At 69.0% G+C, this 57,671-nt stretch carries 38 protein-coding genes and 3 pseudogenes (1 of these 41 cut by a window edge); 15 read left to right on the top strand and 26 right to left on the bottom strand.

The window, feature by feature from the left end:
* Together ACIQJT_RS32835 and ACIQJT_RS32830 are read left to right on the top strand one after the other, a co-directional pair.
* On the top strand, positions 1–319 hold the 3' end of the coding sequence (locus ACIQJT_RS32835; protein ID WP_402649453.1) for an ABC transporter permease. Its footprint begins 1,061 nt before the window's first position; 319 of the gene's 1,380 nt are visible here — the last part of the coding sequence; its start codon lies off the left edge, out of view; the stop codon is at positions 317–319.
* Positions 320–326: 7 nt separating this feature from the next.
* Complete coding sequence (locus ACIQJT_RS32830) at positions 327–1,034, top strand: ABC transporter ATP-binding protein (protein ID WP_402649452.1); 708 nt, start codon at positions 327–329, stop codon at positions 1,032–1,034.
* 230 nt (positions 1,035–1,264) lie between these two features.
* Here the strand turns inward: ACIQJT_RS32830 and ACIQJT_RS32825 are convergent.
* A pseudogene (locus ACIQJT_RS32825) lies at positions 1,265–1,506 on the bottom strand (IS5/IS1182 family transposase); the annotation flags it as partial.
* A 143-nt stretch (positions 1,507–1,649) separates the two neighbouring features.
* Here ACIQJT_RS32825 and ACIQJT_RS32820 point away from each other — a divergent pair.
* Positions 1,650–2,279: a hypothetical protein gene (locus tag ACIQJT_RS32820; RefSeq protein WP_402649451.1), complete on the top strand. Its 630-nt coding sequence runs from the start codon at positions 1,650–1,652 to the stop codon at positions 2,277–2,279.
* A 614-nt stretch (positions 2,280–2,893) separates the two neighbouring features.
* On the top strand, positions 2,894–4,492 hold the full coding sequence (locus tag ACIQJT_RS32815) for an acetolactate synthase large subunit (RefSeq protein ID WP_402649450.1): 1,599 nt from the start codon (positions 2,894–2,896) through the stop codon (positions 4,490–4,492).
* Positions 4,493–4,772: 280 nt separating this feature from the next.
* Here the strand turns inward: ACIQJT_RS32815 and ACIQJT_RS32810 are convergent, their stop codons facing one another.
* A complete protein-coding gene (locus ACIQJT_RS32810; RefSeq protein WP_365461411.1) occupies positions 4,773–5,219 on the bottom strand; it encodes an ester cyclase in 447 nt (148 codons plus the stop codon).
* A gap of 87 nt (positions 5,220–5,306) precedes the next feature.
* Here ACIQJT_RS32810 and ACIQJT_RS32805 point away from each other — a divergent pair, with 87 nt between their 5' ends.
* The 3 genes and pseudogenes from ACIQJT_RS32805 to ACIQJT_RS32795 all read left to right on the top strand — a co-directional run.
* On the top strand, positions 5,307–6,206 hold the full coding sequence (locus ACIQJT_RS32805) for a LysR family transcriptional regulator (protein ID WP_402649449.1): 900 nt from the start codon (positions 5,307–5,309) through the stop codon (positions 6,204–6,206).
* A 719-nt stretch (positions 6,207–6,925) separates the two neighbouring features.
* Entirely contained in the window at positions 6,926–7,804 is an 879-nt protein-coding gene (locus ACIQJT_RS32800) for a cyclase family protein (protein WP_402649448.1), read from the top strand.
* A gap of 271 nt (positions 7,805–8,075) precedes the next feature.
* A pseudogene (locus tag ACIQJT_RS32795) lies at positions 8,076–8,251 on the top strand (transposase family protein); the annotation flags it as partial.
* A 106-nt stretch (positions 8,252–8,357) separates the two neighbouring features.
* Here ACIQJT_RS32795 and ACIQJT_RS32790 read toward each other — a convergent pair.
* Together ACIQJT_RS32790 and ACIQJT_RS32785 are read right to left on the bottom strand one after the other, a co-directional pair.
* Positions 8,358–9,110: an SDR family NAD(P)-dependent oxidoreductase gene (locus ACIQJT_RS32790; protein ID WP_402649447.1), complete on the bottom strand. Its 753-nt coding sequence runs from the start codon at positions 9,108–9,110 to the stop codon at positions 8,358–8,360.
* A gap of 480 nt (positions 9,111–9,590) precedes the next feature.
* Positions 9,591–10,691 carry an AraC family transcriptional regulator gene (locus ACIQJT_RS32785; protein WP_402649446.1) on the bottom strand — a complete coding sequence of 367 codons (1,101 nt, stop codon included), beginning with the start codon at positions 10,689–10,691 and terminating at the stop codon, positions 9,591–9,593.
* A gap of 77 nt (positions 10,692–10,768) precedes the next feature.
* Here ACIQJT_RS32785 and ACIQJT_RS32780 point away from each other — a divergent pair, with 77 nt between their 5' ends.
* Both ACIQJT_RS32780 and ACIQJT_RS32775 read left to right on the top strand, forming a co-directional pair.
* Positions 10,769–11,161, top strand: a complete 393-nt coding sequence (locus ACIQJT_RS32780) for an ester cyclase (protein ID WP_365461401.1) — start codon at positions 10,769–10,771, stop codon at positions 11,159–11,161.
* Positions 11,162–11,683: 522 nt separating this feature from the next.
* Positions 11,684–12,541: a helix-turn-helix transcriptional regulator gene (locus ACIQJT_RS32775; protein ID WP_402649445.1), complete on the top strand. Its 858-nt coding sequence runs from the start codon at positions 11,684–11,686 to the stop codon at positions 12,539–12,541.
* A 164-nt stretch (positions 12,542–12,705) separates the two neighbouring features.
* On the opposite strand, the gene ACIQJT_RS32770 is transcribed toward ACIQJT_RS32775, so the two are convergent.
* The 7 genes from ACIQJT_RS32770 to ACIQJT_RS32740 all read right to left on the bottom strand — a co-directional run bounded on the left by ACIQJT_RS32770 (position 12,706) and on the right by ACIQJT_RS32740 (position 20,762).
* Positions 12,706–13,317: a TetR/AcrR family transcriptional regulator gene (locus ACIQJT_RS32770; protein WP_402649444.1), complete on the bottom strand. Its 612-nt coding sequence runs from the start codon at positions 13,315–13,317 to the stop codon at positions 12,706–12,708.
* Between the two features lie 67 nt (positions 13,318–13,384).
* Positions 13,385–15,646, bottom strand: a complete 2,262-nt coding sequence (locus ACIQJT_RS32765) for a xanthine dehydrogenase family protein molybdopterin-binding subunit (RefSeq protein WP_402649443.1) — start codon at positions 15,644–15,646, stop codon at positions 13,385–13,387.
* 10 nt (positions 15,647–15,656) lie between these two features.
* The gene (locus ACIQJT_RS32760) at positions 15,657–16,802 is read right to left on the bottom strand and encodes an XdhC family protein (RefSeq protein ID WP_402649487.1); all 1,146 of its coding nucleotides are present in this window, start codon (positions 16,800–16,802) and stop codon (positions 15,657–15,659) included.
* Between the two features lie 66 nt (positions 16,803–16,868).
* Positions 16,869–17,846 carry an FAD binding domain-containing protein gene (locus tag ACIQJT_RS32755; RefSeq protein ID WP_402649442.1) on the bottom strand — a complete coding sequence of 326 codons (978 nt, stop codon included), beginning with the start codon at positions 17,844–17,846 and terminating at the stop codon, positions 16,869–16,871.
* A complete protein-coding gene (locus tag ACIQJT_RS32750) occupies positions 17,846–18,469 on the bottom strand; it encodes a 2Fe-2S iron-sulfur cluster-binding protein (protein ID WP_365461391.1) in 624 nt (207 codons plus the stop codon). The genes ACIQJT_RS32755 and ACIQJT_RS32750 overlap by 1 nt, the downstream gene beginning before the upstream one ends.
* 510 nt (positions 18,470–18,979) lie before the next feature.
* Positions 18,980–19,858, bottom strand: coding sequence for a helix-turn-helix transcriptional regulator (locus ACIQJT_RS32745; RefSeq protein WP_402649486.1), 879 nt, complete (start codon positions 19,856–19,858; stop codon positions 18,980–18,982).
* A gap of 295 nt (positions 19,859–20,153) precedes the next feature.
* Entirely contained in the window at positions 20,154–20,762 is a 609-nt protein-coding gene (locus tag ACIQJT_RS32740) for a TetR/AcrR family transcriptional regulator (RefSeq protein WP_402649441.1), read from the bottom strand.
* Between the two features lie 134 nt (positions 20,763–20,896).
* Between ACIQJT_RS32740 and ACIQJT_RS32735 the strand changes: the two genes are divergently transcribed.
* Positions 20,897–21,529, top strand: a complete 633-nt coding sequence (locus ACIQJT_RS32735) for an FMN-dependent NADH-azoreductase (RefSeq protein WP_402649440.1) — start codon at positions 20,897–20,899, stop codon at positions 21,527–21,529.
* A 497-nt stretch (positions 21,530–22,026) separates the two neighbouring features.
* Here the strand turns inward: ACIQJT_RS32735 and ACIQJT_RS32730 are convergent, their stop codons facing one another.
* Positions 22,027–22,194 (bottom strand): hypothetical protein, encoded by a 168-nt coding sequence (locus ACIQJT_RS32730; protein WP_402649439.1) that lies wholly within the window; start codon positions 22,192–22,194, stop codon positions 22,027–22,029.
* A gap of 213 nt (positions 22,195–22,407) precedes the next feature.
* Here ACIQJT_RS32730 and ACIQJT_RS32725 point away from each other — a divergent pair.
* Both ACIQJT_RS32725 and ACIQJT_RS32720 read left to right on the top strand, forming a co-directional pair.
* Positions 22,408–22,716 (top strand): annotated as a pseudogene (locus ACIQJT_RS32725) (transposase); the annotation flags it as partial.
* A complete protein-coding gene (locus tag ACIQJT_RS32720) occupies positions 22,605–23,009 on the top strand; it encodes a transposase (protein ID WP_402649438.1) in 405 nt (134 codons plus the stop codon). The pseudogene ACIQJT_RS32725 and the gene ACIQJT_RS32720, both read left to right, overlap by 112 nt.
* Positions 23,010–23,059: 50 nt before the next feature.
* On the opposite strand, the gene ACIQJT_RS32715 is transcribed toward ACIQJT_RS32720, so the two are convergent.
* The gene (locus ACIQJT_RS32715) at positions 23,060–23,707 is read right to left on the bottom strand and encodes a DUF6518 family protein (RefSeq protein ID WP_402649437.1); all 648 of its coding nucleotides are present in this window, start codon (positions 23,705–23,707) and stop codon (positions 23,060–23,062) included.
* A 580-nt stretch (positions 23,708–24,287) separates the two neighbouring features.
* Positions 24,288–35,375 (bottom strand): hypothetical protein, encoded by an 11,088-nt coding sequence (locus ACIQJT_RS32710; RefSeq protein ID WP_402649436.1) that lies wholly within the window; start codon positions 35,373–35,375, stop codon positions 24,288–24,290.
* A gap of 2,925 nt (positions 35,376–38,300) precedes the next feature.
* Here ACIQJT_RS32710 and ACIQJT_RS32705 point away from each other — a divergent pair.
* Positions 38,301–38,996 (top strand): hypothetical protein, encoded by a 696-nt coding sequence (locus ACIQJT_RS32705; RefSeq protein WP_402649435.1) that lies wholly within the window; start codon positions 38,301–38,303, stop codon positions 38,994–38,996.
* On the opposite strand, the gene eccCa is transcribed toward ACIQJT_RS32705, so the two are convergent.
* Both eccCa and ACIQJT_RS32695 read right to left on the bottom strand, forming a co-directional pair.
* Positions 38,997–43,103: a type VII secretion protein EccCa gene (gene eccCa / locus ACIQJT_RS32700; RefSeq protein ID WP_402649434.1), complete on the bottom strand. Its 4,107-nt coding sequence runs from the start codon at positions 43,101–43,103 to the stop codon at positions 38,997–38,999.
* Positions 43,104–43,222: 119 nt separating this feature from the next.
* Positions 43,223–43,657 carry a WXG100 family type VII secretion target gene (locus ACIQJT_RS32695; protein WP_402649433.1) on the bottom strand — a complete coding sequence of 145 codons (435 nt, stop codon included), beginning with the start codon at positions 43,655–43,657 and terminating at the stop codon, positions 43,223–43,225.
* A 212-nt stretch (positions 43,658–43,869) separates the two neighbouring features.
* On the opposite strand from ACIQJT_RS32695, the gene ACIQJT_RS32690 reads away from it, so the two are divergent.
* On the top strand, positions 43,870–44,508 hold the full coding sequence (locus tag ACIQJT_RS32690; protein WP_365461373.1) for a hypothetical protein: 639 nt from the start codon (positions 43,870–43,872) through the stop codon (positions 44,506–44,508).
* A 118-nt stretch (positions 44,509–44,626) separates the two neighbouring features.
* Here the strand turns inward: ACIQJT_RS32690 and ACIQJT_RS32685 are convergent, their stop codons facing one another.
* The 5 genes from ACIQJT_RS32685 to ACIQJT_RS32665 form a co-directional block, all read right to left on the bottom strand.
* On the bottom strand, positions 44,627–44,947 hold the full coding sequence (locus ACIQJT_RS32685; RefSeq protein ID WP_402649432.1) for a WXG100 family type VII secretion target: 321 nt from the start codon (positions 44,945–44,947) through the stop codon (positions 44,627–44,629).
* Between the two features lie 62 nt (positions 44,948–45,009).
* A complete protein-coding gene (locus ACIQJT_RS32680; protein ID WP_402649431.1) occupies positions 45,010–47,793 on the bottom strand; it encodes a right-handed parallel beta-helix repeat-containing protein in 2,784 nt (927 codons plus the stop codon).
* Between the two features lie 22 nt (positions 47,794–47,815).
* Positions 47,816–49,162 carry an EsaB/YukD family protein gene (locus ACIQJT_RS32675; protein WP_402649430.1) on the bottom strand — a complete coding sequence of 449 codons (1,347 nt, stop codon included), beginning with the start codon at positions 49,160–49,162 and terminating at the stop codon, positions 47,816–47,818.
* A gap of 63 nt (positions 49,163–49,225) precedes the next feature.
* On the bottom strand, positions 49,226–49,540 hold the full coding sequence (locus ACIQJT_RS32670) for a WXG100 family type VII secretion target (protein WP_365461365.1): 315 nt from the start codon (positions 49,538–49,540) through the stop codon (positions 49,226–49,228).
* Between the two features lie 70 nt (positions 49,541–49,610).
* On the bottom strand, positions 49,611–49,976 hold the full coding sequence (locus tag ACIQJT_RS32665; RefSeq protein WP_402649429.1) for a WXG100 family type VII secretion target: 366 nt from the start codon (positions 49,974–49,976) through the stop codon (positions 49,611–49,613).
* Positions 49,977–50,341: 365 nt separating this feature from the next.
* Here ACIQJT_RS32665 and ACIQJT_RS32660 point away from each other — a divergent pair, with 365 nt between their 5' ends.
* Positions 50,342–50,668, top strand: coding sequence for an aldehyde dehydrogenase family protein (locus tag ACIQJT_RS32660; RefSeq protein WP_402649485.1), 327 nt, complete (start codon positions 50,342–50,344; stop codon positions 50,666–50,668).
* 384 nt (positions 50,669–51,052) lie between these two features.
* Here ACIQJT_RS32660 and ACIQJT_RS32655 read toward each other — a convergent pair whose 3' ends face one another.
* The 5 genes from ACIQJT_RS32655 to ACIQJT_RS32635 all read right to left on the bottom strand — a co-directional run bounded on the left by ACIQJT_RS32655 (position 51,053) and on the right by ACIQJT_RS32635 (position 57,335).
* The gene (locus ACIQJT_RS32655; RefSeq protein WP_402649428.1) at positions 51,053–52,006 is read right to left on the bottom strand and encodes an NAD(P)-dependent alcohol dehydrogenase; all 954 of its coding nucleotides are present in this window, start codon (positions 52,004–52,006) and stop codon (positions 51,053–51,055) included.
* Positions 52,007–52,076: 70 nt separating this feature from the next.
* Positions 52,077–52,853, bottom strand: a complete 777-nt coding sequence (locus ACIQJT_RS32650) for a hypothetical protein (RefSeq protein ID WP_402649427.1) — start codon at positions 52,851–52,853, stop codon at positions 52,077–52,079.
* A 25-nt stretch (positions 52,854–52,878) separates the two neighbouring features.
* Positions 52,879–53,100, bottom strand: coding sequence for a carboxylesterase family protein (locus tag ACIQJT_RS32645; RefSeq protein WP_402649426.1), 222 nt, complete (start codon positions 53,098–53,100; stop codon positions 52,879–52,881).
* Between the two features lie 119 nt (positions 53,101–53,219).
* Positions 53,220–54,494: an amidohydrolase family protein gene (locus tag ACIQJT_RS32640; RefSeq protein WP_402649425.1), complete on the bottom strand. Its 1,275-nt coding sequence runs from the start codon at positions 54,492–54,494 to the stop codon at positions 53,220–53,222.
* Between the two features lie 588 nt (positions 54,495–55,082).
* Positions 55,083–57,335 carry a xanthine dehydrogenase family protein molybdopterin-binding subunit gene (locus ACIQJT_RS32635; RefSeq protein ID WP_402649424.1) on the bottom strand — a complete coding sequence of 751 codons (2,253 nt, stop codon included), beginning with the start codon at positions 57,333–57,335 and terminating at the stop codon, positions 55,083–55,085.
* Positions 57,336–57,671 lie beyond the last annotated feature (336 nt).

Below are 57,671 nucleotides of genomic sequence, written 5' to 3'. Positions count from 1 at the left end.
GAGTTCCATGTTCGCCCCGAGTCTCACCCAGAGCGCCACCCAGGCGCTGCTCGGCCAGGAGGCCACCGCCGCCCAGAACAAGCTCGACTCCTGGCAGGCCCCACCGCCCGGCAGCACCGGCCTCGGCGAGGGCACCGACTGGGACGACAAGCCTGTCGAGAACGCCGATCCCATCGGCAAGATCGCCGTGTCGCTCGACCCGGCAGACCTCGCCACCGTCGGTGGCATCGGCCTCGGCATCGGCCTGCTCGCCACCGCCATCCCGGCCAGCGCCGTACTGCGCCTGAACCCCCGCACCATCCTCACGAAGGACAAGTGAACCCACCATGACCGCCGCCACCGCCGCGCCGCCAGTCCTGCGACTCAACGACGTCAGCCACACCTACTCCAGCCAGCGCCGCAGGACCACGGTGCTCAAGAACATCGACTACGCCTTCGAACGCGGCACCTTCTACACCATCCTGGGCCCCTCGGGCAGCGGCAAGACCACCCTGCTCAGCCTCGCCAGCGGCCTCGACACCCCCACCCGAGGCACCATCAGCTTCGACGGGCGTGACCTCACCGAAATCGGCCTCGGCCGATACCGCAACCAGCACGCCGCCACGATCTTCCAGCAGTACAACCTCCTCACCTACATGACCGCCCTGCAGAACGTCACCACCGCCATGGAGATCACCGGCGCCAAACCCGCCACAGGCAGCCGCCGGGCCTTCGCATTGCACCTGCTCGAACAGTTCGGTCTCGACAAGGCGACAGTCACCCGCAACGTGCTCCAGCTCTCCGGCGGCCAGCAGCAGCGCGTCGCCATCGCCCGCGCCATCGCCTGCGACGTCGACATCCTCTTCGCCGACGAACCCACCGGAAACCTCGACGAGGACACCGCCCAGGGCATCATCGACACCTTCCGCGCACTCGCTCACGAGCAGGGCACGTGCGTGGTCGTCGTGACCCACTCCCAGCAACTGGCCGCCCAGTCCGACCGGATTCTCAACCTGCGCAAGGGCAAGCTCACGGAGCAGGTGAACACCCGATGAGGACACGTGCGTTGCTGGTGGCGCCCGCTCCAGTACTGCTTTGGTCCTGAACGTCTGCATCCGCGGCTCGGGCGACTCCCCGAGTGCCGAAGGCCAAGCGACGGCACCGCAGAAACGGCCGACCAGCGGTGTGCGGGACGGTAACGGGCCAGCACCCGACCTCCCGGACGGCTGGCCGGAGCCATAAACCAGTACGCGGCCTGCCTGAAAGGTCGTTTCTTCCTGTTGGTTCATCCCGGAATCTGCTGTTTGGCCTGCGGAATCGGGGTCGCGCCAGGAGATGGCGTTCTCGCTGGTGAGACGGCGGGCCATGGGGTCTGCCTTAGCGATATGCACCAACCATGGCTTCGGAGCGGGCGGTCCGGGTCTCGTAGTCGCCAGCCAGGCGGCGGTGAAGCATGAGCCATCCGTAGGTCCGCTCGACCACCCATCGCTTCGGGACCGGGGTGAACCCCCTGGTCCCGGGTTTGCGTAAGACGGAGGCGGTCGCCGACGAGCTCGGGGTCGACCAGTACCTCGCGGACGGCTGGAGGCGGCCTTTCCGCATATCGACGTACTCGCCAATAACGCGGGGGCGTGTTTGGAGATCCGGCCAAGACCGTGGACGGGCTCGAGATGACCTTCCAGATCAACCATCTGGCGCCGTTCCTGCTGACCCGCCTGCTGATGGACAGCCTGCTGACCTCGGGCGCCTCGGTGATCCAGACCTCCAGTGTCGGTGCGCGGATGGCTTCCAGGATCGACACCGAGGATCTGAACCTCGACCGGCATCTCGGTCCGATCTGCGTCTACGGCATCGCCAAGCTGGAGAACATCCTGTTTACCGGGGAACTGCACCGGCGTTACCAGGCCCAGGGTCTGTCCGCGGCGGCTTTCCAGCCGGGCGATGTGACCTCGAGCTTCGGTGCCGGATCCGAGAGCCGACTGATACAGGGGCCTCGCCACCAACCCCTTGAGCCGGGTCATGCTGATCTCTTCGGAGGGTGCGGAGCAGCCGACGTGCCTCGCCGAAGGGCGGTCGGGCGCCGACTGGGTCCGGAATCTACGACGAGAAGAAGAAGCCGGCACGTACCAACAAGCAGGCCGATGCCGATCTGGCACGCCGTCTGTGGGAACGCTCGGAGGATCTGCTGGGCTGAGGGCTGTTGTGCGGCATCTCCATGCTCGACCTCCGTGACGTCCACCCCGTTGCCGGACTGGCTGGAGCAGCTCACGGATACCGGCCTCCCGGCTCGGCCGGCCTAGCCCAGAAGCGGATCATGGCCGCCCGCGCGGCGTGCAGCCGCTCCGCCGACGCATCGTCCTCATGGCGATGCTCCGCAACCGCTGTCCGTGACGGAGTGTCACCGGCGCGCGGTGGCATGCATCTGCTGCACGAGAATCTTGCCGGACCACGAGAGCCAGTTGTCAAAGCGCGTGCGCACACCACCGAGGTTCAGACGGCGCCGTGAGGCCGGCAACCGGTGAAGGGGGGATTGACGATCCGTGGATGTCGAGACGTGCGTGCGGTAGAAATGAGCGCCTGAGGAGGCACACGCGGTGACGCAGGACGCATGGTGACCCGATCAGACGGACTGACGGAATTCCTCCGGCGTTGCAGGGAGCCGTCATCGAGCTCTGCGAGACACTGTGGAAGATTGCGCCCGCATCGCGCCCGTCGGCGATCCGGTCGTCTGTAGCGGCCCGTCTTGCAACTTGGCTACCAATGGCTCGTCGCCCCCGCCATGCACCGGCTCTTTACTTCCTACGACCGTCCGTTCCTCACCCGCATATCCGTCTCAGGATGCCCCAATGTCAGGCGGCCTGTTGGCCACTTTCACCATCGCGCCCCGGTTTCCGGCGAAAGGCAATCAGCTTCCATGAACGGTGCAGAGACTGTCCTGCGCACATTGCTCAACAATGGCGTGGACGTTTGCTTCGCGAACCCTGGCACATCCGAGATGCAGTTCGTCGCAGCCCTCGACGACCATCGGGCCATGCGCGGCGTCCTGTGCCTTTTCGAAGGGGTGGCGACCGGGGCCGCCGACGGCTACGCCCGTATGTCCGGTCGGCCTGCTGCGACGCTGCTCCACCTCGGCCCCGGTCTGGCCAACGGTCTGGCGAACCTCCACAACGCCCGTCGCGCCCACGCTCCGGTGGTCAACATCGTTGGAGACCACGCCCACTCGCACAAACGACTCGACTCCCCTCTGGAGTCCGACATCGATGCCGTCGCCGCGACAGTCTCCAGCTGGGTGCGCAGGCCGACGACCTCGTCGGACATCGGCCGAGACACCGCCGAGGCCGTGGCGGCAGCGCTGAGCGCCGGGGCGGCCGGCGCCCCGGACCGCTCTCACACCGGCACCTCCGGCGCGATCTCGACACTCATCATGGCGGCCGACCTGTCCTGGGAAGAGGGCACCCCGCCCGCGCCGCACCTCCCGCCCGCGCCGCTGCGGTCCGTACCCCGCGCCGACTTGGACGCCATCGCCGCCGTGATCGCCGGACCGGAGCCCGTCGCCCTTCTGATCGACGGTGCCGGACTGAGCGAGCCCGGCCTGCAGGCTGCCACCCGGATACAGAAAGCCACGGGAGCCGCCGTCTTCTGCCCCACCTGGCCTGCCCGAATACGGCGCGGTGCGGGCATCCCTGCGATCGAGCCCCTGGGTTACCGGGCCGAAGCCGTCAGCCAGCAACTCGCCGGCACCAAGAATCTGGTTCTGGTCGGAGCCCGGGAACCAGTGGCTTCGTTCGCCTATCCGGGCCGTCCGGGCCTCCTGACCCCGCCGGGAACGAACGTGCATCACTTCGTGCCGGACTCGGGTTTCGATGTCGTTGAAGCGCTGACCGACCTAGCAGACATCGTCGCGCCGGGCTCTCTCGCGACGCTGCCCGTCACGGACCCTCTGCCGGACATCGTGGATGAGCCGCTGCGCACTGAAAACTGGGCACAGATCATCGGCGCCCTGCTTCCCCACGAAGCCATAATTGTCGACGAGTCCATCACCGAGGGGATGAACACCCTCGTGCCGGCGACCGCCAACTCCGCACCGCACGACGCACTCGGGCTGACCGGCCTCGCGATCGGCCAAGGCATCCCCGTGGCAGTCGGGGCGGCCATTGCCCGTCCTGAGCGGCCGGTCGTCTGCCTGCAGGCCGACGGGAGCGCGCTCTACACCATTTCCGGACTCTGGACTCAGGCCCGCGAGAACCTCAACGTGACCACCGTCCTGCTCAACAACCGCTCCTACGCCGTCCTCCGCGCCGAACTGGACCGGGTCGGCGGCAACCAGGCGGGACCGGCCGCCAACGCTCTCTTCGACCTGAGCCGACCCGACATCGACTTCACCGCCGTGGCCACTGGCATGGGCGTGACCGCCACCCGCGCCACCAGCACGACCGAGCTCGCCGAACAGTTCTCCACCGCCCTGGCCGCGCCCGGACCCCATCTCATCGAAGCGGTCCTTCAGCCCGTCTGAAAGAACGCAGTCAAGGACGTGTTGGCGCCCGGGCACGGCCACGACGGGGAGTGCATTCGTATGAACTGGCGCTCGATCACTTGTACGCGGGCAACGGCGCGGGCCGGGTCCTTCCTGGTTGCCGAAGGCCCGCTCGCTCCGTCCTGTCGACTGCCCTCCTTTCCCTTTTGCGGCATGTCGGCGAGCCCACGACGGTGGGGTCGGCCGACAGCAGCCAGTCCCTGTCACCGCCGCTCGCAGACTTCACGCTCACGCAGACTCCGCCTCGGTGGCTGCCCGGCTACCTTCCTTCGGCGCCCAGCTGGCGCAAGAGACCGCGGTTGTCGGTGCGCACCCACTCCTCGATGAGGCGTCCCCGGTCGTCGAAGCGGAATATGTTGATCAGGTCGAACACGATGCGCTTGCCGTTGGGCGGCAGCGGGCCGACCGGTGACTGTGTGAACTCGCGGGCGAAGGTGCCCTCGATCCATGTCTGGCAGGCCAGGTGGTCACCTTCGGCCACCACGATGCCGCGTCGGATCGTTCGGTCGTCGAAAGCCTGGCGCACGGAGCCGAAATAGGCGGTGAGCCCGGCGAAATCGGACTCGAAGCCGTCCGGCCCGTGAAAGCGGAACTTCTCCTTATCGAAGTACGTCGCGGCTTCGACCGGATCTTCGCCCGACACCTCCAGTTCGCCCGCCCGGATCAGCCGTGCCACCAATTCATTTCGAGTAAATCGCTGTGTCATGTCGCCAGCCTGCCCCCGTCCAGCCATGCAGTCCAACAATGATTTCGCACCATTTCCATGACAAACACGCATGCTACGCTCGCGGGCATGGTCGAGTTCACCCTTGCGGGTCTCCGCGTCGTCCACCAGGTCGCCGCCGCGGGGTCGTTCACTCGGGCCGCCGAGATACTCGGCTACACGCAGTCAGCGATCTCCCGCCAGGTCGCCGCCATGGAAGCAGCAGCCGGAGCGCCGATCTTCGACCGCAGACGACGAGGTGTGGCCCTCACCCCGGCAGGCCAGGTGCTTGTCCGGCGCGCGGCGGAAATCCTCGCTGACCTGGCGGCGACCGAACTGGAACTCGCCGGCTTGCGCGACCGGCTGGCGGGTCGCCTCACGATCGGCGCCTACCCCACTGCGGCCATGGCGTTGGTCCCGCGAGCGATGGCACAGGTGACCTCTGGCCATCCGGGTCTCGCCGTGGTTCTGGAGGAGGCCTCGACGCCCGCTCTGCTCCGGCGGCTCCGGACGGGCCGACTGGACGTGGCGGTGATCGGGGTCGGCCACGGCCTGCCGGATTACGACCTGAGCGAACTGACACAGACCACAGTGCTCCAAGGTGACCTTCTGGTGGCCTGTGCGGACACGCACCGGTTCGCGGGCCGCTCTGGCATCACCGTGCTGGACCTCGCCCAGGAGCACTGGATCGCCGGCGACGGGACGGCGGGCGAGCCGCAGTTCGGAGCCTGGCCCACCCTGTCGAACCCTCACATCGCCGCCACTGCGCGCAGCTGGTCGACACGCCTCGGCCTGGTCGCGGCCGGCCTGGGTGTCACGGTCATCCCCGACCTGGCCCTACCAGCCCTGCCGAAGGGTGTACGGGCCGTGGCCGTCACCGACAGCTCCTGGCCCGGACGCGCTACCGTCGCCGTGACCAGGCCCCACCCTTCCGCCCAGGACCAGGCGGTGGTGACAGCCCTGCGGCATCAGGCCGCCTGTCTCGGATGACTCCGCCCCAGGAACCCTGGAGGGTCCCTGGGGCAACCCTTGGACTCGCCTAACAAACGATCTTGTCTGTGCCGGCGGAGGACGGACGCGAGGTGGAAGGCGGCCTGGTAGCGGTTGGCGTGAGGCGGGGCTCGGGGCAGGCGCCGGCTGTAGGGGGATGGCCTGCTCGCGGCCGTGGATGCCGTCCGTGCATCGCAGGAGCGAGAAGCCAAGGAGGATGACGGTGGAGAGTCCGGGTGGACGGAGACGTCGCTGAGCGCCAGATCCCGCAATGGAGTCTCGTCCCGGACCTGAATCGCCGTCCGGCCGTGGACCTGCTCGCGTTGCCAGCAGTTTCGGGGGGCCGAACAACGGCCGGGCGCGCTGTTGAACGCACCTGCGAACTCGCAGACGGTGCCTAAGGCGTGCTCGGGGATCCTCTGAGTGTTCCGCCGCAGAGCATCGTGTGCCTGGCTCATCCACTGACGTCCGGTCTGTCTTCGGACCTTCCGCAGGCGGTGTGCTTAAGGGCGGATCGTCAGGCCCTGAATAACACGGTCCACTGTCGTGACAATCGAACGCACCGGACTGCACCGCTGCCTGGTCGGCGGGCCGTTGATCACACGAGAACCGAGCGCTACCAGCTACCAGACGTGCGGGGGCGGGGATGACAACGGAACAGTTCGCTGTACGCCCTTGCCTTGCGGTCTGAGTACATTTCGACGAAAGGGGCCACCGACATGACCAACACCAGTGAGACGGACCTGCCCGACAACTGGGGCCGATGGGGAGCGGACGACGAACTCGGCACCCTCAACCTGATCACCGACGAGGTGCGCGCCAGGGCCGCCGCGGAGGCGCAGACCGGCCAGTGGGTGTCACTGGCACAGCCGATCACACCGAGCGCGATGTTCTTCAGCCCCTTCTCACCCGAGACGGTCGACGCATCGCCGGTGCAGCAGATGGTGTCCCACACCGGTGGACCAGTGGCAGCCGATCTGACGGTGGTCCACAGCCACCACTGGAAGTCGACGCACCTCGACGCGCTCGCACACTGGTCGACCGACGGCCAGGTCTATCCGGGCCGAGCCAGGGAGCAGGTCGTCACCCCCGTCGGGATCACGCACGCATCGACGGCTGCTTTCGCCGCCGGGATAGTGACACGTGGGGTCCTGCTCGATCTGGCCGTCGACGGCCCCCTTCCCCCCGGCTACGCGGTGACGTCACACGACTTCGAACAGGCCGAGAAGCGGCAGGGAGTGCAGGTGAGCTCCGGGGACGCACTGGTGGTCCGGCTCGGCTGGACAGGACGCGCGCCTCACGACACACCGAGCCCGGGAATCAGCATGGACGCAGTGCGGTGGATGCACCGCCGAGGGGTTGCCATCGTTGCCCCCGACAGGGGTGACGCGCATCCTCCGCTGAACCCGGACGAGCCCTCGCCGCTGCACGCGGTAGCGCTCGGCCGGATGGCGATGCCTCTGATCGACGTGCCCCAATTGGATGACCTCACGGCGTTGTGCGCACGGCTGAAGCGTTACAGCTTCCTGCTCACCGTCGCCCCGCCCCGCATCCACGGCCTGACCGGCGTGCCGGTCAACCCCATCGCGATGTTCTGACCGAACCGCCCCCAGCGCCCTCCGAGATCCTCGGACACTCCCCCCTACCAGGGCAGGGGATCACGGCAGGGCTGTCGGCTGCTGAAGAGCTGGGTGACCACGGCCGGGTGGCGACCGTTGCCTCCTGCGTGGCCGTACCAATGAGCGTTCAAAGGTAGCCGCGGTGTCTGCTAAAGGGTGTTGCACAAGGCTGCGGCCAGGGCATCTTCTTGGTACGGCCACAGTGTTACGTGCTGAGCGGGTGTGGGTGGAGACGTTCGCCGGGTTGCGCATGGGGCGGTTCGAGAAGCTGCTGCGCGTGGCGCGCGAGCGGCGCCGAGACGGCCCCGGTGGTGGTCCGCCGTGGTGTCTTCCGCTGGCCGAGCGGGTGCTGATGGTGGCCGTGTATACCGCCAGAACCTCACCATGCGGCGGCTCGCTCCGCTCCTCGGCTGCTCACCTGCCACAGGTGAGCGACGCTAGTCCAGAGCGAGCAACTCCGCCTTCCTGCCGACAGTTCCCGTCACATGAAGTCGACGCACTACGGCGAGCGCGGCGATCTACGGCTGAAGGGTCAGACCTGGTTCGCGCCACCGTCGGCGTAGAAGTTCGCGCCGGTGACGTAGCTGCTCTGCTGCGAGGCCAGGAAGGCCACGACTGCGGCGGCCTCTTCGGGCGTGCCCATGCGGCCGCTGGGAACGGCTGTGGCCACATGCTCCTTGATGGCCTCGAAGGTCTCCTCGTCACCGAAGGTGGTGGCGATTCCGGGAGTCTCGATCCATGCGGGAGAGACCACGTTGACCCGGATGCCGCGGCCTTTGAACTCGACGGACCACGTCCGTGCGAAGGACCGGACGGCTGCCTTCGACGCTGCGTACGCGCCGAACGCCTCCGTTCCACGGTCAGCGGCCGTCGAACCGACAAGGACGATCGACGCTCCCTCGTTGAGCAGCGGCAATGCCTTCTGCACGGTGAACAGAGTGCCTCGGACATTGACCGCGAAAGTCTGGTCGAAATGCTCCTCGGTGGTTTGTTCCAGCGTCACGAACGAGCCGATCGCCGCGTTGGCCACGAGCACGTCCAGCTTCCGGCCTCGTGCCCGAACGGTGCCGTAGAGCCGGTCCAGGTCCTCCGCCTTTCCGATGTCACTGACGACTGCGGTGGTCCGGTCGGTGCCGATGATTTTGACAGCGTCCTCCAGCTGGGCCTGGCGTCGCCCGGTGATGAACACGTACGCACCCTCGTCCGCCAGTCGTAAGGCCGTGGCCAGACCGATACCGGTGCTGCCTCCGGTGACGACGGCCGTCTTGCCTTCAAGCTGTCCCATGGGGATCTCCGTAACCGAGCCCTCCCCGACCTGGCCGTCGGTTCCGCTGACCATGTCCGGCCAAGCGTCCGGGCCACCGTGACCGGCCACGGATCAGCTGGTCATGACCTCGCTGCGGACTGGTGTGCTCAACCGTCAACAGGCCGCCGGCCAGCACAGACATGAGGTTGAAAAAGGCTCACTATCTCGATGCCGTTCCGTTCAACATCAATACTGCGAGAGAGCGAGGATGCCATCCATAAGAAAGGGTCCACATTACTTTACGTATCGTCCGGCCGTGGCTGGCGAGATCGGCCCCGGGGCGGCGACCCTCGCGCCGGATCGCAGAGGGCGCCCAGCACCGCGGCGCCGACGAGCAGCCGTCCAAGCGCCAGCGAGCAGAGCGAGTGCTCCTCGCCGACGCGGCGGATCGACACGAACGCCGAGGCCCAGAGCTGCTCCGACGCCGGGACCCTGCCTTCATGCGCGCACCGCAGAAGATCACCCGACGAGGAACTCTGCTCGATTCCCCCGCTCCGCGATCGATCGAGGTGCGACTTCTGAGCTAGATCCCGAGGGGGGTGCTGATTGTTCCGGTTCCTGGCAGGAGGGCGAATGTTCTTCGCGTTCATCGGGGGCGCCTGCGGCGCGACGTGCACCATCGCGGAACTGCCGCGGCGAGACTCCTACGACACGGCGAAACGCCGTGCTGAACGCGCTCTCTGATTCGTATCCGGTAGCGAAGGCCAGATCGGAGATTGAATGCGTGTCACGGCGAAGCGCGTCACGGGCGAGGCTCATCCTCCACTGGATGAGGTATTCCAGGGGCGCGACGCCGACCTCCTTCTTGAACTTGGCTGCGAAAGCGGATCGGGAAAGATGGCTGATGGCCGCGAGCTCACGAAGGGTCCAGCGGTGAGCCACATCGGCATGCATGGCACGCAGCGCTGCGCCGATTCCGTCATGGCTGAGCGCTCCCAGCCAGCCGGCGGGCTGATCGGTCTGTGCGACGTGCGCCCTGAGCACCTGAACGAACATGATCTGTGCCAGATGGTCCAGGACGAGGGATCGCCCGACAGCTCTGCTCTCGACCTCCATCCCCAACAGTTCGGTGATGTAGGCGACTTGGCGCATCAGGGGATTCGTCGCCGGCAAGTGCACAAGAGGAGGAAGGATCTCCAGCAGAAGTGGAGCGTTGGCCTCGTCGAACCATAGAGACGCCATGCACACGTAGTTGGTCTCGTCGGCCTCAGCGCCGATCCGCGCGACGCCCCGCGAGGCCTTCTCCAACAATTCGCGACCGGGTCGAGGCGTTGCGGTGGGCGAAGTGGCGAGTACGTGAGGGCCGGGAGACCTCAGGAGGAAGAAGTCGCCCTCCTTCAGGTACAGGGGCTCACATCCCTCCACAACCAGCCAGCACCCACCGCGCACCGCGCATCCGATCTTGACAAATTCGAAGGCGTCGAACTGCACCGCCCAAGGCGCCGCGGCATGAAGACCCGGGTGCGCTTCGGTCCGAGGCCGCAAGAGGCCAATCCTGTCGGCCACGGGATCGGAGGGCGCCAAGGCGCTGGACGATCGATGAAGAATCATGGACGACATGTTATGGATCGTAGCATCGGGCTGGGCAACGCTGGTGAGACCAGCAAGGTGCTGGCCTCACCACCAAGCGAGGAACCATGTCAGACACCGACCTCCGCGCCTTCTACACGCGCTACATCGAGACCCTCAACGCCCACGACTTCGCCGGCGTTCGTGAGTTCCTCAGTGACGACCTCACGTACTTCGGCGACGCCGTTACCGCAGATCTGATCGTTTCGGCGCTCACTGAGCTGGGGAACACCGTGCCGGACCTGCACTGGGAGATCCAGGAACTTTCCGTGGACGGCGACCACCTGGCCGCACGGCTGCTGAATACCGGCACACCCGCCAAGGAGTGGCTGAGTGTGGCGCCCTCCGGCGCCTCCTTCGAAATCGTCGAGTTCGCCGTCTACCACATCCGTGACGGCCGGTTCGTGCACATGACGAACGTCCACGACGCAGAGGCCCTGCGCCGTCAGCTGGCTGCGTAAAACAGAACGGCCACACGAGGAAAACGGCGGCCCCGCTCCGTGGTCGTGGACTGCGGAGTGGGTGAACGAGCCCGATCACCGCCAACGGCTGCGGCCTCGGTCGGTGCCGGGGAGGGCGAGTTGCTGTCTATCCCCCGCCGCGGCACCACCCGGTGGACGCCGTGGCCGCGTTGACGCTCGCTTGCGACCTCCTTCGACGTCGTAGCCGCGCCGGGCAACGGCTCACGCGAAGGCGGTGCCGAGCGCCGAGCCAGACGACGGTGCCGATGGCGCTCCGGGAGCTGACGTCCGGCCTGCGGCAGCATCCTCGCCGTGATAACTGCCGGCCAGAGTATTCAGGGCCCGTAGCCGCTGAGGCGCCGGCCCGGTCCTCACACATGGATGACGCGGCTGAGGTCCGCGAACGTGGTGAATCGGGCGATCCGGGTCTGCAGCATCATGCGGGATCGGCCTCACGTGACACACCACGCATCGAGACGGTAAAGATGGTCCGGTGCAGGCAAGTGACAACAGAGGCAGCGCATGACGATCGATCGGGCTGGGCTGGCCGCTTTCCTCCGACGGCGACGGGCAGCACTACAGCCGGAGGACGTCGGACTCGTGCGTGGTGTGCGACGTAGGACCAGTGGGCTGCGGCGAGAGGAGGTGGCCCTGCTGTGCAACATGTCGACCGACTACTACGCGAAGCTCGAGCGTGGGCGCGGACCTCAGCCGTCCGAGCATCTGATCGCTTCCATCGCGCAAGGGCTCGATCTCTCTTTGGATGAGCGCGACTATCTGTTCCGGCTGGCCGGGTTGAACGCACCCGCGCGTGAGCCGGCCGGTCCGCACGTCAGTCCCGGCCTTCTGCGCATCCTGGAGCGTCTGGACGACACGCCCGCCGAAATCATCACCGAACTGGGTGAGACCCTCCACCAGAGCCCGCTGGGTGTGGCCCTGACCGGCGACCGCACTTCTTACCGCGGGCCCGCTCGCAGCATTGGCTACCGGTGGTTCATCGATCCGGCCGCCCGGCAGCTCTACGCCCCTGAGGACCACCCGTTTCTTACGCGCATGTTCGCCTCGGGCCTGCGCCGGATCGCCACGCTACGCGGCCCAAGTTCCCGCGCGGCGCAGTTCGTGAACCTGCTCCTGGCCGAGAGCGAAGAGTTCAGGCAGGTGTGGGAGAAGCACGAAGTCGCCATCCCACCAGTCGTCAAGCGCTTCGTACATCCCGACGTCGGCACACTGGAACTGCACTATCAGGTACTGATAGACCCCGAGTGGTCCCACCATCTGTCCGTCTACACAGCGGTCCCCGGTAGCGAGAGCCACGAGAAGTTGCAGCGGCTCACCGCTATCGCGGATAAGTCGCGGACACATCCCACGCCATGCCGGTGACATAAACGACGGTCGGATTCGGCAGTTGTGCCGAGGAACGCCGACACCGGGGTAATACCGAACAACGTGGAGACGCGCACCAGCGTCAACGCCGCCGACATCGCCACCGGCGCCCGCACCGCCCTTCCCAATACGGGCCGCGCCGTGTCAGCAAGCGCTGGTCCCTAGTGTCGGCCTGATCGCCCGGAGGGGCGCGGACGTCCGGGTGCCCCCGCACGGAGTCCGTCCATGACGATGTCCAGCAGGCGTGTCGCCTGGGGCTGCCAGTCGTCGTGCGGGGCGAGGTGCCACAGGCCGGCGATGGCCAGCATGAAGTCGTCGGCCGTGATGCCGGGGCGGATCGTGCCGGCCTCCTTGCAGGCGTGGAGCAGGAGACCGGCAGCCTCGGTCACCGGGGTGTGGCCTGGGGTCGCCGCCTTGCCGGACGGGGTGCTCAGGGCCTGGCGGATCGCCTCCGCCAGGCCGGCCTTGGTCATCGCGAACCGGGCGAGGTGGTCCATCCACGCCCTGAGCGCGCGGTCGGGTTCCATGGTCTCCAGCAGCTCGGACGCGGAGTCGGCGATCTGCTGTACTCCGTGGCGGTAGAGCTCTAGGACGAGGGTCTCGCGGTTGGGGAAGTTCCGGTAGAACGTGCCCTGTCCGACGCCCGCTTTCTTGGCGATCGTGCTCAGCGGGGTGTCGGCGGCCCGGGACAGCTCGGTGAGGGCCACTTCCAGGATGCGTTCGCGGTTGCGTTGCGCGTCCGAGCGCAGGTGCGGGTCGTTCCTGTGCCGCACGCGTCCTCCTCGCCGGCTTGTGTCCGAAAGCGGCCCTTGAGAACCGGACAGTGTCCACTACGTTCGATCAGAGGTGCTCGATCAGCTTGTCGAGGGTGATGGGCACGTCGCGCACCCGGATCCCGGTGGCATGGTAGACAGCGTTCCCGATCGCGGCCGCCGAGCCCACCGTGCCGATCTCCCCGAGCCCGCGGGCGCCGAGGCTGCTGGTCCCGACCTCCTCAGCGCCGTCGCCCAGCGGCCCGGTGAGAACAGGGTCAGGCCGACCGAGCAGGTGCACGTCGATGTCGGGGACGTCGGCGTTCACGGGCACGAGATAGTCGGCGAATGTGCTGGACGCCAGGCGCCCGGTGTCGAGCTCCAGCGGGTTCTCCTCCAGCAGGGCGTGCCCGATACCGAAGATGACACCGCCGACGAGCTGGCTCCGGGCGGCCCGTGCGTTGATGACGCGGCCGACGTCCGCGACCGTGGTGAACCGGGTGACCTGGGTCTCGCCGGTGAACCGGTTGACCCGCACCTCGCAGAAGTGGGCGCCGAAGCTGTGGTGCACATACCCCGGGTCGGCGTCGCCGGCTGACTCGGCGAGGGCCGTGATGCCTCGTGAGTCGACGGCGGCCAGCAGGCGGCCGAAGGTCATCGACCGCCCTTGACCGTGCAGGACGCCGCGCTCGTAGCGCAGGTCGTCGGTGTTCGCTCCGTGCCACGGCGACCTGTCGTCGGTGACGGCGAGCCGCTTGAGCTCGTTGATCGCGTCGCGGGCGGCGTTCACAATCAACGGCACGGTGGCGTGCGTGGCACTGGATCCAGCGGCGGGCGCACCCTGCGGCAGCACGGTGTCGCCGATCTCGGGCGTCACTCGCGTCAGAGGAATCCCGAGGGCGTCCGCGCCGGAGATCCCCACCATGGTCGCCCCGCCGGTGCCGAAATCCGAGATCCCGGTCGAGACCACGGCGGTGTCGTCGTCGAGCAACCGGACCCGCACGCTCGCGGCCCGGCGGTGCGCCGGGTAGATGGCAGTGGCCATGCCGGTGCCGTACAGCCACTGCCCGTCGACGCGTGAGCGGGGCTTGGCGCTGCGGGCCGACCAGCCGAATCGCCGCGCGCCGACGCGGTAGCACTCCTCGAGGTGCTTGCTCGACCACGGCAAGCCTGTGGAAGGGCTCTTGGTGGCGTAGTTGCGCAGCCGCAGCTCCACAGGGTCGACGCCGGTGGCGACGGCCAGCTCGTCCATCGCCGTCTCCAGGGCGAAGGAGCCGGGTGCCTCGTTGGGGCCGCGCATCGCCCGGCTGCCGGGGATGTCGAGGGTGGCCAGCTGTGCATCGACGTGCAGGTTCGGAGTGCGGTAGAGCGCGTCCGTGGTGGCGTGCGCCGGAGTCATGGGGAAGGTGACGGTGGTCGGGCGCTCGGAGACGCTCTGGTGGCTGACGGCATTGAGGACGCCGTCGCGGGAGGCGCCCAGACGGACGGTCTGCGCGAGTTGCGGCCGGTGGCCGGTGAGGGTGAACATCTGCTCGCGGGTGAGGACGAGCCGGACCGGGCGGCCGATCTCCCGGGCCGCCGCGGCGGCGAGCGGCGTGTCGCTCCACAGGATGACGCGGGCGCCGAACGCGCCGCCCACGTACTTCGTGATCAGCCGGACGTTCTGTGGCGGGACGCCGAGCCGCTGGGCCGTCCCGACGGCGTACGCCGAGGGAACCTGCGCGCCGGCGTAGATGGTGACCTGGTCACCTTTCCAGACGGCGAGGACGGCGTGGGGCTCCATCGCCGCGTGGTGTTGCATCTGCTGGTGGAACTCGGCCTCCACGACGACGTCGCTGGCGGCGAGCGCGGCGTCGATCGAGGAGACACCGGGCGCCAGGATGTTGAGGCTGCTGGGTGAACCGCTGATGGTAGGGCCGGCCGGAACGTGGGGCTCGTCCGCGATCGAGGTGCGCGGTGGCCGGGTCTCGTAGGTCGCGGTGACCCTCGCGGCAGCGTCGCGTGCCTGCTCGGGCGTCTCGGCGACGACCATCGCGATGGCCTGGCCGTGGAAGTGGACCTCCGCGTCACGCAGCGGGACGTAGTTCTCGACGAAGCCGGCGAGCGGGCCGGTGATGGGATACAGGCCCAAGCGAGGGTCTGGCGCGGCATAGACACGCAGGACACCGGGTGAGGCCAGCGCGGCCGCCGTGTCGATGCCGGTGAGGGTGCCTCGCCCGATGGTGCTGGTGACGAGATGGGCGTGTGCGAGGTCGGCGGCGCGGTAGTCACCTGAGTACTCGGCCGCGCCGGTGACTTTCAGCTTGCCGTCGACGCGCTCGGTCTCGCGTCCGACTGGGGAACGGGACATCGTGAATCCTTCAACTGCTGATTGCGAGTGTGCCGGTCGACGGGGCACCGTGGTGGATAGGGACGCCGGTGCTCAGGGGTGCCCCGGAGCCGCCGTACCGGTGGGCGACGACTTCCGCCGCGATCGACAGCGCTGTCTCCTGCGGGGTACGTGCCCCGAGGTCGAGGCCGATGGGCGAGTGCAGTCGATCGAGCTCCCCGCTGGTAAGACCGGCGTCACGGAGCCGGGTCAGGCGTTCCTCGTGGGTCCGGCGGGACCCCATGGCCCCTACGTACGCAACCGGCATGCGCAGCGCGGCTTTAAGGAGCGGCAGGTCGAACTTGGGGTCGTGGGTGAGCACGCACACGACGGTGCGCTGGTCCAGCAGGCCAGCCTCTGCCTGGGACCCGAGATAGCGGTGCGGCCACTCGACGACAACCTCTGCGTCCGGGAATCGTTCCGGGGTGGCGAACGTGGCCCTGGCGTCGCAGACGGTCACCTGGTAGCCGAGGAATGAGCCGAGCCGGGCCAGCGCGGCTGCGTGATCGATTGCGCCGAAGACCAGCATCCGAGGCGGTGGGGAGCTGCTCTCCACCAGCAAGGTCATCGGCTCCCGGCAGTAGCTGTCGGCCACCCCGAGTTCGAGCGTGCCGGTCCGCCCGGCGTGCAAGGCACCGGTGGTCTGTGCCTCGGCGACCTGGTCGAGCAGTTCGTCCCCGAGCGTTCCTGAGAGGGATCCCCCGGGCCGCACGACGATGGCCCGGCCGAGGTGGATCTCCGGGCCGCGCACGATCGTGGCCACGGCCACCGCCCGGCCGCCTGCGGCATCGGCCAAGGCCGATTCGAGCCATGGCTCGGTAGTCGGATCGTGGTGGCGCAGAAACAGCTCGATGGTGCCACCGCAGGTCAGACCCACGACGAATGCGTCGGCGTCGCTGTACCCGAACCGCAGGGTCCGGGCGTGGTGGTCCCCGGCCAACATGCCTTGGCACGTGTCGTGGACCGCGGCGTCGACGCACCCGCCCGACACGTTGCCCAGCACAGTGCCGTCCGCGTCCACTACCAGAGACGAGCCGGGCTGCCGCGGAGCGCTGCCGGCAACGCTCGTGACGGTGGCAGCTACGAACGGGATCCCGCGACGGACACGTTCGACCAGGTCAGCGGCGATCTCAAGCATGTGCGCCACCAGATCCGGAACCGCCTGCCCCGACGGAGTGAGGCCGTACTGGGCCATGCCGTCCGCTCACCGGTTCTCCTGCAGTTCGGTCAGGGCCCGTACCAGGGTGCGACGCAGCAGCGCGGGCTTGAACCGGTTGTGTTCCCGTGGGCGGGCGCCGTCCGCGGCGCCGGCGGCGGCCGCCTCGAACGTCGCGGAGGTGGCGGGCCGGCCCGTCAGGGCGCGTTCGACGGCCGTCAGCCTCCACGGCCTGGTCCCCACTCCGCCCACGGCGATGCGGGCGTTCACGATGGTGCGCCCGCGCAGTTGCAGCGCGACGGCGGCCGAGGTGAGGGCGAACTCGTACGACTGCCGGTCGCGGATCTTCAGGTACAGCGAGTGCGCCGCCCAGGGCGAGCGGGGCACGGTGATCCCGGTGATGAGCTCGTTCGGCCGCAGCACGTTCTCGACCTCGGGGGTGGCACCGGGCAGGGTGTAGAACGTCTCCAGGGGTACGGTGCGCGTGCCGCGCGCCGAGGCCAGGTGGACGATCGCGCTCAACGCCACCAGCGGGACGGCGAGGTCGCTGGGATGGGTGGCGATGCACGCGTCGCTGGTGCCCAGCACGGCGTGGCCGCGGTTGATCCCTTCCAGGGCTGAGCAGCCGCTGCCCGGCTCACGCTTGTTGCACGGGGTCGTGACGTCGCGGAAGTAACCGCACCGCGTGCGCTGCAGCAGGTTGCCGCCGATGCTCGCCATGTTGCGCAGCTGGGCCGAGGCACTCAGCTCCAGCGCCTGCGCGACCATCGGGTAGTGCTTGCGTACGGCGGGCGCGGCGGCCACGTCACTCATTCGTTCGAGCGCACCGATGTGCAGACCCTGATGGTCCAGGGTGATGCCGTCCAGTGGCAGCCGGTTGATGTCCACGACACGGTCGGGCGACATCACCTCGAGCTTCATGAGGTCCACCAGGGTGGTGCCACCGGCCAGGAACGCGGTGCCGGGCTTGGCGTTGCGCACCGCCTCGCGGACCGAGCGCGCCTGGGCGTAGATGTAGGGCCGCATCAGCGCATCACCTGCTGCGCGTCCCGGATGGCGTCGACGATGCGGGGGTAGGCGCTGCACCGGCAGATGTTGCCCGACATGCGCTCACGTATCTCGTTGTCCGAGCGGGCGGGTCCTTCATTGTCGACCATGGCAACTGCGGACATGATCTGTCCGGGGGTGCAGAAGCCGCACTGCAGACCGTCGTGGTCGACGAAGGCCTGCTGCATGGGGTGCAGCCGGTCGCCGTCGGCCAGCCCTTCGATCGTGGTGACCTGGTGGCCGCTCGTCGTGGCGGCCAGCGTGAGGCACGACAGCACGCGTCGGCCGTCGATGTGCACAGTGCAGGCGCCGCACTGTCCCCGGTCGCAGCCCTTCTTGGTGCCTTTGAGGTCGAGCCGCTCGCGGAGTGTGTCCAGCAGGGTGGCTCGCGGGTCCACCCGCAGGGTGACCGGATCGCCGTTGACGGCGGTTCGTACCGTCACCGGCGTCACGCCGTCGACGGTGGCTACGGGGGCGGCTTCTGCCGTCTCGGCCTGTCCGGTAAGCAGCGGCGCCACGGTGACGGCGGCCAGGCTCCCCCCTACGAAGTTGCGTCGGGACACACCTGAACCGGCGCCTCCCACGTCGTTCTGATCATTCATCAATGCCTCCTGGCTGATGGCAAGTTCGGGCAGGGGAAGGCCGGCGCCGCGTCCATTCGTGTGGCCTTCGGGTCGAGCGCTGCTCCAAGGCTGGCCGCCGGGAGCGGGATCATCCAGGCTCTGTCGATCCCAGGCTCGGGTCGGGCTGAAGGGGCTGAAGCGGGCATCGATCCGGGACCCGGCATGAAGCGGGTTCGGCCGTGGGTGACACACCGAGCGTCGGGACGGTGGAAGCGATTCAGGGCAGGCCGGTAACGACAACCGAGGTGGTACCGAACAACCTGGCGACGCGCGCCGGCCGGAGATGTAAGACCTGCGTCAGGTCCGCCGTCCATTCGGCCCGTAGCGCCTGACAGCGAGCGAGAATCATCGCGAAGACCGGAAGAAAGGATCACGTGACATTGCGCCGGCCGACACGGTCCGGGTTGGGGCGTGCCGACTATGCCGCCGCCGCCCGGCTGCCGGACCCTGGAACTTCGGACGGTCGAAGTAGGTCTTCGGGGCGTCGGTTCAGTGCAGTGTCTGTGCGCCGATCACGGACAGGACCTGCAGTTTCTCGTAGCTCTCCGTGCCTGGGACGGCGGTGTAGACCATCAGGGAGTGGGCCTGGTCCGGATCGATCAGGCGCTGGCAGTTCAACTCCAGGGCACCGACTTCGGGGTGAACGAAGTGCTTGACTTCGCGCGGGCGGATCCCGATTTCGTGGTCATCCCACACCCGCCGGAACTCTTCGCTGGAGTCCAGGAGCAGATCCGCCAGATAGGCGGCTCGGGAGTCGGGACCGCGGAGGGCGATGATGGCGCGCAGGCCTGCGGCATACATACGGGTCATGAACGCGTGCTGCTCCGGAGCGTACAGGTCCCGGGCACTCGGGTCGGTGAACCACCGGTAGCCGCTGCTGCGAGCAGGACCCGTGTACTGCGTCGTGTCGCCGGTGAGGGCGACGCCCATCGGTGTCTGCCGCAAGGTCTCCCCGAGTTCGGTGACGATCTCCGCAGGCGTGTCCTGTAGCCGGTCCAGAACACGCAGCAACCCCGGGCTGATGTGCTCGCTGGAGCTGTCACGCGGCGGCGGATTGTGTCCGGCCAGCCGGAACAGATGGTCACGCTCGTCTATGGACAGGTGGAGCCCTTGGGCTATCGCCGCGAGCATCTGCAGTGACGGCTGCGGACCACGCTCGCGCTCCAGACGGGAGTAATAGTCGGCCGACATGTTGCACAGCGTCGCCACCTCCTCCCGCCGTAGCCCGCTGGTTCTGCGGCGCTGCCCCCGAGGCATTCCGACGTCCTCCGGCTGTAGCGCCTCACGTCGGTTACGGAGAAAGCCCGCCAGCCCTGCGCGATCGATCACGACGCTCCCCCTTCTGAGAGTTCTGCCGCGTTCCAACATGTGCTGCTTCACTTCTATCGCCCGTGCAATCGCGTATCCACGGCTTGTCGATCCCCCCTTACGACGCGCGTCGCCGCGTCAGGGCCTGGTCCACGGCCCTTCCCGGGCGGGCCGGAGTCGGCGTTGCCGACGGGCCTTGCGGGTCACCGGTCCACGTGAGCTGTCGGGGAAGCGAACCTGTGTGACCTCCTGGGAGACCTGCCGCATGTGTTCGGCATAGTCGGTGCCGCACGGCGGACGGAGCACCGCAGCAGGCAATCCGGGGCGTGAAGCCACTGGCCCGCGCCGCGGGTCATCACCGCACGAGGCGTTCGATCAGCGTCTGCCAGGCGTCACCGAGGAAGCCGTTGATCTCCGACGCAGTCCCAGCATCGGGCGTCGGACGCGACAGGACCAGCAGGAGGGGCCCTTCCAAGGCCGCGGTGAGCTGCACCACCACGCCCTCCAAGTTCGGCATCGGCGCACATTGGCGCAGCAGCATCCGGAGATGGAGCTGAGTCAGCGATGCGTCGCCGACCAGGGCGGGCTCGTCGCGGTCGATAGCGGCTCGCGCGATCGCATGGTGGTCCACGAGGAAGGCCACACGGGCGCGGCCGTAGGCGACAAGGCGCTCCACGGGATCGGCTCCGGGCCCCAGCGGCGGCGGTCCGGACAGCACCCTCTCCTGGAACTGCCGCTCGTCCGCGTCCAGCAGCGCCTGGAAGATACCTGCCCGTGTACCGAAGCGACGGAAGACGGTGCCCTTGCCGAGGCCGGCGCGTTCGGCCAGGCCGTCCATCGTGACCTTCGGTACACCGTGTTCCTCGATCATCTCGCGGGCGGTGCGCAGCAGATGCTCACGGTTGCGCACCGCATCGGCGCGCTCGCCGCGCGGCTTACCGAAAGGCACTACTGAGAAGTCCACGGGTCCAATCTACAAGCAGCAACACCAAACGGGGTAAAGTCCGTTTAGGCTGTGCTGGAAGCGCGAACTCTCGGGGACCCTCCCGACGTCGCACCCGCATGCACGCCCACAGCCCGTTAGAGAGATGGCCAACTATGAACTTGTTCCGACTCGACGCCAGCATCCTTCCCGGCGCATCCGCCAGTGCCGAGATAGCCGACATCGCTCAGGCCGAGTGGACCGCCGCCCACCCCGACGGCACGGTGACCCGGCGCCGCCTCGGCACCGACTCCCTGCCCGCTGACGCCTGGTCCCTCGCCACGGTGGCCGGCTTCACGCCCGAGACGGATCGCACAGCAGCCCAGCGCGAAGCACTGGCCCTGGCCTCGGCCCTGGCCGAAGAAGTGCAGGGTGCAGATGCCGCAATCCTGGCCGTGCCGCTGTACAACTACGGCATCTCCCAGCACTTCAAGACCTGGGTGGACCTCGTCATTGCGGGCGCCGGACCCACCACGCCGCTGCTGAAAGGCACCCCGACAGTGCTGGTGACTGCGCTGGGAGGCGGCTACGGGCCAGGCACTCCGCGTGAAGGCTGGGACCACTCCACCCCGTACCTGGAGCGGGTCCTCGACGACATCTGGGGAGCCGATCTCACGGTCATCAAGCGCGAACTCACCCTCGCTGAGACCACTCCCGGCATGGAAAGCCTGCGTGAGCTCGCCCAGCAGCAGCGCTCCGACGCGCTCTCAGCCGCTCGCGAAGCGGGCCGGCGTCTGGCCGGGCGATGACGGCGTGGGGCAGACACACCACTGGTGTCGGCGTACGACCCCTTCTGGTCCTTACACGAAAGCCCCAGTGACTGGGCTGGTCGAACAGCAGGGACGGATTCGAACCGGACCATGAGGCCGAGGCTGCCGGCTTCCTTCACCATGCTCCGCATGGCTGCGTTCAGGATCACGCTTGGCGAGGTAATCGACGCCGGTCGACGGTCACGCAAGTCCCAGGACCTCCATGATCAGCGTTACCTGTTCCCAACCTGGATTGGAGCCATCGTCGGACGTCACCGCTGAGCCCGCAGCAACGGCAGGCCGGGCTCGTCGCGTGTCCGCGTCCTCAGCACCAGTTTGTCCAGCCGCTGCTGTAGCTCCTCGATCATCAGCACGGACAGGTGCGGAAACAACGACCACCGCATATCGGGCCGGCTCTGGCCGCCAGGCACGCACACGCCTGGCGGCCGCGGTCGGCCTCACCGTGGCCCAGTGAACGCTGTTGCGGCTGCTCAGCCCTACCCGAGCCGACGACAGGCGACGTGGAGTTCCTCGGTGTCGACGACTTCGCCTTCGGCAAGGGCCGCCATCACGGCACGGTACTGCTCGACATGGCCACCCGCCGGCCGCTGCACCTCTACAACGGCCGCGAACGTGAGGACCTGGCCGCCTGGCTCCGCGATCACCCCGAGATGAAATCATTTGCCGGGATCACTCCAGCGGCTACGGGGAGGACGCTCGGATCGGGGCGCCGCAGGCCGAGGAGGTCTCGGATCGCTAGGCAGTGTCTTCACATGATCGCCACTGGTGGATCATGGTGTCGTGATACGTCGTCATGAACTGTCCGATGCCGAGCGGGAGTTCGTCCGGCCGTTGCTTCCCATGCCGTTGCGGGGGCGGAAGCGGCTGGTGACCGCCGGGTCCTGAACGGGATCGTGTGGAAGTTCCGGACCGGGTCGGCCTGGCGGGATGTGCCCGAGCGTTACGGGCCGTGGGCCATGCTGCATACGCGTTTTCGCAGGTGGGCGGCGGACGGGACGTTCGAACGTATGCTGCGGGCTGCTCAGGCGAAGGCGGACGCGGCGGGCGACATCGAGTGGCTGATGTCGGTCGATTCCACGGTCGTCCGGGCCCATCAGCATGCGGCGGGGGGGGCCGGGAAAGGGGGCTCCGCGACCCGGCTCTCGGCCGGTCCAGGAGCGGTCTGACCAGCAAGATTCACCTGGTCTGCGACGGCCGGGGCCGGCCTCTCGGCTTCGTCGTGACGGGCGGCAACGCCAACGACTGCACCCGGTTCACCGCCGTGATGGAACAGATCCGGGTGCCCCGGATCGGACCGGGACGGCCCCACGTCCGGCCCGATCACGTCCTGGGCGACAAGGGCTACAACTCGAAGGCGATCCACACCTGGCTCCGCCACCGCGGCATCGCCCACACGATCCAGTCCTACGAAGCAGCCGTCACCCTCGCATCACTCCTGATGTGGGCTGATGTTTCGTGACAAGCTCAGTGGCCGTCGCTGACAGCCGTGCCCCTACCTGGCGGGCCCACTCAGCCGGACACCGCGTCCAGGAGGCCGTAGAGGACCTGATAGGTGACGAAGGACGCGGGGATCGCCACAGCGAGGCTCAGGCCGCGTTCCTTCCAGGTGCGCCCCAACAGCAGCGGAAGACCGCAGGCGAGAGCGACGCACACCATTGCCTGCGGTAGGTACCCCAGGCCGAGCCAGTAGTGGAGGCCTTCACTGCCGAAGAGGCCGCCGAGTGCGCCGAGCGCCACGTAACGCCGCCAGGGCCGCGTAGCGCGTCTCGACCACGCGCCCGCGACGCCGAACAACGGCCCCGCGACGCATGCCATGGAGAGCCAGAGCAACGGAAAGGTGAGCGAGCCCATGCCGCCCCGCCCGAACTCGGCGTACCCGTAGTAGCCGACGACGAGCCCGACCTCCGCCAAGGCTCCGGCTGCCGCCGGACCACGATGGCCTTCGGTGCGGTGCGCGAAGGCGACGCCCGCGGCGAACGCGAACATCGTCCACACCGCACCGGAGTTCGCCAAGTTGTTCCACGCCCCGGGCAGCCAGCCCTGCGCCAGGTTCGTCAGGATGCCCCCGACGAGCCCTGCGCCGAGGCACAGAACAGCCGCGCCCGGGGCGTTCTTCAAGCGCAGGCGAGGGGAAGCGATCGAATCGGTAGCAGACACGAGCCCCACTATACATAGTGTTTATACACCTGGCGTATAGACGCAGTTCATAGCTGGACGTCGGCTATCGCCCCGGCGATTGACACCACCCACCGAGATCCGGGTAGCCGGACACACAACCAGCCAACTGGCGACGAGGCCAAGGGTCTCGGGATCGGCGGGCTCGCACAGTAGGCGACGATAGGCGAGCAGAATCCCAAGCGTTCCGACGAAGCGGCCGTCACCCTCGCCTCACTCCTGATGCGGGCGTGACATTTGACGACAGACCCCAGGGCCTGTGGGTTGACTTGCGTCAGGCGTCGAGAAGACGGTCGACGCCAGGCAACTGGCAACTCGGCCGTCCCGGCGGGGAATCAACCGTTCCGCGGCATCTGCGGTACCACCGGGTCGGGCACGGACACGCACCCGACCGGGGACCGAAGCCTCCTTCGGTTCACGGGTCACCGCGTGGATCAGGACCCACCCCGAGCATCCGCGGGGACGAGAACGCTGGCAAGCTGCACCCGCGGCATGAGCGGGATCCGCGAACCACTCCGGCCGCGGCCTTCGCGGCCGCAGTGAGTGCGGAGATACGTGGAGACTACGGACCGGGGCACGGAAGTGGAGGGGTCGGTCGCGGGTCGGAGCCGAAGAACACGTCGGGCCGCTCCGAGTCGCCAGTGCCGGCGGGCCGCGCCGTGGACCCTTCACCCGACGCGCCGGGGCCGACCGGCACCGCCGAGTGGGGAGAAGGAAGGGCAGAAGGCCTGGCGCCCCACCGCCCGTCCGAGCTCTCATCGGACCGCGTCAGGCTGGGCCGCCGGGCCTGTCGAGCCGCTACAGCGGGTTCGGTCGCCGCCCACCGGGCGGTGTAGGGGCCTGGGCCCTCCTGCTGGAGGAGGACGACCGGGCGGCCGTCGTCGGGTCCGGCCGTCCAGGGGGTGCCATCCGGACTCAGCACGGTCAGGTTCAGCCTCAGGACGTGTGCCGCGATCGCGAGCGTCAGCCAGTCCGAGGCACGGGGCCCGGATCCGGTGCGCAGGGCGTGGACGATGTCTTCCTCCGAGCCGCCCGAGACGAGCGGTGGCACCGTCCCCTCCGGCCCGGTCAGATCGGCGATGGCCGGCCACAGCCGGCGCTCTTCCCGCGGCCTGCGCAGATCGGCGGCGAGCGCGCCCGCCAGTCCGTTCCGCAGCTCTTCCGGCCCGGCCGGCCGGCTGTGCCCTGCGAGTTGACCGCTCTCGCCCGGCGCGACGGCGGTCAGCGCGTGTGCCAGTTCGTCCCCCATGGCGAGGACGTGCACCCGTTCCAGCCCCAGCTCGGCCAACCGCGCTTCCTGGGAGGGAGGCGGCTGCTCGGCGGAGAAGGGCGTCTCCTCCGCCGGGAGCCGGGCGGGCACGGGAACTTCCAGGAGCGTGGTGGTGGTCGGGGGCACAGGTATGGTCTCCCCCGGCTCCCGGGACTCGCTCGCGGTGGCGGACTGCGCTCGCACGGTGTCCGGCAGGGAGTTCATGCCCTCCCGACTGGTCGTCTCGGTGACCGGCGGTGCCGGGCGGAGGAGCGGGCCAAGGGTGGCGTCGTCTTCCAGACCGTCGGCCAGCGTGCCGGTGCTCTTGTCCACCGGCAGCGCCCCGTAGAGACCGCCCGGCACTTTGATCCGTACAGTCCCGTGCGGCCCGTTGACCACGGCGGTAACGTCGAAGCGGTAGGCCCGGTAGGAACGCTTGCCCTCCGCGTTGCGCTCGTCGGTATCGCCCAGGGCGGCGCTTCGGCTCTCGCTGTCGTCCCAGTTCTTCATGTCGACCGGCAGACTTTCGAGCATCTGCTGATCGTTGACCGGACCGCCGGCGTCCGGACCGGCCGCGATCCGCCAGCCGCTGTCCCGATGGGTCTCGTGCGTGGGTTCCACATCGGCCTGGTGGTACCTGCGCTGCTTGAGCAGTACGCCTTCCGGGGGGCCCAGGATCTCGGCGCCGTCCAGCTCCAAGCCCACAATGGCCGACTGGTCGCCGAGCGGGACCGCGTACGAGTGCGTCAGCAGTTCCCTGATGCGCGGGCGCATCACCGTGCCCGTGGTGCGGTGGCGGTAATGCACCCCCGCGGTGGTGGTGAGGTCCAGGCCGGCTATCTCCGGCACCGCGCCCACCTGCGGGGAGGGCACAGTCCGGTGGCGTACTGCGGTCAGCTTGGCCCAGCGCCCGATCGATCCGGCGGCGGGCACCGTCCACGGATGGAGGTTGTCGACGAACGCGTCCGGCAACGCGGGAGCCGGCGGATTCTGCGAGCTGTGCCCCAGCCAGGTGACCTGGGTCTCACGCGGCGCGGTGAGGCCGTACGGCCACTGCTGCGGGCTCCCGCCCTCGATGGTGAGGTGGCGGGGGACGAGCAGTCGTACGTCGCCGTCGACGAGCTGGTCCGGGCGGTCCCCGGAGTCATGCCAGGTGAAGACCGACGGCGTGCCCTTGAGGCCTTCCGGCCGGGAGAACAGGCGGGCCACCGATAGCGCACCCCGTGCGGGTGTGGTGAGCACCTCCGGCAGTTCGGTGGTCGTACCCATCTCGACGCGGATGGTGATGCCGTGTTCGAACTCCTCGGAAGTGTCCTGGGCGGTGGCCCGGTAGATTCCGACCCTCCTCTCAGCCTCCTCGTCCTTCGTTCCCTTGGACGCGGAGTACTCGACTCCGGCCTCGAACCCGCCGTGCCCCTTCTCGTCACCGGCACGGGCCCGGACATCGACACCGATCTCGTGTTCCCGGCCGGAATCGCGGCTCTGGGACTCCTCGTCGACCGCCTCGCCGCGCAGCGTGAGCTTGATCTCGTCACGGGGGCGCTGCCCATGCGGGCGGTCGAGCCTGATCGCCGTGACGTTCACCCACAGATACCGGGTGATGCCCCACGGACCGGGCACGGGGAACCAGCGCAGAACACCCTCAGTAGTCAGCGCGTGCCATTCGCTCTGCAACGCCTCGGCGGAGTAGACCGCTTTCAGCGACCGCTGGAGCAGGTTGGGCCGAGGCCCCGTGGCTTCCTCGCCCTCGCCACGGACAATTCCCCTGGCACGCAGCCGGTCGTTGATCGTCTTCAGGACGTCGACCCGCAAGACTTCGGGGTGCGCGATCCCAGAGAGCAGACCGGTATCCAGATAGGTCCGGGTCACCTCGGCCACCGGAACCTGGTCCGGCTCCGCGGACCGGTCCGTTGCCGAGGTCTGCCTCGGCTCCGGTCCAGCGGCCGTGCCGGTCGCGGGAGGAAGGATGTCGGACATCCGTCGCTCGGGGACGAGGAGATCGAGGGCCTCGCTCGCACGCAGATACCGGGTGGTCTCGGTGAGCTCGTCGCCGCGCCAGCGGACGTAGGTCAGTTCGAAGACCGGGTCCGTACGCAGCGTGTGCACGGAACCCCCGTAGGTGGTCCGGGTGATATCGATCCGGCCGTCGCTCTCGGCCGCCCCCTTACCCCAGTTCCAGGCCGCCGAGGCGTGGCCGAGAACCGTCAGCCGACCTCCGGGGCCAGCGCGGTGGTCACCGACTCGCGCCTCGGAGCCGAACCGCAGCTGGGGGCCGAGGGTGCCCGTCACGCCCGCACTCCACTCGCCCTCCTGCTCGGATTCGTAAGCGGTGTTGCCCTTGACGTACTGCTCGACCTCCGTCTCCGTGTCGGCCCCGAGGTCGTTGACGTTGTCCACGAGGACCCGCAGGCGCAGCGCCTGCTTGTACTTGCCGTCCGCAGGCAGTTCCTTCTCGTATCCGCCCTGACCGACCTCCTCGCCGAAGTGAGAGGCGAGGACCATGGGATGGGCCAAGTCGCGGATCTCCTGGGGCCAGTCCGCGGGGTTGTCGAGCCAGGCGTCGATCAGGCTCTGCCGCTCCGCCGGGTTCCGTTCCCCGGCGTACAGCCGCTCGGCATACATACGGGCGCCGAGCTGGGCCAGCTCGGGCATGAGGTGGAAGACGGGGTAGATCCCCTGAGCCCCACTGGTGAAGTCCAGCCGCCGGCCGATCTCGGTCGGCACAATTCCCACGACCGTGTGCCCAGCCGCCTGTGCCTGCTCCGGCGTGACCGGCGTGGCGGGCACGTGCTCATGTGGGACGACGATCCGGGCGACGAAGGGATTGCGCCCGCTCAGGAACCGGCGCTTGTTGAGCCAGTTCGGCTTGAACCGGTTCTTCTTCTCGGGTGTGACCATCCAGTTCACGGCCATCAGATAGCGGTGCTCGTCGACCCGCTTACCGGTCTCGGTCCGGCGGTAGCTGCCGACGGCGCCGCCGTACTTGCGGCTCTTTTCGCTGGAGGTGCTGACGACACCTCGCACAGAACCGAACTGCATGCGAATGGGCGGGGTGGTGACGTGCAGCTTCCCGAGCGAGAGCTCGTACTCGGGGATGGCCAGACGGGCTCCACCACCGAAGGTGGCAGTCACCCTCCAGCCCTTGCCGCGCTCACCGGCCGTGGTGGCCCCGGTCGCGGCCCGGGTGTTGACCTTCATGGAGAAGTCACCCTCCGGGTGGCTGCCCTCGGTGACGGGGTCGGTCAGCGGGCTGGGCTCCTCGATCCGGTTGCCCCACCTCGCCTTCGCGGAGACCTTGTAGCGGCGTCCGCCGACCTGAATGGTGCGGTGGATCCCGAGGAGCGCCTGGGGCAGGTCTCCTTCGAGGGCCGGGCGGCCGTAGAAGGCCGCCAGGTCCCGGTCGGCCTGGGCCCAGGCGCTCTTCTTCGCTTTATCGGCACCGACGTCCAGGACGTGCAGCCGCTCGATGGCGTCCCGCAGGTCCCTCTGGAGGGTCTCGGCGCCCGGCAGAGCGATCGGCACGCCGAAACCGAGGCCACGGCGGGAGGCGGGCGCGAGCGGCTCCCGCGGGTGAGGGGTGAGCCACCCCTGGGCACGCTCCACGTCGATCCGGAACCGGAACCGCGGCCTGGTCTCCGGCAGCCTCGACACCCTCCTCGACGGGGGGATGGCGAACACGCGGTGCCGTGGAGCATCCGGGCCGCCGACCGCCGGTCGCAGATCGGCGGTCCACCCCGAGCCGACGGTACGCCGCACGAAGTGCGCCGCTTCCCGCCGCGGGACACTGAGTTCACCCTCAGTGGTGACTTGCACCGGTGCGATCCTGTGCGTGCTGGATTCCAAGGTCACTTCCAGGCGCAGCCCGGCCCGGTAGCGAGACTGCTGCGCGAAGTCGTTGAGCACCGTATGGCTCGTATGCGAGGAGTTCAGCGAATGGCCGGCGCCGCGGTTCACCCCGGCCTTGATGGCGACCGCCGGGGCCAGGCCCGACAGCTGGGCGGGCAGCTCGTTCTCGGCGTGGGGGGAAGTTCCCCCGTTCGCGCCGACTCCGGCGGTGTTGTAACCGAAGCCGAATCCCGCGTCCGACCCCCCCTTGCTGTCACGGGTGCTGCCCTCCCCCACACCGATGTCGTCGCGGGTACCGACCTTGCTGTCCCCGAGATACTGGAGGCTGTCGATCTCCCTACGGATCCGCAGGTGCCCCCGGAACTTCCCCAACAAGGACCCGCTGACCTCGATGCCGTTGGAGGAGTCACCACCGGCCCACCACGGATAGCGACTGCGGGCCGTCGACTCGGTCAGGAACCCCTGGGCCCGGTCCATCTTCGCCTGTGCCAGGATCTTCTTGACGGCCGAGGCAGGCAGCCCGGCGGCAAGCATGTTCCGGTGCAGCCCGGCGATGACGGGCGTGAGGTCGATCGCCTGCAGCAGCTCACGGGCCTGGGAGGGGCGGGAAACCCGCTGATACCGAGGGCGTTCGGCCTCGGGGGCACGGTAGTCGGGCCGGTGCCCTTCCTCGCCGGCGTAGACGGTGGGAATGTCGACATGGATCCGGTCCGGCACGGTGACCTGATGGAAAACTGTGGGAGTGGCGTCCGCACCGTCGACGAACACCTTCATCTGAAGACCGGCGCTGAAGCGAGTGAGGTCGCTGATGAACGGCTTGCGGCCGGCCAGGATGGTACGCGCCCAGCCGCTGTCCTTGGACTTGGAAGAACTCACGTAGATCTGGGGGGCGGATACCGCGGCTACGGACGCGGCAACGCTCGTCCCCAGGTTGATGAGGGTGAGCAGGGTCGATTCTATTCCTTTTGTGACCTCGTGTCCGGCCCGTCCTCCGGTGGCGGTGGAAGCGAAGCCGACCGGGTACTCGTTGACCTCCCCCCTGGTCCGGGGCACCTCCGTCAGATCCCGCATTACCGGGCGCAGCCACACCAGCCGGCCGTTCACGGCCAGCGTGCGCCCGGCCGCGAGGATGTCGTCCCACTGTTTCGGCTCGGAGGTGAGCAGCAGAGCGCTGATCACACTCCGGATGCCCGAACGCAGCGCGATGTGCGGACCGGGACCGGTCAGGTCCAGGCGTGAACTGATCTCCTCCGCCCAGAAATCCGCCTGCTCCCGCCGGAAGTCGATGGCCTCGGTGGAACGGGCGACGATGGCCTGGCCCATCGCGCCATGGGCGAGGTACCACGGAGAGGGATCACGCGTCTCAGCAACCGGTGTGGAAGGCGCGGCCCCGGTGGGTCCCGGATCGGGATCGTGATGGGCATCCGGCGGGGACACCTCCCCTTCGGGAGAGGTCACCACAATCGCCGCAACCCCGTCGGTCCGCGGCGGCACGGCGTCGGGTTCCGAGGTCACCGCGTCCGTGCCCTGCTCGTCCCTCATCTCCCGGGCCGTTGGCGGGTGTATGGCGGTCTCCCGAGCCGGAGGGGGCGCCAGAGCGCTGGCCGCGCCCGGGGCGGAGACTTCGCTGGTCTCCGCGACCTGGGCCGGAGGTGTCCGGGTGACCGAGGTTCCGGAGGAGGTACCAGCCCGCTTTGAATCCGGCGTGCTCTGCCGCGGTTCGGAGCCGAAGAACACGGCGGGGCGCGCCGAGTCGCCGGAAAGAGCTCCAGCCGGCCTCGCCGGACTCCCTCCGGTGCGTGCGCCGACGTCTGCCGGCGCCGTCGAGGACGACACCGTCGCAGCGGCACGCGCGGGGGTGCCGGGAGGCGTACTGCTGTCAGCGGACGTCGTGCCCCAGCTGTGACCTGAGGTACCCGCGAGCCGCGACCCGTCGGACCGTCGAGCCCCCCGGGCCTGCGCGGCGGGTTCGGTGGCCGCCCATCGCCCGGTGTGCGGGGCGGGGTCCTCCTGCTGGACAAGGGCCACCGGCCGACCAGTCTCAGGGCCGGTCGTCCAGAAGGAGCCGTCCGGCATCAGCACAGTCAGACGCAGCCCCAGGACGGGTGCGGCCACGGCCAGAGTGAGCCAGTCCGCGGCCTCAGTCCCTGATCCGGTCCGCAGAGCACGGACGGCCTCGTCCGCGGAACCGCCGAAAGCAGTCACGAGCGGAGCTTCCGACGGCCCTGCCTGTCCTGCCACCGCAGACCATAGCCGTTGTTCGCCTGGCGGCAGTCCCAGGTCGGCGACGAGCGCGTCGGCGAGGGCGGTGCGCAGCTCCTCTGGACCGGCGGGGCGGCTGTGCCCCGCCAGTCGGCCACCCTCACCCGGCGCGACAGCGGTCAGCGCGTGCGCCAGCACGTCCCCGCCCGACGGCACATACACCGGCGTCAGTCCCCGCTCGGCCAGTCGCTCCTCCTGAGAAAGCGGCCCCTGCCCGGCGGCGGGAGCCTGCGCCGCGACGGCTGCGGCGGGGCGCATCGTCTCCTCCGTCTGCCCCGCACCACGAGCCGGTGGCGCGAAGAGAACGTCCGCCGACTCCCAGGACTCACCCGACCCAGTGGAAGGACCGGCCGATGCCGCTGTGCCGCGGGTAACGGTCACCTGGGCGAAGGGGGACTGATGGCGCAGCCGCATCGGCACACCCCACACTGTGGTCATCCACCCCCTCTGGTTCTCGTCGTACCAGGGGGTCAGCGGGGACACCTCCACGACGAGCGGCACATATCCGTGCCTGCCCGCGTTCCGCTCATTGATCGCTTCGATATTGCGCCGCAGCGCTTCCGACTGGCTGTTGCCCCTCATCTCGTTGTCCGTGATGATCGTCGCCGTGCTGTGCGCACCCAGCACATGCTCAAGCGAGGCTGCCAGGCCCTGAGACGTGGCATCCTGCGCCCACGGACCAGGATGCGGAACGGTCACATCCGTGTACGGCACATGCCGGCCGAAGCGGGTGATCGAGCCTCGCACCAACGACAACTCGCGCGATCCCGTCCGCCTCTGCACGCTTTGCTGGAACGGGGCTTGCATCACCGGATCGAAAGCACTGAGGTTGCCCCGCATTTCATACAGCCCGGTAAGAAGCCGGACGTCATCCCGGCCCGCCCCGCCGTCCACGGCAGCCACGACCGTGTTGCGCATCCTGTCCAGCGCGTCGTTGAACGGCGTGTAGTCCTCCGTCCCACGCAACCGACGACGCTGAACCGACGGCAACTGCCGATACCACGACGCTCCCTCGACCTGAGACCAGTGCATCTCCTCGGCCTCACCCGCAGCATCGAACGTGATCAGCGTGGGCCCCGGCGACCGCCGCTCGGACCGTGACCTGGAACCACCCGACGGAGGAGCAAACAGAATCGGCTCACCAACCGGGGACTCACCTGGTTCACGCTTGTAGGCAGTCTGGCGGTCCGGTGACGGAGGCAGCACCTTCGCTTCGACCTCTTCCAGGGCCTGACCCGCCGGCCCGCCCTCGGCTTGGTCCCACAATTGCCGGAAGCCCGTGAGGACGTAGGGGTTGTCCCTGCTGCCGAGACTCGAGGGCCGGCCGGGGCCGTAGAGCCTGCGCAGCAGCGGCAGCAGCGCCGGATCGTGCTGCTCCACCCAGTCAGACCCGTTGTTCCGGGAGCGGCGCCGCGAGTTGGATTCCTTGCCGGTGTTCGCACCGAGATAAGCATTGCTGAGCTGTGCGAAATACTCGTGGGCGTTGCTGGACGAGTACTCGTCCGGCCATTGAGCAGGCGGGTCGGCGGCAACCTTCGCCTCGTACACGTCGCGGATCAACTGCCGGTCTTCGGCGCTCAGCACTGACTCGATCGCATGTGCCCACTCATGACGGGCAATGGAATACCCGTCGTCGTAGAAGTCGTCACCGATCACGTCGGTGCTCTCACCCAGCAGGTTCTCCTCACCCACACCGACCAGACCACGGCGGCGATCGAAGAGTCCCCGTGCGACGTCCAACGACCGGCCCGCTCCGGAATGGTGGCGGGCTCTGAGCCCGGCGAACTCCTCAAGCGACGTCAGCGGCCGGTTACGGGGCACCACGACGAGACGACGGCCCTCGGTCAGCAACGCCACCGCGATCTGCGGATCGGCGAGCATGCTCGCGACCAGGGCCTCCGCCTCCGCCCGGGACGCCTCGGGCTGTTCCACTCCGTCAGGAACGACGACCAGCAACCGCGCCGCCGCCGCCGTGAAGTCCTCCACGGACAAGCCGGCACGCAACTGCTCCACGAATGCCCGGTCAGCAGCCAGGAGTTCCCGGTCCCTCCACGGCAGCGACACCAGCTCCCGTGCCCGCGCGTCCGCGTCCATCGCGACGAGCCCGGCCGCCTTCACGACGGGAGCCGGCGGGACAGGAGTGGGTGAGGACGCACGGGGAGAGACAAGGACGGGTTCCGCCGGCACCGTGCTGCCGTCCGGTCGTACTGACGGGGCCGTCGTGGCGGGCGGTGCCAACAGGAAGTCGGGCTGGGCGGGGGCGAGGGGCCGGCCGACCGGCGGCAGGCCGCGATCCAGCCTTGCCCCGTTGTAGAGGTTGAGGGAGAGGACCGCCAGGGTGTCGCTGTCGCGCTCGATGGTCTGGGGAGACTGCTCTATCGACGCGTAGCTCCGCGCCTCCATCCTCACGACGGCAGGAACGATGAGCGCCCGACCTCGGCGGTCGGGGTTGGCATCCAGTGTGGGGAAGTCGGTGCGGATTCCCAGTGCCTCGTACTGGCTCACAACGCGTTCCGGACTGTGCAGGAGCAAGTTGTCGAGGTACTGGCCGGCCGTCGCGCGCAGCGGGCCGCGTGACATGGTCAGTGGCAGGTCGATGACGTCCCTGCCGACGGCCTCGGCGAAGCGGGCGCGGATGCGCCGCGCCTGATGCTCAAGGTACGTGCGCGGCCCCTCACCAAGGCTGCTCCGCAGGGCCGCGAGCGAATCGCGGGAGGCCACCGCTGTGAGGTCCTTCGGTCGCACTGTCTGGAGCGTTGCTCCGCGCACAGTGGCGGCGACCTGGGTGAACGCGAGCGCGGCCGCACCTTCCAGTTCGGCGGCGTCCCACGGGTTCACGGCATCGGCCCAGTCCGGATATTGGCTGAGCCAGCGTGCGAAGTCCTGACGGGCCCAGGCACCGAATGCAAGGCCGGTGCCCGCATCCGTATGAGCGATCTGCACGGGTGGGGACTCACGCCGCATACGGCCCCTGACGTGTTCGATGAAGGCCACGAGTCCCGAGGCCGGAGCCGTCGCCGTGTGATGCACCAGCGTCGCGTATCCGGCGTCGTTGTTCCTGACCGGCAGGTCCTCCGCGAGAGGATCCACCGCATACCCAGCCGATTCGGGGAAGATCTGCCCGATTCTCGCTCCCGGCCTCGCGTACCGGAGCCGGGATATCACGTCGTGGAAGGCCGCCAGCACATCAGCCCGCTCGGCCCGGCCGTCCGGCCGTCCTCGCACCAGGCCACGAGCCGGCTTCGTGACGATCTCAAGGACCGGCACTCCCCCAGCCCTGTCCAACGTGATCGCCAGAAGCCCGGGCAACTCCACGATGTCGCCGAACTCCTCGACCTCCGCGTCACGAGGCAACTCCACCCGGTACCGGTGCAGCTCGACCTCGAACCCACTGGCCGGACCGAACCCCTCCACCTCGACCGCAACCTGAGCGGCAGGGGCCATCGGCGCCATAACAGACGGCTCGCCTCGCCGCGACGAAGGCCCAGGCTGCGCGGAATAGCCCCCACGCACAGCAGTACTCCCGGGAACACGCTGCTCCACCCTGTCACGGACGGAAACACGCTGCTGCTCCCCCCTGTCACGCCCAGAACGCTGCTGCTCCACCCTGTCACGAACGGAAACACGCGGAGGAGCAAACTGTTCCATCCTGTCGCGAACCGCCGCCTCCAGACGCGAAACAGCACCCCACCGCCTGCTCCCCGGCCCCTTGTCGCTCTGCCACTCCGTCACGCTGACCAGCACACGCCGCAAATCCTCAAGCCCTGGATTGCGCGGCAACCGTTCCACCGCCCGGTCAATGGCACGCAACGCGGAAGAACGACGCGACCCACCACTCGCCGAGATCTCCGACCAGTCACGAATCGGATCCAGCCCCACCCCACGAGCCGGTGGCGCGAAGAGAACGTCCTGCCCTTCGGACTCCGACCCCAGCCGATCCCCTTCCCCAGCAGAGCCCGGCGCCGGGGACGAGGAGGATTGCGGAAGCTCTTCCGAGGACCCGGGCAGCACGGTCACCGGCGAGGCCGGCAGTTGCTCGGCGTCCGGTTGCGACCGCCCGTCGACGGCCTCGGGCTCCGGGTGGGGCTGCGGCTGCACAGCGGGCCGAGCGGCGATCTCGGGTCCCCTGACGAGCGAGCCCAGCAAAGCCGTCGCCGGCAGGTGCCCAGCGCGCAAGTGCTCTGCGGCGACGAGTTCCACGACGTCCTCGGGCCGCGACACGACACCCAAGGGGTTCTCATCCGGGGCGACGTGCCGAATACGGCCCAGCACCGCGCTTGCGGCCCAGAGCATCGACTCCTCCCGGCGCTCCGGTGACACACCCGGATCCGCGAGCCGCGCCCGGACGGCATCGATATCGAAACGCGCCCTGCCCGGGTGACGGTGATTGGGGGAAGAGGCGTCCGGAACAGGAGAGATGCCAGTTGTGGGCGCCGTGTCTGTGTCCCGGCTGGGGGCCGGAACCTCGTCGCCCTCCTGGTGTCCCCTGGTACGCCCGCCCGCCTCAAGGCCGGCGCCGGGGTCCACTGCGGGCGGCGCCGTGCCGACCGGCTCGGACGAGGTGGAGTCCTCCACCCTCGGCATGGCAATCGGGCCAGCACTGCCCCTGTCCGGCGTCGTGGCGGCTTCGGGAGACACAGGCGTGTCGTCTGAGGGAGGGGAGGGGGGCACGATGTGGTCCGTCATCCCCGGGGTACGTACGGGGGTGCCGTCCCCAGTCTCCCTGACAGGGCCGTTCCCCGCCGCGGGCGCGCCGAGCCGGTCACCATCCGGAGTGCCGGCCGAGTGGGTGACGGTGTCGTCTGTCGACGACGGCCGCGTCGACCCGGCCTTGGAATGAGCGGCCTTCTCAGATGGCCGCGCCTTGTCGGGCGAGGACCGAGGGACGTTGTCCCCGGCCGTCATGCCGGAGCCGCGGTGCCCCGACGAGACGACGGGTTCCGCGACGGGCCGGTCCAAGGCGGGCCGCTGTGCGGTGGCGGAGCCGTCATCACGGCGCGCATTCGCGAGTTGGACATCCGGCTTGCTGGCCTCAGCCGGGGACAAGTCGCGCCCTTCCTCACGGCCGGCCGGACCCTGCCCCGATTCGTCGGGGCTGAGGTTCCTGGCACGGTTGCCGGAAGACTGCGAGATGGGGGACGACGACGGACGGGCATCGTCTCCGCCGGACCGGGCGCTCCTCTGGCCGGAGGGTTGGTCGCCCGCAGAGTGAGCCGTGGTGTAAAGGACACTGTCGGTGCCGGTGTCGGCGCGCAGGTTACCCCCGCCGACACCCGACCCCTGGCCGTCCGAAACGGAAGGGCTCGCCGACCTCACACCAGACTTGGAGCCAACCCCCGCCCCACGCGACGGAGCACCGTCGAACTCGGCGCGCGTGTGATGCGTGCTGGCCTGCGAGCCGCTCATCCGCTGCGTCGACTCGGGCTCCGACAACGCGGTCCTGGGCGGCGCCACCTCCGACCCAGGCGCCGTAGACGTGGCGGACTTGGCCTCCGGCAACGCAGTCTCAGGCGCTTCGTCCGGCCGCGGTGAAGTGGGGGCCGACGTGGACTCCTCCGTTCCCTGGTCCGACTTCGGCCTTGTCGTCTCCGAGGACTGCTCCTTGGTGGGCGAGGACGAACGGCCGTCCTCCGCGCCAGGTCGAGTGCCGATCCGGCGGGCGGCACCCCTGCCACCTTCAAGGCGATCGCCCATGGAGGGTGTCTCGACCTGCGTGGTACTGCTATTGCCGCGGTTGGTGCGAAGGTTGCCGCCGCCGACACCCGAACCCGTGTCACCGTCGGGCGACCTACCGGGAAGGTCAGCGATCCCAGCGGGTCGGTCATAACCAGGACGCGAACCCCCCGACGACTTTCCACCCGAACCCGAGGTCTCGGCAGACGGTTCATCCGCAAGGTCCTTCATCCCGCCAATGCGGTCATTACCAGGCCCCTGCCCTCTGTTCGACTCTCGGCGCGGGTTGACGGCCGGATCCGAACCACCCGGACCTCCAGACCTGGGCGACTCCCCCGCCGAACCCTGCCCGGAATCCAATCCCCGAACCGGCTGCTCGACCCGCTGCCCATCCCCCAACCGACGCCCAGGACCAGCCATGGGACCCGAACCACCCGAACCACCAGACCGGGGCGACTCCCCCACCGAACCCTGCCCGGAATCCAACCCCCGAACCGGCACCTCGACCCGCTGCCCATCCCCCAACCGACGACCCGGACCAGCCATGGGACCCGAACCACCAGACCTGGGCGACTCCCCCACCGAACCCTGCCCGGAATCCAACCCCCGAACCGGCTGCTCGACCCGACCATCCCCCAATCGACGACCCGGACCAGCCATGGGACCCGAACCACCAGACCCCACCGAACCCGCCCTGGAATCCGACCCCCCAACCGGCACCTCGACCCGCTGCCCATCCCCCAACCGACGACCCGGACCAGCCAAAGGATCCGAACCGCTCGAACCACCAGACCTGGGCGACTCCCCCACCGAACCCGCCCTGTTCCCCTGTGTCCCATGCGGGTTGTTCTGCGGACCGCCCAGGTAATCAACCGAGTTGTCATACCGGCGGGAGCCGACGGGCGTGCCGGACGGGCGGTTGTCGGACCTGGCCGGGCCGCCTGCCTCATGGGCCGGACCGCCAGCACGGACTCCCGGGACGACCGGGGAACCGTCAGGACGCACGTTGCCCCTCAGGTCCGTAGGCCCGCCATCCACAGACCCACTAGGACGCCCATCCACCGGCTTCGGCGTGGGAGCACCGGGAGTCGGCCGGCCGCCGTCCGGGGCGAGCTCGGGCTTGGGGGCCGGAGTGGGGGAGCCGTTCCCTGACACCCTCCCCTGCGCGGGAACCGGGGTGGGGGACGACGAGGAGGAGCCGCCGGGGTTCGTCGCCCGGGCGGGCATACCGAGGTCGCCCAAACGTCCGTTGCCTGGACCACTGTTGGTGGGGTGGCTGGTCGAGACACCGTCCCTGCCGCCGGGCGGAGGGGAAGCCAGCGAGCCGTCTCCCCTGCCCAGGCCGTCAGGGGTGGGCAGGGAGAGGCCGCCGTCGGGCGTCCGGGACAGAGGCGGAACCGTCCCATCGCCACCATCGGGCATGGGTCTGGCGCTGGACGGGGTGACACCGGGGGGCGTGGACGCCGGGGCGCCGCCACCAGGGGTGGGCTTGGGGACGAAAGAGCGCCCAGCACCGCCGTAATGCCAACCCATCATGCCGCCGCCGTGCGCGCCGAAGCCCGCCCCGACGATCGCACTGATGGCTACGGTCCAGGTCACGTTGAAGTCGGCACCCGCGAGTTCGGCGCCCAGGGCGCCGAGACCGACGTCGAAGCCCACCTCGGCCCCGGCACCGACGATGGCGCCTCCGGCGGCACCGGCGATGGCGCCGCCCACGGTGCCGAGCCGGCTCCCGATCGCGGTCACGATGGGGATGAGCCTGGCCAGCAGCGAACCGACGATCGCCATCACCCGTGCGAGGATCGGCCCCAGGCCGATGAGGACGAGCCCGAAGATGGTGCCCAGGATGTCCGCCCACATGGCGGCGTTGAGCTGCTCCGCGTACTCCTCGGCCGCCTTGTGCAACTCGTCGGCGTAGCGGTTGATCGTCTGCCCGATCGTCCACGCCTTCTCGGCGGCGGCGTCGAAGGTCAGGCCGAGCCCTTCCTCCCATGCCCGGCGAGCCTCAGCTCCCGCCACTCCGGTCATGCCGATCCCGTCCACGTGGCCGTTGACGGCGGCTCGGCGCTCGTGAAGAACGTCACCGAGCTGGATCCAGGCGTTGCCCAGGGCGTACATCTCCTCGACCTTGATGTCGCCGAGTACGGAATCCGCGTCTTCCATGGTGGGGCCGCCCTCCCTGGGCGTGATGTGTTCGACGGTCGCCTGACTGGTGCCGTACTGGGTGGTCTGTGGCGGTAGCTAGGTTCGCGCTACGGGTTGTGCTGGTGTCGTGGGCGGATCCTCGGCGCGGGATCCGCCGGCACCGGCGGCGGACAGCTCTGCCGACTTCTCAGCCAGCGCGTCCCGCTCGTCCATGGCTACCTGGACGAGGGTGGGCTCGTGGCCCCGCCGGACCAGCGTCCCGCGACCGGGTTGACGGCGGTGCGCGCGCTGCTCGTTGATGAGGACCCCTTCGCGGTGGTCGCCGGACAGCAGCAGGCCACCGGAGCCCATCTCCTTGAGCCTGCTGAGCAGCGGGTCCGACAGCAGGGCCCGGGCGGCGCCACCGACCCGCCGGGCCAGTACGAGGTGGAAGCCCAGCTCGTCCGCCTGTTGGATGAACTCGGCCAGCGGAGCCAGCGGGCCGCGTCCCATGCTGCCCGCCGCAAGGTCGTAGTCGTCCACGACCACATACAGCTCGGGGCCTTCCCACCAGCCGCGCTCGGCGAGCTGGGTGGGGGTGATGTCGGCCGGAGGCATCCGGGAGCGCAGGGTCTCGGCGAGGGCCGCGACCTGTCCGGCGACCAGGTCGGAGTTGCCGCCGCGGGCGCCGATGTACTCGTCGGCCACCACGCCCAGCAGACTGTGCCGGTAGTCGACGATCATGAACCGTAGCTCGTGGGCGGTGTGGCGGGCGGCAAGACCGCGCATCCAGGCGCGCAGGAACGTGGTCTTGCCGGATCCCGAGTCGCCGAAGACTGCGAAGTGCGGGTCGTTCGAGGTCAGATCGAGTCCGACGGGGGCCAGGTCGGCCTCGCGCAGCGCGACGGGTACCTCGCGCTCGCCGAGGGCCGCGCCGTGGCTCTCCCAGCGTTCGGCGGGCGTCGGCGCCCCGGCCGCGGACAACTCGCGGACGGTGATCCGGTCGGGCAGTACGCGCAACGCCGGGGCCGCGGCCCGCGGCCAGCTCTCCGCGATCCTGGACACCAGCCGGCGTTCGGCGTCGGCGATCCCGTCCATGTTGTCCACGCCGTCCAGCCGGGGCAGCGCGATGTGGTGGGTGAGTCCGGGTGAGGCCAGCCCTCTGCCGGGAACGCTCGGGCCCAGGGCACGGGCGGCGGGTCGGCTGATCTCCGACTCGGAGGGGTCGTTGAGCCACAGTTCGAGGCGGCCCGGGATGTTGTCGCGCAGGCCGACACGAATTTCCGCCCATCGGTTGGCGGTCAGCCACAAGTGGACTCCGACACCGAGGCCGCGGACGGCGATCTCGGTGAGGGTGGTCACGGCGCTGTCGTCGGAGGTGTGCAGAGCGGCCCAGTTGTCGACGACCAGCACGATGTCCGCGGCCCGCACGCCCTCGGGCAGGTCGCCCTCGGAACGGCGGGTGCGCAGTTCGGCCGCCGTCTGGATGTGCAGGTCTCGGAACATCCGCTCGCGTGCGGTGACCAGGCTTCCGACCTCGGCCAGCACCCTGCGCACCCGCTCCTCGTCGCGGCGGCCCGCGATGCCGGCGACATGGGGTGCGTCGCTCAGTCCGTGCAGCGATCCGCCCCCCATGTCGATGGCGTAGAACTGCAGTTCTTCGGGGGTGTGGGTGAGCATGGCGCTGAGCATCGCGGTGCGCAGGAAGGTCGACTTGCCGCTCTGCGGGGCGCCCACCAGCGCGATATGCCCTTGGCGTCCCGTCAGATCAGCTGTGAGGGGGATCTGTTCCTGGCGCGAGGGCACGTCGATCACGCCGATCGGGAACACGAGCCGGCCCGTGTAGGGCCACAGGGGGCAGCGCAGGCCCAGCTCCGGGTCGACCTCCGGCTCGCCGAGCAGCGAGCTGAGGGCGAAGTGCGCGGGCAGTGGCGGCAGCCACACCTGGTGGCCCGGGACGTCCTTGTTCACGAGGCGCTCGACTGCGATCTGCAGTTCGGTCGCACCCGCGTCCGGGGTCCACTCCCGGCGGCTCGCCTCGTTCTCCTCGGGTGCGAGCGGGGCGAGGTCTCCGTGTACGGCGAAGGGAACCGGTTCGGCGGCCGCGGCAGCGGCGTCGGAGTCCTGTTCGCGGTAGGGCGCCGACACATGTGCGACGCGGAAGCGCTCGTAGACCGACTCGTCGACCTTCAGATAGGCGGAGCCCGGGATGGCGGGCAGGGTGTAGGCGTCGGGCGTTCCGAGGACGGCACGGGACTCGGCGGCGCTGAAGGTCCGCAGGCAGATCCGGTAGGACAGGTGGGACTCCAGGCCCCGCAGCCTGCCTTCTTCAAGGCGCTGGGTGGCCAGCAGCAGGTGCATGCCGAGGGAGCGCCCGACCCGGCCGATCTGGACGAACAGGTCGATGAAGTCCGGTCGTTGGGAGAGGAGTTCGCCGAACTCGTCGACGATGATGAACAGGTAGGGCAGGGGGTTCAGCGGTTTGCCGTTGACGTCGGTGCCGCCGGCGGCCTGACGGAGCTGGTACTCGCGCACGGAGTCGACGTTCCCGGCCTCCCGCAGCATGCGCTGCCGGCGCTGCTGTTCGCCCTGCAGGGCCTTGCGCATCCGGTCCACCAGCGCGAGGTCGTCGGCGAGGTTGGTGATCAGACCGGATACGTGCGGAAGTTCGGTGACGCCCGCGAAGGTGGCGCCTCCCTTGAAGTCGACGAGGACGAAGGCCAGGTGCTCCGGCGCGTGCACCATGGCCATGCCGGTGACGAGGGTGCGCAGCAGTTCGCTCTTGCCGGACCCGGTGGCGCCGACGACCAGCCCGTGCGGGCCGATGCCGCCCTGTGCCGACTCCTTGAGGTCGAGGTGTAGCGGTTCGCCGGTGCCGGTCACTCCGATGGGGACGCTGAGCAGGTCTTTCGCGTCGGGGTTGCGCCGCCCGGCGGCCGGGTCGAAGGCCGCCATGTCCGCGAAACCGAGCATCCCCGAGAGGGAGACGTCCTCGGCGAGGACCTGTTCGCGTTCGCCGGACAGCCTCAGTGGCGCCAGCGCACGTGCGGTGGCCGCCAGGACGGCGGGCGCCGGCTCGTCGGCGGCGCCGTTCTCGATCGCCGCGTACAGGCCCGGCATGCGTCCCTCAAGGACGAGTCCACCGCGTGCGTCCGTGCGGGCGCGGACGTCGACCCGGCCCGGTTCGGATGCCTCCTCCTCCACGAGGCACACCACGTGCACCCCCAGGTCGGGTCCCGCCTCGGTGAACAGGTCGGCCAGGAGCGCAGAACGGGCCCAAGAGGCCCCGGGCTCGTAGTCGTCCAGGATGACGACCAGGTGGCGGCGGGGGCCGCTGTCACGCTGGGTGATGAGGCGGCCGTTGCGTTCGGCGCGGGCTGCGACTGCTTCGTCGAAGGCGGCACGCAGTTGATCGTGGATTCCGGCGAGGTCGTCGGCGAGCAGGGGGACGACCTCCTGCTCGCGGAACTGTGCCCGCGGGTCGGGGTCATGGGTGTGCGGTAGCCACTTCGCCCAGTCCCAGGCGGAGTTGCCGCCGGTGACGACCGCGACCCGCACGTCGTCGGGGGCATGCAGCACCGAGAGCTGCAGCAGCAGGTTCTGGGCCAGCTCACGGGTGCGCAAGCGCGGCCCCAGCAGACTGACCACGCCGGACGACCGCAGGTCCAGCCAGGCGGCCTGACCGTCCACCGTGCTGTACGCCTCGACGAGTTCGCGGGCGGCGTGCTGGCACTCGATGTCGACCTCGATGGTCGGATCGCTTTGCTCCGGGACGCGCAGCGCGTCGGCCAGCGTCACCGTACCGGTGCCGACCCGCAACTGGAGGAAGTCACTGTCACCGGGGCGGCGTTCCCACACCCGGCGCCGCCGGGTGGCTATCGCCCACAGTCGCTCGGGGTGCGGATGCCGCCAGGCATCGGCGGCCTGCTGGCCCACCCTGCTCAGTTGAGCCCGCTTGCGGACACCGGCCAGGTACTCCAGGTACCGCTCCCGCTGCCGGAACTGGTTGCGGCGCCGGCTGCTCCGCAACTGCATCCGCACACCGATGGTGATGCCCACGGATACCACGACGAAGGCGAACCCCAGCAGGATCATCCATGCCCTGCCGTAGGCCACCATGTACGCGGCCATGCTGACGCTGGACAACAGCGGCAGGAGCAGCATCAGCCATCCGGCCGCGCCCTGCGGCTGGGGCCGCTGGGGCGGTGAGGCCAGCTTCGTCATGCCTTCCGGCAGAGGTGGGGGCGCCATCCGGACGGGGCGGTGGAACGGGATTCGACTCACAGTGACTGCCTAGTTGCATCTCGGGGTGTGGGACACAGGCGGGTGGGAGAAGGCCGTGATCAGTCGGGGAAGGTCATGGTGACCGCTGTTCGGTTGGTGTCGGTGACCTCTTCAGGGTCACCGCTGCCCGTCGCGGTCAGGTTGGTGAGGAACTCGGTGAAGATCTTGGTGACGCCCTTTTCTGCCACGCTGAAGTTGCCCCAGGCCATGCCGACTCCGTCCGCCAGCGCGGGCAGGACCCCCCGGGAGGGGTCCTCCTCGGTGCCGAACAGCTCGGTCATGACCCGCGTCCATTCGTTCTGCACCTCCTCGGCGTCCGAGGCCGCCTGCCCCTGCCACGCCACGCGCAGCGCGCTCAGAGTGGTGTAGATGGTGCTGATGCGCTCGGCGACGGACTTGGAGAGTTCGACCAGGGCCCTGGACGTGACGTTCAGGCCGGCCGGGGACATATCGATGACGGAAATGTCGTAGTTGGCGGTTTCGCTGTCAGCCATGACCCACCTTCCTCTGGTCACAATCCGGCGATCTTGGCGGTATGGGGTGATTCACTCAATGAGGCCAAAAGACAATCACACTGACAATTCATCACATAAGTGGTTAGCCTGGCATCGGTTCTTCGGGGCCGTCGCCCCGCGGGCCGCCCGGCATGCCGCGTCGCCCGCACACCGGGCCGGAAAGTCGACGCGTCAGAGACCAAGGAGACACCGTGACCGAACCGATCAACTCGAAGTACGACGAAACACCGCTTCCTGACCCGGAGATAGTGGACGAGGACGGCGACGGAGCCGCCGACCCCTCGGAGGACAACGGCAAGGACCTCAGCCACCTGGTACCGGATACAGAGGTCGTCTGGGCCGTACCGCCCTCCTTCAACATCGATCCGACGGACCTGACGGAGAGCGGGGACGGACCACCGTCGGAGGAGATCACCGAACCCTCCGGGGATCTGAGGGTCGACCTCGGCGCGCTGCGCACCGCGGAGCAGTCGATGCTCACCGAGGCACGCGGCGCGGTGGACAAGTACGAGGAGGTCCGCGCCCTGGTCGCAGCCGTCAAGGACACCGTCTTCGGACAGGGCGCCAAGGACGCGTACGAGAGAAGGGGAGACAACAGCAACTCGATGGCGTACGACCCGCAGCAGGGCAAGTCCGTTGCCAACCCGTTCGCCAAGACCGGCGAGACGTTCGCGGCCGAGATGAACCCGGCCATGGAACGCGCGCTGCTCGAAGTCGGCGCCACGATCGAGAAACTGGGCGAATACATCGCGCTGCTCAACCACTCGGGACAGGTCTACGCGGAGGCCGACCGCAAGTCCCGCTTTCCCGCTCCTCCGCCAAAGGCCTGAACGGGCGGGCCGTGCCGCCCCGTTCTGCAGGTGCTGAACGGGGCGGTCGTGCGCCGTGCCACGCCGGCACGCCGCATGCTGGACGGCGCGCGGCGTGCCGGGCGCACCGTGAGGCCGCTCAGCCATCCGCCGGCCCGTCGGTGACGTTGCTGTAGTTCGTGCCCTCCGCGTCGTGGTAGTTCGAGTACGTGGCTTCCATCCGGCGGAGGATGTCCTCCATCAGTGCTTCGAGATCGTGCTGGCACGACAGGAACCAGGACTTGATGTCGTCGAACGTGGCGTAGGACGGACTGTTCCACGAGGTGCCGATGTCGTTCATCTTGGCGGCGATTGACGCCATGCCGGTCGTGATCTCCGCCGACTCCCGCCTCACAGCCCCGATCGCCTCCTTCAGCGCCGCGAGGTGCACGAGCCAGTCCTGCGTGCTTTGTTCTGCCATCTGGGAGACACCTGTCTTTCACCCGGTCGGAAGTCTTCTGGCGTCCTGCCGCTTTGCCCTGCTCAGAGGGCCTCTTCCGGGGGGAGGTCCACGGGCAGGAGCGTGGTGAGCAGTTCCTCGTCGGCCGATGCGAGATCGACGGCGCCCAAGCCGAGTTCGGCCACGCGTTGCGCGTGCCTCTCGGTCATCCGCTGGAAGACCTGCCGGGCGCTGCGTCCGTTGCCGAACTGTTCGCCGCGCGGCAGCGTCTCGAAGTAGTCGTGCAGCGCGGCGATGGTCTGCGGCGCAAAGGTGTACTGGTGGCTGTCGGCCTGGTGCTCGACGATGCGCACCAGATCGGACGAGGAGTAGTCGTCGAAGTGCAGGGTGCGGGTGAAGCGTGAGGCCAGGCCGGCGTTGGACTCCAGCAGCCGTTTCATCTCGTTCGGATAGCCGGCGACGATGACGACCACCTCGTCACGGTGGTCCTCCATCAGTTTCACGAGCGTCGAGATGACCTCCGAGCCGAAGTCGGTGAATTGGCCCTGCGGCGCGAGGGAGTACGCCTCGTCGATGAAGAGCACCCCGCCCAGAGCGCGCCGGAAGACGGCGGTCGTCTTGGGCGCGGTGTGCCCGACGTACTCCCCGACCAGGTCCCCCCGGTCAGCCTCGACCAGGTGACCGCGGCTGAGCAGACCGAGCGCCGCCAGGAAGCCGCCGTAAAGGCGGGCCACCGTGGTCTTGCCTGTGCCAGGGTTCCCCGCGAAGACCAGGTGCCTGCTCAGCGGCGGCGGCGCGAGCCCGGCGTCCTGGCGGGCCTTCACCATCTGCATCAGTCTCGTGAGCGTGACCACATCGTGTTTGACACCTTCAAGACCGACCAGCCGGTCGAGTTCGGCGCGGAGTTCCTCCAACTTCGCCGCGGCAGCCTCGGGGTCCTGTTCGCCCTCCCCCGCGATGCCGCTGGCGGCCATCGCCCCGCGGACATCGGGCACTTGAGTGCCTCCCTGCTCAGCGGGCGGGGGCGGCAAGGTCGGAAGGACCGGATCGACCGCATCCTCGACATGACAGTCCCGCGCGTACACCTCCGCCTCCTCGTCCCGCAGCAGGTCCGTCTCGGTGCCGTCCACGACGCATCGGCGCAGCACGAACCTGGAACGGGCACCGGCGTAGACGGCAGGGAGACGGCTCCCGGTGAAGTGACAGTCGTCGTAGCGGCCTTCGCCCCCGTCCCCGACGTAGAGCGCATTCTTCGCCGCGGACTCGACCGTGAGGCCGTGGACCGCGGGACGGGCGGACGCGTACACGACGACACCGCTGCCCCGGGACTCGCGCACCGCTCCGCCCTCCACGCGGACTGTGCTGTCCTCCTCCAGGAGCAGGCCTGTGGTGGCTCCGGTGATCGTCACGTTCTCCAGCAGGGCGCCCGTACCCCGGCCGACCCGGACACCGGCCTCGCCGACGGAGGTGACGGCGCAGTGAGACAACAGGGGCCGGTGGGTGGTGGTCAGGCGTACGCCGTCGCGGTCGCCTTCGATCCGGCAGTCGCGCAGGGCCGCGTCGCCGCCCTCCACGCACAGCCCCGTCAGCTCGATGTCGGTCAGCTCGCAGCGCTCCGCCAGCAGTTCGGCCCGTTCGGTGACACGGGCGCCGTATTCGGGGGTGCCCCCGATCGCGCAGTCCTGTACCTCCACCCGCGCCGAACCGCCCAGATGCACGACCGTGTAGGCGGTATCCCGCACCGTGCACCCGGTCAGTGAGACCCAAGCCTCGCCCGTCGCGTAGAGCCCGTTGGCACCGGTGCGGGCGAAGGTGGAGTCGCGCGCGGTGGCGTTCCCGGTCGCGCTGACGACGAGCGCCGTGTCCGTACAGTCCACGGCCCTCACCGAGACCAGTTCCGCGACGGCCTCTCCTCTGACCAGCACCGCGGCACCGGTGGTGCGGTGCACGTGGCAACGGTCCAGCACGACCGAGCTTTGGTCCTCCACCAGTACACCGGAACGTCCGGTGCGGAAGATCTCACAGTCACGCAACCGCACACCCTGGGCTCGGTCAGCGGAGCGGGCTGCAGCATCGGCAGAAAAGGAGACCGCCACCGGGTTCTGGTCCTCCCCGGTCGGACCGGTGCCCCACCGCCGGCGGCGCTGCGGGCCCGGGGTGCGGCCCGCCGTGCCGCGTACCCAGACCCCCAGGCCGGCCGCCTCGTACAAGCGGCACTCACTCAGTGCCGCGGAGGCGTGTCCGTCCACAAGGACAGCGGTGGCGCCGCTGCCGCGTATCTCGCAGCGGGTCAGAGCCGCGTGCGCGCCGGCGGTCACGACGATGCCGCATCCAGCAACACCGTCCACGAGCGCGTCGGTCAGTTCGAGAGCCGCCTCGTCCTCGACGACCACGCCGTCCCCTGCGCAGCCGCCGACCGTCAGAGCCTCCAGCGTGGTGCGGCTGGTGCCTGTCAGACGCACCGCCATGTCCTCGGTCTGCCGCACCGAGCAGCCGCTCAGCAACGGAGCCGCCCCGGCGGCGACCTCGACGCGACCGCCGGTGATCTCGCAGTCCCGCAGCACCGGTTCACCGCCGCGCAGCAGCACCGCGGCCTCCCGGGGCGCGGGGGAGACGAGGGTGAAGCCGCGCAGCTCGGCGCGGCCCGCGTGCACGGTGACGGCCGGGCCGCGCGGCGCGACCACCCGTACGGTGCCCTTGGCGACCAGGACGATGTCCTTGTCCAGCACCAGCCCCTCGGTGTACGTCCCGGCCTGCACGGTGATCACCCCGCCCGGCCTGGCGTCCCTGACGGCCGCGCCGATGGAGCGGTGCGCGCCCCAACTGCCCGGTGCGACACGCTGCGCGACCGGCTTCAGCTCACGCATGGTCCACCGGTCCGGCCCTCGGTCACAGGTCACTGCCCAGGCCGGTCAGCCAGCCGAAGAGACCGAAGACACCGGCGGTCAGCGGCAGGGCGGCGACGACGAGAGCGGTGACGACGGCCCCGGGCCAGGCGGGCCGCTCCGGCTCGATGGGACGCAGGGCCGCACCGAAGGCGAGGAACAGCCCGCAGCCCACCAGGACGGCACCCGCCGCGAACGCGGTCAGCGCTCCCGCGCTGGGCGAGTCGAAGAGGTATTCGGGCGCTCGTACGGCCAGCGCGAGCAGCCCCAGCACTCCGGCGGACAGCAGCGGGATCACGCTCGACAGCACGCGCACCGATCCCGCCTGGAGCAGCAGCCCGACGCTGACGCAGGCCACCAGGGACAGGGCGTACGCGTCCCGCGAGGTGGTCAGGGTGAGCAGAGCGGCCGTGAGGATGGTCGCGGTGACAATGCTGAGGAAGGTGAGCAGCCCATTGGTCCGGTGGACGACGGCGGCGACCTCTTCGCTGCTCAGGGCCGGGGCGCCGGTGTCCGGACCGTCGGGCACGAGCACCGCGATCTGGCTGGTGATCCGGGGCAGCAGCCCTGTCAGCACGAACAGCACCAGGGCCACCGCCGCCGCCGAGCTGGTCAGACTCGCGTCCGACACGACCAGCGGCACCACAAACAACGCGGTCACCAGGGTCAGAGTCTGGAGTAGCACCGTGGCAAGAGCAGGGAAGGCGACCAGTCCGGCGAACGCACCGACCACCGCGGTTCCCACCACCAGGAACGGCGTGGCCACCGGGCTGTGGACCGGCGCTCCCAGGCCGGCGCAGGACAGCAGCGGACAGGCGGCCAGCGCGAGCAGCTGGCGCACCGGACGGGGCAGCGGCCAATTCTTGCGCTCGGAGTACCAAGCGAGCAACGCCGAGCACAGCGCGGCCAGCACGAAGAACAACACCGCCACGCCCGCGATCCGATGCGCGCCGAGCCAGGCTGCCGAGATCACCATGACCGCCAGACCCGCACCGAGAACGCTCTGGGCACGCCGGCGGGCGCTCCACAGGCCGCCGTCGTCACGGGCGTTCGCGATCTGTTCGTCAAGGTCGGTGACGGTCAGCTCGCTCAGCTCCGCGGCCCGCTGGTCGCGCAGGTACAAGGTGGCACCGTCCACGATGCCTGCTCCCGACAGCGTGTCGCCGGGGGCCATCGGGGAACCTGCCGACGGCGCGAGTGTCCAGACCGGAGGCATGCCCTCGGACTCGGGCTGGCCGCACAGGGTGGCGAGTCGCGGGACGTATTCAGCGATCGGGGCCTGGGCTGGGAGTGCCAGGTCGACCTGCCTGCGGTCGCCGACCACGGTAACCCGGCAGCGTTCATCGGGCACAGATGTTTCCTTCGGTGTTCAGAAAGGGGAGGCGCAAAGAGACGGGGTGAGAAATGCGGTGCGTCATCGCCGCCAGGTGGACACGTTCGCCCACTCGGCGTCACTGTAGTTGTTCCAGTTGACATTCATGGCGTGGGCAATACGGCCGAGCACGCCGTCCTCTCCGAAAAGGCCGTTGGCCGCCAGGTCCCACCCGTTCTGCATGTCCTGATAGTAGGTAGCGGCCTCGCTCTCCCTCCACGCGTCGGCCAGCGGCGACAACTTGTTTTTCAACAGCTGAAGTTCTGTGGTGATCTCTCCGGATCTGGCGTTGATGGCGCTGCCCGCCGCTTCAAGGCCTTCGCCTACGTAGATCGGTGTGCCGTCTATGTTTGCCATGAATCACTCCTCGAACGCGCCCGGTCCTGCGGAAGAACGCGCAGATGAATCGGCTGGATACGCGGATGGATCAGCTGAAGTTTGTGCCTATCGGGGACTTCGGAACGTCCTCGCCCAACTGGGTGAGGTTGTTCAGGTTCTGCTGTTCGGAGTCCTTGTAGTTCACGTAGCTGCCCTGAAGTCCTTTGGAGATTCCGTCCAGGGCGTCGTTGAGCATGCGAGCGTAAACGTCGTACTTAGCCATCAGGTTCTGGAACTCGGAGTGGGCTATGCCCTGCCAGCTCTGCTCAAGGCTGGTCACATAGAGCTTCAGATCAGCCAGTTGCGCGGCGATCTCCGTCGCCGTGGTAGCCGTATTGGTGGAGGCATCGGCCAGGTACTCCGGTGTCACCCGGTACGTCACACCACCGACGCTCACGGAAGGCTCGACAGCCATGGGTGGAATCCTTCCTTCTCGATCGTTGTCCCGTAGTCAAACATCGCCGTGCCGATGATCGGACCGAGTGAGCAATACCTGAGCATCTTCTGAACACAACAGAGGGGCGTGCCCAATCCGCCGAGTTCGCGCCTTCGCGACGCCACCGCCCGGGCCCCATTGGCCACAAAGCTCGAGCCCGAACTCGTGGATGTGCCCGTGCAGCCCCTGTGCGGCGGTTTTCGGCGAGTTGACGCGCACACGAGCGATGAAGGGCCGGTCAACTGAGGAGTAGGGCGGCAACGGTACGGACGCGGCCTGGGAGGACCTGGACCCCACAGCCCTTGCGGCCTTCAATCGTCGTCGAGATGCGGACTTAGAGGACCCTGGACAACACCTCGCGCGTGGCCCGGGATGAGATCTTCGGGCCTATCGCCGTACTGCTGCCGTTCCAGGACGCCGAAGAGGCGGTGCGCATCGCCAACGACACCGTCTACGGCCTGGCCGCCGCCGTGTTCACCAAAGACCTCAGCCGCGCACATACCATGGCCGACCGTCTCCAGGCCGGAACGGTGTGGGTCAACACCGTCAACCAGATGAGCAGCGGGCCGCTGCCCTTCGGCGGGTTCAAACAGTCCGGCATCGGCAGGGAGCACGGAACCGACGTCCTCGACGCCTACACCGAGACCAAAGCCGTGGTCGTCAACCTCTGAGCCCGGAACCGCGGCCGGCCCCGCGATGCCACGCTCGCAAATCAGCGCCACTGCGTTCCGGCCCGCGACCGCCCTGGCGGACCGACCGCGGGTTGGAACCCGGGGCGGCTGAGCGCCAGATTCACACTGGGCTCAGCCTCAGCCGCCACATCCTCCTTGACCTGCACCTGTCCCACTTCGAGCGGCCGAGCTGCGCTGCTTGGTGTCGGCGTACACCGGAGCGGTAGGCACCGAGCTCGCGGTAGGTCAGGCGGTCGTGCAGGACCTACCAGGTCGCGATCGGGCGCTTGTACATGACCGCGACCATGGCTCGCCTGCCGCCCGGACGGGCTTGCACGCAGCCGCGGCACTGCGGCACCTGAAGGACAGTCCCGCGGTATGCACTCAGCGCTGCATGTCGATGACGTATTTGCCGCGCACGCCGCCTGCTTCGAGGCGGCGATGCGCTTCCGCGATGTCGGCCATGGGGAAGACGGTGTCCACTACGGGGCGGACGCTTCCCTTCTCGGCCAGGCCGGTGAGTTCGGCGATCCGCCCGGCGGACGGGTTGTTACTGAACGCTTTGACCCGGTGAGGGGTGAGGGCGGCCCGCAGCCCAATGGTGGCCATGGACGTGAAGGGACGGTCGCGGTCGAAGGCCAGCGCGACCATGCGGCCCCTGCGGGTGAGCCGTGCCCGGTAGGCGTCCAGGTTCGTGCCCACAACGTCGAGGATCACATCGAAACGGTCGAGATCCTCCGGCCGGGTCGTGCGGTAGTCCAGGGCCTCGTCGGCGCCCAGTTCTACGATCCAGCCGAGGTTGCGGGCACCGGCGAGCGCGGTGACATGGGCGCCAAGGGCCTTGCCCCATTGCACCGCAACGCTTCCCACCCCTCCCGTGGCTCCCCGGACCAGGAGCCGGTCACCGCTGACGAGGCCAGCCTTCTCGGTCAGGGCGGTCACAGCGGTGGTGCCCGACGTCGGTAGCGCGGCGGCTTCCAGCAGAGTCAGGTTCTCCGGGGCCCGGGCCAGCCGCTGCTCGGGAACGGCAACGTAGTCGGCGACGGCACCGAAGACGAGGCGCGGCATCAATCCCCACACCCGGTCTCCCACGCGCCAGTCGCGCACCCCGGCACCCAGTCCTGCGACGCGGCCCGTGAAGTCACCGCCGACGCCACGAGGAAGACGGGTCCGGCTCACAACACGAAGTCGGCCCTCGCGGAAGGCGATCTCCCCGGCGTCCACGCTTGCGGCGTGCACCTCGACGAGGACCTGTCCTGGCGCGGGCCGAGGCGTGGGCACGTCGGCGACGCGCAGCACTTCAGGACCGCCGAAACGGTCGTACCGGATGGCTCGCATGGTTCTCTCCCGTGCGTCGGGTCCTGGATGGGCCGGCAACTGGGGTGACACCCCAGTTGGACCGTGTTCTCTAGTCCGCCTCACCACAGAGGACATGGTCTTGGCTGCTCGGTTGTCCGAGCCGCTCGGCGATGTGTGCCCGCATAGTCTCGGTGCGCTCGGGGGCGGCCACTTCCAAGAGCATGTCGACAAGGTCGGAAGCCAGTGGCCGTGCCTGGCACAGAGGCAGGTGCATCCAGGCCTGGGCGGCGTTCTGCGCTGCCACTTGGGTGCGTCGCCTGCCCGGTCCGAGCCGGTCGTACCAGGCGAGGGCGAGCCCGATCCAGGAGGCGGTGGCGATGGCGTACTCGCCACTCAAGTAGGCCAGATCCGCGCGGAATTGCGCTGCCTCGAGGGTCGCGGCCGCCGCGTCGCCCTGCTCTGCGCTGAGCTGCTGCAGGATGGCATCGGCAGCCGGTATGGCCCGGTCGAAGTCGTGGACCCGGCCGGCGGCCTGGGCGGCGGTGAGCTGGTCGATGAGACTGCCCGCTTGTTGCTGCGGCTCGGTTGCCACGCGTTGGGGCGCCACAGCGGACGCGGTTGTGGGGGTCTGGGTGGTGCCGTCGGGCATGACGCGCATGTCGAACCGTGAGCCGGTGCGGTCGTCCTGGACCTGGACGAGCGCTGGGAGGCCGCTGCCGACTGCTTCGATATGGAGGATCTGGATGACGGCCTGGGAGGGGTCGACCTCGTCGGGAACGACGTGCGGTTCGCTGTCGATACTGAGTTGGCCGTCGCGGGTGATGTGAACCTGGTGGCGGGTGCTGGTGTTCATGGTGTGGGGCTGCAGCAGGTTGCTGCCGACCATCCTCCTCGAGTATGCAGAGGTCATCTCAATCGGTGAGTCTTCGGCGCCGGACGAAGGCGCAGGCGATGGCGGTGAAGGCCAGGAAGTTTTCGGCCTCGCGTGAAGGCCGACCGTCGTACGCCGCCAGGGAATTGGCACCGCCGGCGAACGAACCGCCCTGGATCCACACCTGTGCCGGGAGTCCGCTTGCCTTGGGGTCGGGCGTCCATACGTTGAGGTCGAGACACTCCTCCCCCTCGGTCTCCACCTCGGGGAAGAGTCGCCGGAAGGCAGGCGGGTAGTCCCTTCAGTACCGCCGGCCCCATGCGTGCCACGTCGCGGACGTCCTGCCACTCCTGCGCAACATTTCCATCAAGTGTTGATCGATCAGATGAGACGGCCGGAGCTGATGACGGCCCGGCGCCGCGGATCGATCAGGTGGGAGATGTCTGCGAGCGGGTCGGCGTCCAGGAGCAGTGCGTCGGCAACAGCGCCCACCGTAACGGTGCCCATGACATCCCGCTTCCCGATCCTTTCCGCGGCGCGACCGGTGGCCGTGGTGATGATCTCGGACAGGGGCAGCCCGGCCTTGGCGAACAGCTGCAACTCACGCAGCAGGGCACTGCCGGGCGAGGGCACGCCCGTCGCGATGTCACTTCCCGCGACGAGCTTGACACCGGCCTCATGGAAGAGGGGCAGCGTGCGCATGGCGTAGTCGAACCGGGTCTGCGATTCGTCGATCGGGTGGTGTGGGAACGGCATGCCCCAAAAGGGCCGAGCCGCGATCGCGGCCGCGTCCTCGGCCGAGGAGATCCCGTCAGCGACGAGTTCGTCCAGGTAGGCGGCGTCCCCGCTGCGGCCCAACTGCTCCCAGGTGACAAGCGTTGGGCAGTAAAGGGTTCCCGTCTCGGCCAGCAGGGAGGCGATCTGTTCCGCTTCGCTCGCATCGGCGGGATCCTCCGGGATGAAGGAGTGCTCGATGCAGTCGGCTCCGGCTGCGACCGCCTCCCGCAGATCCGTGCCTGTTGCCACATGGACCAGTACCTTCTTGCCCGCGCCGTGCGCGACCTGGATGATCGCCTCGAGCACGGCCAGGGCAACCCGCTCACCGCCTCTGGGCTTTCCGTCAAAGACGCACTTGACGAAGTCGACCTGATCGAGCAGTTTCTCGACCTGCCGATGTGCCTCGTCGACATCGCCCACGCCGACGGCCATGGAACGCTCGCCATGGAACGACAGGGGCCAGCCTCCGACACTGGTGAAGACCGGTCCGGCGAAGAACAACGATGCCGCGGTGCCCCCGGCCCGGCCGGCCTCACGGACCGTGCGGCCCTGCGTGACCGATCCCCCGAGATCACACACCGACGTGATGCCGGAGTGCAGGTAGTCGGTCAGGACCCCCTGGAGGTATGGCAGCCGCTCGGCTTGCGGCACATGCATGGCGAACCCCATGAGGTGAGTGTGGCTCTCCCACAGACCTGGCAGCAGGTAGCCGCCGCGTCCGTCCAGAACCACTTCGCCGTCGTCGCCGCCCGGCGCCCTGGCGGTGTCCGCGCCGGACGGACGGATGTCCTCGAATCGCCCGTCGGCGATGCGGACGTCCATCGCGGGCAGGCCGGCACCGCCCGTGCCGTCGATGACGGTCACGTTCTTGATGATCACGTTCGGTTCCCTTCGATGATGTCGATCGAGGACTGTGCTCGTCGGCGAGATAACGGAGGCCAGGTGAGCCGTGGGAAGAGGCACGGCGCGCTGACGAGTTCACCGGCGTCGAAATCGGCGCCGGCGAGGCGAGCGACGTTCTCGTCGCTCAGCAAGTGCCTTCTGGTGGCCGCAAGTTCGGGCAGGGGAGGGCCGGCGCCGCGACCGTCCGTGTGGCCGCCGCCCAGGCGAGCGCTGCTCCAAGGCTGGCCACCGTGAGCAGGATCATCCAGGCTCTGTCGAGCCCAGGCTGAGGTCGCGTTGAAGGGGCTGGAGGGACCCCGGACCGTCGCGCGACTTCAGTACCTCCTTGGCCGCAGTGACGGCCTTCTCAGCGTGTCGAGGTCGAGCGGAGCCGGTCCGAGCGACGGCCCGGCCGGGAAGTGCTCCTCACTCACTCCAGCACTCGGAGAACGACCGGGCGGCCAGGGTGTCGGGATGGTCGGCCCCAGAAGGCGTCCGGGCGCCGTCCGCCGCCCCGGCCGGTCGCCCGACGTGGTGGCCGCCGGGCCGCACACAGGTCGACGGGACCGAACACCGAGGCCACCGCTACAGCAGTTTGTCGAGGGTGATGGGGAGCTTGCGTACCCGGATGCCGGTGGCGTTGAAGACGGCGTTGCCGACGGCGGCGGCCGAGCCGACGGTGCCGATCTCTCCGAGACCGCGGGCGCCGAGGCTTCGGGTCCCAACCTCCCCACCATCCTCGCCGAGCGGCCCGGTGAGGTGCGGGTCGGGCCGGTCGAGGAGGTGTACGTCGATGTCGGGGATGTCGGCGTTCACGGGTACCAGGTAGTCGGCAAGGGTGCTGGCCGCCAGCCGCCCCGTGTCGCGTTCGAGGTGGTTCTCCTCCAGCAGGGCGCCCGAGATGCCGAAGATGACACCGCCGACGATCTGACTTCGGGCGGCCCGGGCGTTGATGATGCGCCCGGCATCCACGACGGTGGTGAACCGGGTGACGCGGATCTCGCTGGTGAACCGGTTGACCCGAACCTCGCAGAAGTGCGCGCCGAAAGTATGGTACGTGTACCCGGAGGGAGCGCCGGCGGGCTTGGAGGCGGTGGCGTCCACGCCCCGCGACCCAATGGCCCTGAGCAGCTCGCCGAAGGTCATCGAGCGATCGTTCCCGTGCAGTCGGCCCTGCCTGTAGCGCAGGTCCTTGGCGTTCGCCCCGTGCCACGGCGAGCCGGAATGGGTCACCGCGAGCTGCTTGAGCGCGTCGATCGTGTCACGGGCGGCGGCCACGACGGCCGGGACCGTGCTCTGCGTGGCGCCGGAGCCCACGGCGGGTGCGCCCGGAGGCAGCGCCGAGTCACCGATCTCGGAGGTCACCCGCCCAAGCGAGAGCCCCAGGGCGTCGGCGCCGGCGACCGCCACCATCGTCCACGCGCCGGTGCCCAGGTCCGAGGTCCCGGTCGACACCACTGCGGTGTCATCGTCGAGCAGCCGGATCCTGACGCTCGCGGCCTGGCGGTCCGCCGGGTACGCCGCGCTGGACATTCCGGTGCCGAACAGCCACTCCCCCTCGACGCGCGCGCGGGGGGTGGCACTGCGGGCCGACCAGCCGAAGCGTCGTGCGCCGTCGCGATAGCACTCGTCGAGGTGCTTGCTCGACCACGGTCGGCCCGTGGAGGGGCTGACGGTGGCGTAATTGCGCAGTCGCAGCTCGACGGGGTCGACACCGGCGGCGAAGGCCAGTTCGTCCATCGCCGTCTCGAGGGCGAATGCCCCGGGGGCCTCGTTGGGCGCGCGCATCGCCCAACTGCTCGGCATGTCAAGGATGACCTGCTGCGGGTTGATGCGCAGGTTGGGTGTGTTGTAGAGCGTGTCCGAGGTGGAGTGGCCCGGGAGCATGTTCCAGCCACCAGCGGCCGGCCTCTCGGCGACGCTCTCGTGGCTGATGGCATTGAGAACTCCGTTGCGGGAGGCGCCCAGCCTGACCGTCTGGGTGAGGTGCGGGCGGTGGCCGACCAGGGTGAACATCTGCTCCCTGGTGAGAGTGAGCTTGACGGGACGGCCAAGCTCCCGGGAAGCAGCGGCCGCGACCGGCGCCTCGCTCCACACAATGACGCGGGCCCCGAAACCGCCGCCGACGTACCTACCGACCAGCCGCACCTGCTGTGGGGGGACGCCGAGCCGCTGGGCCAGCAGGATGGTGAACGGCGTCGGCATCTGCGCGCCGGCGTGGACGGTCACCCGGTCACCGTCCCACTCGGCGAGGACGGTGTGCGGTTCCATCGCGGCGTGGTGCTGCACCGGCTGCTCGAAATCGGCCTCCACGACGATGGCGCTGGCGGCGAGCGCCTCGTCGATCGACTTGACGCCGGGGGCGAGAACCGTGACGCTGCTCGGCTCCCCGCTGGACGTGGGGCCGGACGGCTCGCGAGGGCCGTCCGCGAGGGAGGCGCGCGGTGGCGTCGCGTCGTAGGTGACGGTGATCAGCGCCGCGGCGTCGCGAGCCTGCTCGACACTCTCGGCAACGACCATGGCGATGATCTGGCCGTGGTAACGAACGGTCGTGTCCTGCAAGGGGATGTAGTTCTCGCCGAAGAAACTGAACTCGGGTGCGAGCGGGTACAGCCGCAGGCGCCCGTCCCCCGCGACATACACGCGCAGCACTCCGGGAGCGGCCAGCGCGGCTGCGGTGTCGATGGAGCGGATCGTGCCCTTCGCAACTGTGCTGGTGACGACGTGGGCGTAGGACATGTTGGTGGCCGAGTAGTCACCTGAATACCGTGCGGCCCCGGTGACCTTCAATCGCCCGTCGACGCGGGCGACTTCACGCCCGACTGGAGAGACGCTCATCCTGACTCCTGACTCCTGACTCCTACTGCTGGGAACGGCGCCCGCCGGCGGGACGCCGGGGCGATGGATGGACATCGCGGTGCGCAGAGCTGCCCCGGTGCCGCCGTGACGCGCGGGTCGACCCGCAGCGCGTGCCGGCCATCGCGTTGACCGTGGCCCGTACTGCCACGAGCCTGTGGCCTGCGCAGCCACGGCCGGCGCGGCGTCCGTCACGGTCGCCATCAGCGGTGTCGCGGCAGTTGCGGCGACGGCACCGGCGCCGAGGAACCCTCGACGAGACACGCCCGCCCGACCCTGGCCCTCCTCATCGTCTGGGACATGCGCTTCTCCTGGTTG

It is taken from the genome of Streptomyces sp. NPDC091972 (assembly GCF_044756385.1).
Classification (GTDB): domain Bacteria; phylum Actinomycetota; class Actinomycetes; order Streptomycetales; family Streptomycetaceae; genus Streptomyces.
Note: the sequence above shows the minus strand (reverse complement) of the source record. Positions and strands in the feature narration are given on the sequence as shown.

Excerpts from the sequence above, each read along its gene's own strand:
- ACIQJT_RS32755 (WP_402649442.1), bottom strand. The coding sequence starts at position 17,846 with ATGCGGCCCTACATCTACGCCCAGGCGCGCTCGGTCCGCGAGGCGGTG.
- ACIQJT_RS32695 (WP_402649433.1), bottom strand. The coding sequence starts at position 43,657 with ATGGCTGACAGCGAAACCGCCAACTACGACATTTCCGTCATCGATATG.
- ACIQJT_RS32745 (WP_402649486.1), bottom strand. The coding sequence starts at position 19,858 with ATGTTGGAACGCGGCAGAACTCTCAGAAGGGGGAGCGTCGTGATCGAT.
- ACIQJT_RS32785 (WP_402649446.1), bottom strand. The coding sequence starts at position 10,691 with ATGTCGTCCATGATTCTTCATCGATCGTCCAGCGCCTTGGCGCCCTCC.
- ACIQJT_RS32790 (WP_402649447.1), bottom strand. The coding sequence starts at position 9,110 with ATGGGACAGCTTGAAGGCAAGACGGCCGTCGTCACCGGAGGCAGCACC.
- ACIQJT_RS32815 (WP_402649450.1), top strand. The coding sequence starts at position 2,894 with ATGAACGGTGCAGAGACTGTCCTGCGCACATTGCTCAACAATGGCGTG.
- ACIQJT_RS32750 (WP_365461391.1), bottom strand. The coding sequence starts at position 18,469 with ATGAATGATCAGAACGACGTGGGAGGCGCCGGTTCAGGTGTGTCCCGA.
- ACIQJT_RS32710 (WP_402649436.1), bottom strand. The coding sequence starts at position 35,375 with ATGCTCTGGGCCGCAAGCGCGGTGCTGGGCCGTATTCGGCACGTCGCC.
- ACIQJT_RS32665 (WP_402649429.1), bottom strand. The coding sequence starts at position 49,976 with ATGGCTGTCGAGCCTTCCGTGAGCGTCGGTGGTGTGACGTACCGGGTG.
- ACIQJT_RS32760 (WP_402649487.1), bottom strand. The coding sequence starts at position 16,802 with ATGCTTGAGATCGCCGCTGACCTGGTCGAACGTGTCCGTCGCGGGATC.
- ACIQJT_RS32680 (WP_402649431.1), bottom strand. The coding sequence starts at position 47,793 with ATGCGTGAGCTGAAGCCGGTCGCGCAGCGTGTCGCACCGGGCAGTTGG.
- ACIQJT_RS32650 (WP_402649427.1), bottom strand. The coding sequence starts at position 52,853 with ATGGTCGGCAGCAACCTGCTGCAGCCCCACACCATGAACACCAGCACC.
- ACIQJT_RS32670 (WP_365461365.1), bottom strand. The coding sequence starts at position 49,540 with ATGGCAAACATAGACGGCACACCGATCTACGTAGGCGAAGGCCTTGAA.
- ACIQJT_RS32735 (WP_402649440.1), top strand. The coding sequence starts at position 20,897 with ATGAACTTGTTCCGACTCGACGCCAGCATCCTTCCCGGCGCATCCGCC.
- ACIQJT_RS32685 (WP_402649432.1), bottom strand. The coding sequence starts at position 44,947 with ATGGCAGAACAAAGCACGCAGGACTGGCTCGTGCACCTCGCGGCGCTG.
- ACIQJT_RS32780 (WP_365461401.1), top strand. The coding sequence starts at position 10,769 with ATGTCAGACACCGACCTCCGCGCCTTCTACACGCGCTACATCGAGACC.
- ACIQJT_RS32765 (WP_402649443.1), bottom strand. The coding sequence starts at position 15,646 with ATGTCCCGTTCCCCAGTCGGACGCGAGACCGAGCGCGTCGACGGCAAG.
- ACIQJT_RS32820 (WP_402649451.1), top strand. The coding sequence starts at position 1,650 with ATGACCTTCCAGATCAACCATCTGGCGCCGTTCCTGCTGACCCGCCTG.
- ACIQJT_RS32805 (WP_402649449.1), top strand. The coding sequence starts at position 5,307 with ATGGTCGAGTTCACCCTTGCGGGTCTCCGCGTCGTCCACCAGGTCGCC.
- ACIQJT_RS32800 (WP_402649448.1), top strand. The coding sequence starts at position 6,926 with ATGACCAACACCAGTGAGACGGACCTGCCCGACAACTGGGGCCGATGG.
- eccCa (WP_402649434.1), bottom strand. The coding sequence starts at position 43,103 with ATGACGAAGCTGGCCTCACCGCCCCAGCGGCCCCAGCCGCAGGGCGCG.
- ACIQJT_RS32635 (WP_402649424.1), bottom strand. The coding sequence starts at position 57,335 with ATGAGCGTCTCTCCAGTCGGGCGTGAAGTCGCCCGCGTCGACGGGCGA.
- ACIQJT_RS32655 (WP_402649428.1), bottom strand. The coding sequence starts at position 52,006 with ATGCGAGCCATCCGGTACGACCGTTTCGGCGGTCCTGAAGTGCTGCGC.
- ACIQJT_RS32810 (WP_365461411.1), bottom strand. The coding sequence starts at position 5,219 with ATGACACAGCGATTTACTCGAAATGAATTGGTGGCACGGCTGATCCGG.
- ACIQJT_RS32775 (WP_402649445.1), top strand. The coding sequence starts at position 11,684 with ATGACGATCGATCGGGCTGGGCTGGCCGCTTTCCTCCGACGGCGACGG.
- ACIQJT_RS32830 (WP_402649452.1), top strand. The coding sequence starts at position 327 with ATGACCGCCGCCACCGCCGCGCCGCCAGTCCTGCGACTCAACGACGTC.